The sequence below is a fragment of the Pseudonocardia sp. GCM10023141 genome (assembly GCF_042653605.1).
Genome location: NZ_JBHSIR010000082.1, coordinates 57173 through 112950 on the forward strand (window position 1 = coordinate 57173; position 55778 = coordinate 112950).

Sequence of the window (55778 nt, forward strand, 5' to 3'; positions counted from 1 at the left end):
CACGTTCAACGGGTCCGGCGCGACGATGCTCGCCGGTGTACTCGTCCTGCTCTGCCTGGTGCTGCTGGTCGGAGAGCTGCGCCTGGCCGGCCGGGTGCGGACCGCGCGGGTCGGGGCCGGCGCCGCCCGCAGGCCCGTCCCGCACCGGCTCGGCGCCGCTCGCGTCCCGGCACTGGTCGCGATGGCGGTGCTGGTGGTGATCGCGCTGGGCGTCCCGTTGGGCAGCGTGGCGACCTGGCTGGTCACCAGCACGTCCACGGCGTTCCCGCTCGCGGCGCTCGTCGCCACGACGGCGACGTCGCTGGGGCTGGGCGCGGCGGCCGCCGCCGTGACGGTGGCACTCGCGCTGCCCGTCGCGTGGCTGGCGGTGCGCCACCGCGGCCGGCTGAGCCGGTTGCTCGAGCGCTGCACCTACGTCGGCAGCTCGCTGCCCGGCATCGTCGTGGCACTCGCGCTCATCACGCTGGCGATCGGCGTGGTGCCGGTCCTCTACCAGGGCCTGGTGATGTTGCTGGGCGCCTACGCGGTGCTGTTCATGCCCCGGGCCATGGTCAGCGTGCGGGCGGCGCTGGGCCAGGTGCCCCCCGAGCTCGACGACCTGGCGCGCTCGCTCGGCGTCGGGCCGCGTGGCGTGCTGCTGCGTGTGACGTTGCCGCTGATCCTGCGCGGTCTCGGTGCGGGTGCGGCGCTGGTGTTCCTGGCCGTCGTCACGGAGCTGACCTCGACGTTGCTGCTCGCCCCGATCGGCACCCGCACGCTCGCCACCCAGTTCTGGAGCGCCAGCTCGGAGATCCGCTACGGCGCCGCCGCGCCCTACGCGCTGCTGATGATCGTGATCTCCGCGCCGGTCGCCTGGCTGCTGACCCGCGAGAGCAGGCGCGCGTGACCGCGGGACTGCAGCTCCGCGATGTGCACAAGGCCTACGGCCCGGTGTCGGTGCTGCACGGCATCGACCTGGACGTGGCAGCGGGCGGCCTGACCGCCGTGCTGGGCAGTTCCGGCTGCGGCAAGACCACGCTGCTGCGCCTCGTCGCCGGTTTCGACCGGGCCGATGCCGGCACCGTCACGATCGACGGGCGGCAGGTGGCCGGTCCCGGAACGGCACTCGCCCCCGAGGACCGCCGGATCGGCTACGTCACGCAGGACGGCAACCTCTTCCCGCACCTCACGGTGGCCGCCAACGTCGTGTTCGGGTTGCCGCGCCGGGCCCGCCGCGACGTGTCGCGGGTGCCGCCGCTGCTCGAGCTCGTCGGCCTCGATGCGGGCTACGCGCACCGCTACCCGCACGAGCTGTCGGGCGGGCAGCAGCAGCGGGTGGCGCTGGCCCGCGCGCTCGCCCCGGCACCCGGGATCGTGCTGCTCGACGAGCCGTTCTCGGCGCTGGACGTCGAGCTGCGGGAGAGCACGCGCCGCGCGGTCGTCGACGCGCTCGCCGCGGCCGGGACGACCACGGTGCTCGTCACCCACGACCAGTCCGAGGCGCTGTCGCTGGCCTCGCGGGTGGCGCTCATGCGCGGCGGCGCGATCGTGCAGGAAGCCACCCCCACCGAGCTCTACCGCAACCCGGTGGACCGGGCCGTCGCCGAGTTCGTCGGTGCGGTGGTGGCGCTGCCCGCCACCGTCTCGGCCGGGACGGCGACCTGCGCGCTGGGCGCGCTGCCGGTCGCGGCGCCCGACGGGCCGGTCACGGTGCTGCTGCGTCCCGAGCAGATCGAGATCGGGACGCCCGGGGTGGTGGCGCAGGTGGTGGCGGTCGAGTTCCACGGCCACGACGCCCTGGTGCGGCTGGAGGTGGCCGGGGCGGCGGGGGTGGTGACGGCCCGGTGTCCCGGCTTCCGGACACCGTCGGTGGGGGAGCGGGTGGGGCTGATGGTGCGCGGGGTGGTGCGGTGGGAGCGTGCGCCGACCTCGCCGGGATTGCAGGAAAGCCACTTTGCCGCAACGACGTTGCGGGAAAGTGGCTGTCAGGAGAATCCCCGTCCGAACGCGGCCTACCAGCGGGACCTACCGGGAAGCGCACCCGACGCCCCCGCGCAAGAGCCCGCCGCCGCGCCGGGCGAGTGATCAACGCCCACAGGTTCCGGTTCGATCATGAGCCAGTACGCGCTCGGCGGCGAACGCGCTGATCAACGCCTACTGGCTCATGGTCAACACCGAACCAGTGGGCGTTGATCACCCGCACCACAGCGCCGTCCCGAGGACCGCGGGGTGCGGCTCGTCCGCGCCGGGTGACTGTTGTGCCCTCCTGTTGATCTGCCGGCCCGGCGGGGGCGCCCTGAAGCAGGGGAACACTGCCCAACCGCACCCGAGAGCGCCGATTCTCATCCTGCAATCCCCGAGCTCGGAGCGGGCTCCTAGCTGTTGCCGTCCTTGTCGTCGTCCTGGTCGGCCAGGAACTTCTCCACCTCGGCCGCCAGCTCGTCGGCGCTGGGCAGCTCGCCACCGAGCCCCAGGCTCGCGCGGTCGCCGCGTCCCTCCGACACGGTGTCGTACTGGCGCTCCAGCGCCAGCACCACCTGCTTGACCTCGTCGGACGCCTCGACCTGCTCGGAGATCTCCTCCTCGGCCCGCTCCGCCGCCTTCATCAGCGCCTCGGTGGGCAGGTAGAGCCCGGCGGCGAGCCCGACGTGATCGAGCAGCACGCGGGCGGCCTGCGGGTACTCCGCGCGCGCCAGGTAGTGCGGCACGTGCACGGCGAAGCCCATCGCGTCGCGGCCGGCCTCACCGAGCCGGAACTCCATGAGCCCCACCGCGCTGCCGGGCACCTCCGCGGTGGCGAACCAGGCCTCGTGGCCCTCGGTCAGCTCCGGCCTGGTGCCGTGTGCGGTGACGCCGATGGGACGCGTGTGCGGCACCGCCATCGGGATCGCGGTCAGGTTGATCACCAGCCGCACCCCGAACCGCTGCACGAGCTCCTCGACAGCGGCGGAGAACCGCTCCCACTGCGTGTCGGGCTCCGGGCCCGACAGCAGCAGGTAGGGCGTGTCACCGGTGTCGTGCAACTGCACGACGTCGAGCTCGGGGGCGTTGTAGGCGGTCCAGCGATCGGTCTCGAAGCGCAGCGACGGGCGCCGCGACCGGTAGTCCACCAGCTGGTCGACGTCGAACCTGGCCACCACGAGGGCCTCGCGGTCGACCTGCAGCGACGCCACGGCCAGCCGTGCGGCCGCACCGGCGTCGACGAAACCGTCCAGCGCCACGAGCAGCACCGGCTCGTCCAGCTCGGGCGCGTCCTCGGCGACCTCGTACAGCTCGGCCGGATCCAGCACCGCACACCTCCACTTCCCGACGGGGCCTGGTGGCCCCGCCCCTCGCGCGTCTCTCGCAGTCCACTGTCTCGCAGACCACAACGTGAAGCTGCACGCACAGCATCCCGTTCCGGGCAACGATCCCGCACCATCGGGTACGAGATGAATCAGCAACGTCGTGCCTGGGCCGTGTGGGCCGTCGGGCTTTTCGCATACATCGTGGCCGTCCTGCACCGCACGTCGTTCGGCATCGCCGGGCTCGACGCGGCCGAGCGGTTCTCGGCCGGACCCGCGGCGCTGTCGGGTTTCGTCGTGCTCCAACTGCTGGTCTACGCCGCGCTACAGGTGCCGGCCGGCGTGCTGCTCGACCGGTTCGGCGCGCGGCGACTGGTGGTGGCCGGTGCATTGATCATGGCCGCCGGTCAGTTGCTGCTCGGACTGGCGACCACCCTACCGCTCGCGGTGCTGGCGCGCGTGCTCGTCGGTGCGGGCGACGCCCTCACGTTCGTGAGCGTGCTCTCGGTCGTCACCGCGTGGTTCCCGGCGCGCCGGGTGCCGCTGATGACGCAGCTCACCGGCCTGCTCGGGCAGTTCGGCCAGGTCCTGTCGGCGGTTCCGCTGGCCGCGCTGCTGCACGGGCCGGGCTGGAGCACGGCGTTCGTCTCGGCGGCGGCACTCGGGGTGACCGCCGCGGTGGCGGTCGCCATCGTGATGCAGGACCGGCCCGCCGGGGCCCCCGCCCGCCCGCCCGCAGCGTCACCCCGCGAGGTCATCGAGGGCCTGAAGTCCTCGTGGCGCGAACCCGGCACCCGGCTGGGGCTGTGGACGCACATGGGCACGCAGTTCTCCGGAACCGTGTTCGCCCTGCTGTGGGGCGTGCCCTACCTCGTCGCGGGCCAGGGCTTCACGCCCGGCGAGGCGGGCGCGTTCCTCATCATGTTCGTGGCGGTCGCCGTGCTGGCCGGGCCGCTGATCGGGGAGTTCACGGCGCGACACCCGCTGCGCCGGTCGTGGCTGGTGCTGTCGATCATCGTGGTCACCGCCGTGACGTGGACGGCCGTGCTCGCCGTGCCGCCGCCCGCGCCGCGGTGGCTGATCGTGGCGCTGATGGTGGTGCTGGCGGTCGGTGGCCCTGGTTCGATGATCGGCTTCGACTTCGCCCGCACGTTCAACCCCGGCCACCGGCAGGGCACCGCGGTGGGGATCGTCAACGTCGGCGGCTTCCTCGCGTCGTTGCTCGTCGCGTTCGGGGTGGGGGTGGTGCTCGGGCTCGTCAGCCCGGACGGCTACACGCCGGAGGCGTTCCGCGTGGCCTGGACGGTGCAGTACCTGATCTGGGGAACCGCGCTGGTCGGCGTGCTGGTGGCGCGGCGCCGCGCCCGTCGCAAGATGGCCGTGGAAGGCGTCGTGGTCCCCCCGCTGCGCGAGGTGCTGGCGCGCAGGCGCTGACGCAGTGTTGATCAACAACCCTGGTGTCATCACTCGATAGTGATAACGATTATCGTCTACCCTCAGTTGATGCTCGACCACTGAGGAGGACCGGGTGCGCATCGCGTTCGTCGGCAAGGGCGGCAGCGGGAAGACGACCTCCGCTGCGGTGTTCAGCCGCTATCTCGCCGCGTTGGGCAGGCCGGTGCTGGCCATCGACGCCGACATCAACCAGCACCTCGGCCAGGCTCTCGGGCACGACGGGGCGCCGCCGCGCGCCCTCGGTTCGGACCTGCGCTGGCTCAAGGACCACCTGCGCGGTGCCAACCCGCGCATCCCGAGCGCCGACGTGATGATCAAGACCTCCCCGCCGGGTGCCGGCTCGCGGCTGGTCGACCTCGACCCCGAGGGGGAGCTGCTCGCGCGCTACGCCGCGGTCGCTCCCGACGGCGTGCGCTACCTCGTCACCGGTGCGTTCGACGAGGACGACATCGGGGTGTCGTGCTACCACTCCAAGACCGGCGCGGTGGAGCTCTTCCTCAACCACCTGCTCGACGGGCCGGGTGAGTACGTCGTGGTCGACATGACCGCGGGCGCCGACGCGTTCGCGTCCGGGTTGTTCACCCGTTTCGACCTGACCGTTCTGGTCAGCGAACCGACCCGGCGCGGCATCGGGGTCTTCCGGCAGTACGCCGAGCACGCCGCCGGCCACGGCGTCGCGCTGCGGGTGCTCGGCAACAAGGTCACCGACGCGGCCGACGCGCTGTGGTTGCACGAGCAGGTCGGCGACGCGCTGGTCGGCGTCGTCGGACAGTCCGCGTGGGTGCGCGCGGCCGAACGCGGCGCGGTGGCACCCGTCGCGGAGCTCGAGCCCGCGAACCTGGCCGCCTTCGACGCCGTCCTCGCGGCGCTCGACGCACGCGAGCGCGACTGGGTGGCCTACCACCGCGGCACCGTCGACTTCCACCTGCGCAACGCCGCCGCCTGGGGCAACAAGGCCGCGGGCGCAGATCTCGCCGCCCAGATCGACCCCGGGTTCAGCTACGGCGCGGCCCGGCCCGTCCCTGCCTGATCTCCATGCACCGGCCCATCCCGCAGGAGGAAACCTTGTCCCTCGACGTCCCCACCCACGTCCTCGACTCCGCCGCGCGCGGCGAGCTGGACGACGCGCAGTTCGTCGCCGTCGTCCGCGACTCGCTGCCCTATGCCTGGGATGTCGTCTCCCAGGCGGCCGACGACCGGCTCGCCCGGCCCGAGGCGCCGTTCGGCGAGCACGAGGTGCCGCCGCCGTCGGAGCGCGAGCGCGGCCAGTTGCTGCGGGCGCTGGCGAGCAATGCCATCCGCGGCGCGCTCGAGCGCCACTTCGGGGTGGTACTGGCCTTCCAGAACTGCCACCGGGTGGCGGCGTTCGCCCCCGCATCCGTGGACTCGCCGATCTACCGCGAGTTCATCAGTCCGCGGGGCCAGGTGCTCAACCAGAGCCCTGAGCTGCGCGACTGCTGACGTCCTCCCCGGACGTGGAACGGCCCCGGCACAGCAACCCTGTGCCGGGGCCGTCTCATGTTCGGAAGGGCCTGTCTACCTACTCGGCGAGCAGCCGGTAGATGGTCTTGCGGGCCTCGGCGAGTGCCGCCGTGGCTGCGGTGATCTGCTCCGGCGTACCGGCGGCCATCACCTGCTGGGTGGCCGCGTGCAGCTGTGAGAGCTGCTCGAACAGCCCGGTGGCCTCGTCGTCGGAGTCGGCTCCGATCGACTCCCAGACGGCGTCCAGCTCGGCGCGGTGCTCCGCGACGTACGCGGTGCCGGCCTCGGTGAGCGAGACCACGCGACGGCCCTCGGCCTTCTCGACGCCGACCAGGCCCTCGTCCTCGAGCTGCGAGATCGTGGGGTACACGGAGCCGGGGCTCGGGCGCCAGAGGCCACCGGAGCGCTCGGCGATGGCCTGGATGATCTCGTAGCCGTGGCGGGGCTGCTCGGAGACGAGTGCGAGCACGGCGGCGCGGATGTCACCGCGAGCGGTGCGCCTGCCGCGACCGCGGCCACGCGGGCCGCCGAAGCCTCGGCCGGGACGGCCGGGGAAGCCGGGGCCGAAGCCCGGGCCGAATCCGGGGCCGAAGGGCGGGCCGCCGCGGCGACCGCGCCGGTCACCGCGGCGACCGCGGTGACCGTCGTTCTCATCGTCGGCCGGGCCCTCGAAGGGCGGCGGGGGCGGCGGGGTGGGGTCACCCATCTCGGCGCTCATCCGCGCTCCCATCGGGCCGAACGGACGGTTGTGCCGGCGACCGCGGAAGCCGGTCCACTGTGGTTCCCATGCGGGATTCATGGCGTTCATGGTTGATGTCTCCTCAGACGTTGCGAGCCTCCTGCTTCGATAGCACTGAGTAGCTCGTGTGCCATCACGATATATCGCGATGGCTCTGAAGACTAGGTGACCTGAGTCACACGATGGCGACGGGTCGGCCGGCCGACCGTCCCGGCTAGGACATCCCGTTGCTGCGCAGCGTCGATAGGACCCACACCGTGCGGTGTCCGCGCCACTCCAGTGCCGCGGCGGGGGAGTAGCTGGCGTAGTCGACCGCCCACCCGCCGTCGGGCTGCTGGCCGCAGGCGAGTCGGTCGAGGTCCGCGGCCACCGCCTCGGCGGTGAACAGCGCACGCACCGGCCGTCCGGGCTCCGGGGCGACGTCCAGCGGGCGCAGCGCTTCGCCGTCGCTGCCCCCCGCGACGGGCAGCAGGCCGTCGGCCGGGATCAGCGCGCCCAGCCGGTCCAGCAGGGCGGGGGCGGCGGGTTCCGTGTCGTGCACGGCGTCGAGCAGGTGCAGCGTGAAGGCCAGCTCGAGGGCGTGGGTACCGGCGTCCACGGCCCGGGCCGCGTCGAGGCAGTACGCGGTCGCCGTGGCGAGCCACGGGTGGGCCGCCACGGCCGGATCGTGCGCGGCCACGCGGTGCGCCGTCGCCGCCACGCACGCGGTGATCTGCAGGGACGAGGTTCCCGGGTCGGCGCTCGCCCAGAACGGCGCGCACGCCGCCGGGTCGGGCACCGGGCTGGCGAACGGCAGCCCGCCGTCGGGCAGCGTCGCCGTCGCGAGCCAGTCGCACAGTGCGAGCGCCTGTGGTGCGGGCGGCAACTCGGCCAGCGCCTCGAGGGCGTGCAGGGCCCCACCCGGCTGGCTGCTGGCCGAGCGCAGGTCGGGCTCGAGGCCCCAGCCGTAGCCGCCGTCGGGGTTGCGGTAGCCCTCCAGCGCGGCCAGCACGGCTGCCGGCTCGCCGGTGCCGGTGAGCAGCGCGAAGCGGCGACGGTCGAGCTGCCGGGCGTGTCCGGCCATGAAGCCCGCTGCCGCGGTGATGTCGATCGTCATGACGGCATCGTGGCCTGCGGTCCGTGCCACGTCGTGAACGGATCGGTCATCCGACCGGGCGCACCGACGGCAGCTCGCCTCCGTAGGCGGCCCGCAGTACGGCCTGCAGGTCGGCGCGGACCTGGTCGAGCCGGCCTGCCCCGATCAGCTGCGCCCACTCGTCCTCGAGCTCGCGGTAGACCTCCTCGACGGCACCGAGCAGGCGATGGCCCTGGTCGGTGAGGGCGACGTTGCGGGCGCGGGCGTCCTCGGGGTGGACGGCGCGGGTGGCGTACCCGGACCCGACCATGTCGTCGACGAGCTGCGACACCGCCTGCTTCGACGTGCCGAGCGCCGCCGTGAGGTCCTTCACCGTGGCGGGGCCGCCCGCGAGCGCCAGCAACACGAAGCCGAACGCCGGGCGCACCCCGTCCCACCCTCGCCGGGCGAGCCGCTCGTGCAGGCCGTCGACGAGCAGCCGGTAGGCCATCGCGAGGAGGCGGGCCATCGGGACGTCGCTGCTCGCCGCGGCCCCGGGTTCGGTCACACGCGGTTCTGTCATACCGCCCAGGGTGGCGTGAAGGCCGCGCCGTCGGCGAGGCGGGCCTGGCCTCCGACCGGGAAGCAGCACAGCGCGCGCAACGGGTCGGCGCCCGCCGCGCTGAGCGCGAACGGGGTGTTCGGCGGGACGACGATGGCATCACCGGGTGCCGCCTCGTGCTCGTGGCCGGCCAGCTGGACGCGGGCGTGTCCGGAGAGCACCACGAACACCTCCTCGCGCGTGAGCTCGTGCGGGTTCGCCGGCGTGCCCGGGTCGATCTCGACCATCCAGACGCTGGTGTCGGTGCTGCCGAGCGACGGGGTGGCGAGCGAGGTGAAGCGGGCGCCCCCGATGTCGTGGGTGGGTGCGATCGGGCTGGTGAGGACGGCCATCGGAGCTCCTTGGTCAAGGTGGTTGACTACATGAGGAGCATGCCGCGGCCGCGAGAATCAGTCAAGCTACTTGACGATGCTGGATCGGGGAACTTCCCCGCGCCGTCACTCGTCGGACAGGATGTCGACTGGAGGCTGCAATGGTGCTCAAGATCCTCGGTACCGCCGTCGCGATCTGGCTCGCGTTCATCGTGATCGGCGCGTTGTTCAAGGTCGTGTGGATCGCACTCGTCATCGGTGCCGTCGTGTTCGTCGGCGCCGCTGCCTACAGCGCCGTGAAGGGTCGCTCGCGCCGTTCGCTGGGCAGCTGACCCAAAGGCGTCAGCGGGAGGTGGTGCTCGGCGTCCGGCCGCACGCGCGCGAGACGTAGGCGTTCACCCGCTGGTTGGCGCTGAGCAGCTCCGGGGAGTTGAGCTGGGCCGCCGCCTCCGGGCTGGGCTGCACGGCGCGACCGCCCGCCGCGACGAGCGCGTCCACCTGCAGGTTCAACGCGTCGACGATGCGTTGCACATCCTTGCTCAGGTCGCTGGGTGCCAGCGCGACGAGGTCGGAGCCCGTGCGCCGCACCGCGTCGCCCGCCTGCTTCAGGTCGTCGGGACCGCCCACGCCCCGGGTCGCAGCGGAGTTGAGCGGGCGCAGGGCGTCGGAGTTGGCCTGCACCGCCTGGCAGAACGGGGTCTGCGGCACGACCGTGCGCGTGATGATGGGGGCGTCGGCGTCGGCCACCGATCCGCCGCAGCCGACCGCCACCGTGGCCATTCCGGCCACGAGCACCAGTCGCGCAGCCCGCGACACCACACCCATCGAGCGACTCCCCCGTACGACCCTGACGAACCCGGATCGTAGTCCGGCCCGCGGGGGACTCCCTGCAGCGGCCCGACCCCGCCGGGTGACCGGCGGAACGCTCGGGGGCTTCTGTTCGTTTGTCCGGCATGGCCAAGTTCGGACCCCAGCGCATGGCGGCGTTCGGTGCACTGTGGCGCGCCCTGCTGCACAGCCGCCGCCCGGGATCACCGGGCCTCGGCGACCGGTTGCGCGCGCTGCCGAGGATGGCGGGCGCCACGCTGTCGGGCCGCTACCCGGAGCTCACCCGCGGCAGGCTGGCGCTGCTGGTGCTCGCCGTGGCCTACCTCGTCTCGCCCGTCGACCTCGTCCCGGAGCTGGTACTGGGTCCGCTCGGTCTGGCCGACGACGGCGTGGTGGCGCTGTGGCTGGCCGGTGCCGTGCTCGTGGAGACCGAGCGCTACCTCACCTGGAAGCAGGACGTGCCCACGGTGATCGACAGCCCGTAGGGCTCACGCCCAGGGCCCGACGCCGCCCACCCGGTCCACCGTGGTGTGCACGACGAATCCCGGCGGCGGATCGGCCGGCAGCGGGAACTCCGCGTCGGGCGCCACGTAGACCGTGACGAGGTGGCGCAGCAGGTCGGCGGCGCCACCCTCGGTGACCCGGGCGGTGCCGTAGATCACGAGGTTGTGCTGCATGCCGACGCCGTTGCGCTCGGCCGCGTCGAGGGAGAACGCGATGCGCGGATCGCGGCGCAGGTTCTTCAGCTTGCGGTAGTCGCCCATGTGGGCCATCACGATCTCGTCGCCGTCCAGCCCGATCCAGACGGCGCTGACCTGCGGGCTGCCGTCGGCATTGAGGGTGGTGCAGTGGGCGAGCCGTCCCGACGCGATGAGCTGGCGGGCGGACTCCGGAAGGGTGGCCACCACGTCACCGTAGCCTGACGTTTACACCGTTTCGGCATGCCCCGTCCGGTGCCCCGATGGTGACGATGGTAGGCATCCGCGGTGGGAACCATGCGCGTCATCACGCAGCTGTCGACGGGCGGACCCGAGGTCCTGGAGCTGGGTCGGGCCGAGATCCCGGAGCCGTTGCCCACCGAGATCCGGGTCCGCGTCGCCGCCGCCGGGGTGAACCCCGTGGACTGGAAGACCCGTGCCGGAACCGGGATGGCAGCGGTGCTCGGCCCGCCGCCGTTCACGGTCGGCTGGGACGTTGCGGGCACCGTCGACGCGATCGGCACCGGGGTCACCCGGTTCGCGGTCGGCGACTCCGTGTTCGGCATGCCGTGGTTCCCCCGACAGGCCGCCGGCTACGCCGAGTTCGTGACGGCGCCGTCGCGCCACTTCGCCCAGCGCCCCTGTCGGCCATCGAGGCCGCCGCGCTGCCGCTGGCGGGCCTGACGGCCTGGCAGGCGCTCGTCGACGTGGCCGACGTGCAGCCCGGGCAGCGGGTGCTCGTGCATGCCGCCGCGGGCGGGGTGGGTCACCTCGCCGTGCAGATCGCCAAGGCCCGTGGCGCCCACGTGATCGGCACGGCCTCGGTCGGCAAGCACAACCTGCTGCACGACCTGGGCATCGACGAGGCCGTCGACTACCGCTCGGAGGCGTTCGAGAAGGTGATCGAGCCGGTTGACCTGGTGCTGGACCTGATCGGTGGTGAGGTCGCGGTGCGGTCGCTGGCGATCCTGCACCCCGAGGGCCGCCTGATCTGCATGCCCTCGGCGGCGGCCGCCGCTGCCGTCGCCGCCGCGGCCGATCGGGGCCTGCGCGCCACCGGCATGATCGTGGAGCCCGACGGCGTCGGGCTGGAGTCGCTCTCCGCACTGGTCGACGACCGGCGGCTGCGGGTGCTCGTGGCCGAGACGTTCCCGCTGGAGCGGGCCTCGCACGCCCACCGCGCGGGGGAGTTCGGCCACACCACGGGCAAACTGGTGCTCACGGTGTAGATCGGACGAGCACCTCCGCCGCCACCGGGAGCGCCCGCTCCCGGGCCGCCGGGTCCAGCCCGATCCGGGTGCGCCGGTCCAGCAGGTCGCCGGTGTCGAGCGCGCCCTCGTGTCGCACGGCGAACAGCAGTTCGGCCCGGGTCACGTCGATGCCCTCGGCGATCGGGGCCAGCAGGGCCGGATCGCCGCCAGCCTCCGCGACGACCGCGCCGGCCTCGGTGCCGTACCGGCGCACCAGCCGTCCCGGTGTGGTGAGGCCGCGCAGCGTGGCCGGGTCGGCGGCCCCGACCAGCGGCAGCCGCCGGGTGCGGCAGGGCCCGGCGGCGATGCCGGCTCCGGCGAGTGCGACGTCGAGCGCGTCCTGCGCCATCCGGCGGTAGGTGGTGAGCTTCCCGCCGACCACCGTGACGAGCCCGTCGGGCGCGGTGAGCACCACGTGCTTGCGCGACACGTCCGACGTCGCGCCGTCGCCGGTGTCGAGCAGCGGGCGCAGCCCGGCGTACGTGCCGAGCAGGTCGGCCCGGGTCAGCGGGACGCGCAGCACCGAGCCGAGTGTCGCGAGCAGGAAGTCGATCTCGCCGTCGGAGGGCTGCGGCACGTCCGGGACGTCGCCGGGCGCCTCCTCGTCGGTGATGCCGACGTAGACGCGACCGCCGGCCGCGGGGAGCGCGAACACGAAGCGGCTCCGGGAGCCGGGGACCGGCACCGTCAGCCCGGCGCGCAGCCCGCCGAATGCGGTGTCGGGGAACACCAGGTGCGTGCCGCGGCTGGGGCGCAGCCGGATACCGGGGGCGAGCCCGCCCGCCCACACGCCGGCCGCGTTGATCACGATGCGGGCGTCGACGGTGTGCTCGGCGCCGGTCAGCTCGTCGCGCAGCACCGCGCCGTGGCCCGTGACCTGCGTGGCGGCGCAGCGCGTGAGGATGCGCGCGCCGTGCGCGGCCGCGGTGCGGGCCAGCCCGACGACGAGCCGGGCGTCGTCGACGACCTGGCCGTCCCACATCAGCAGGCCGCCGCGGAGCCCGTCGGTGCGCACGGTCGGGGCCCAGCGCGTCACCTCCGCGGCCGAGGCGCGGCGCGGGGGCGGCAGGATCCGCGACGGGGTGCCGGCGGCGATGCGCAGCAGGTCGCCTGCGAGCTGTCCCGTCCGCACCATCGCCGCGGTGCCGAACGAGGTGTCCGGCAGCAGGGGAAGTACCTGCGGCAGGGCCCTGACCAGGTGCGGCGCGGTGTGTCGGAGCAGGACGCCGCGCTCGACGGCACTCTCGTGGGCGATCCCGACCGCACCGGAGGCGAGGTAGCGCAGCCCGCCGTGCACCAGCTTGGAGCTCCACCGGCTGGTGCCGAACGCCAGGTCGTGCTTCTCCGTGAGCACCACCGACAGCCCGCGGGTAGCGGCGTCGAGCGCCACGCCGGCACCGGTGACGCCGCCGCCGATCACGAGCACGTCCACGGGCCCGCCGGCCTGCAGCGCGGCGAGCTCGGCGGCGCGCCGGGCCGCGGTGAGCGAGGCGCCCGTCATGGCGCGAGGTACCGGTGGAGCGCGCCGCGCAGCTCCTCGTCGAGGGCGGCGAGCTGCTCCCCTTCGACGAGGACGGGCGCGGTGAGCGTGAACGACAGGGTCATCAGCAGCACCGTCCGGGCCTGGAGGGCGACGTCGCCGTCGCGGATCGAGCCGTCGGCGGCACCGGCCGCGATGCCGGCCTCGAGCTGCTGCAGCTGGTGGGCGGTGCTCGTGCCGAGCCGCTGCAGGAGGTAGGGCAGCAGGAACTCCGGATCGACCTCGATGATCTTGCGCAGGATCGGGTGCGCCCGGATCGCCTGCACCAGGTGCACGACGCCGCTGACCAGCGCGTCGAGCGCCGAGGCCGGCGCAGTGGGGAAGGCCTCGGCGGCCAGTGCCGCGAACTCCCGGGTGATGAGCGTGCCCACCACCTCCCGGACGCTGCCCCAGCGCCGGTAGAGCGTGGCGCGCGAGACGTCGGCCTGCCGGGCGATGTCGGCCATTGTCATGCGCCGCATCCCTATCGAGAGCAGCAGGGAGTACGTAGCATCCAGGATCGTCGATTCTGGAATGGCGTTCGACGCCCGGAGATCCGGTTCGTTGCGACGCTGCGACATCACGTGGTTAAGTGTATCAGCGACGAGGTGGGCAGGTACAGCGACGTTCGAGGGGCCGTGATGATCGAGTCGGAGCTGCCGGTGGTGGACTTCCATCCCTACCGCTGGGGCGATCCCGCCCATCCCGCCGTGCTGCCGCCCGCGGCCACGGGAGCGCTGGCGATGCTCGGCGTGACGGGTGCAGCGGCACCGCTGGAGCCCGGCGCCGTCACGCTGCCCGCATCGGCGCTGCCCGACGCGGCCGCCGCCGCGCTGGTCGCCGTGGTCGGATCCGGGCACGTGCGCACCGACCACGACGTCCGCGTGGCGCACACCCGCGGCTGGTCCACGCCCGATCTGTTGCGGTTGCGCGCGGGTGACGCCGCCGACGCGCCGGACGCCGTCGTCTTCCCCGGCTCGCACGACGAGGTCGTCGCGGTGCTCGTGGCATGCGCGCGCCACGAGATCGCCGTGGTGCCCTACGCCGGCGGCACCTCCGTGGTCGGCGGGCTCACCGCGGACCGCTCCCGGTTCCGCGGGGTCGTCGCGCTCGACGTCGGCAGGCTCGACGCCGTGCTCGCCGTCGATGCGGTGTCGCGCACCGCCACGCTGCAGGCCGGGTTGCGCGGTCCGCGCGCCGAACACCTGCTGGGGGAGCAGGGCTTCACGCTCGGGCACTTCCCGCAGTCCTACGAGGGTGCCAGCATCGGCGGTTACGCCGCGGCGCGCTCGGCCGGGCAGTCCTCCGCCGGGTACGGCCGCTTCGACGAGATGGTGGTCGGCCTCGTCCTCGCGACGCCGCAGGGCACCGTCACGCTCGGCACGGCGCCGAAGTCGGCGGCCGGGCCCGACCTGCGCCAGCTCGTGCTCGGCTCGGAGGGCGCCTTCGGGGTGATCACGTCGGTCACGGTGCGGGTCCGGCCCGTTCCGGCCGTGCGCGTGTACGAGGGGTGGCGGTTCGCGACGTTCGCCGCCGGTGCCGACGCACTGCGCGCGCTGGTCCAGGACGGCCCGCTGCCCACCGTGCTGCGGCTCTCGGACGAGGCGGAGACCGCCGTCAACCTGGCCGATCCCACCGGGTCGCTGGGGAGCAGCCCCGGCGGCTGCCTGGCCATCGCCGGCTACGAGGGCACCGCGGCCGACGTCGAGGCGCGCCGGGCGGGAGCGACGGCGGCACTGGCGGCAGCTGGCGGCGAGCCCGTCGGTGCGGACGCCGGGGACGCGTGGCGGGAGGGTCGCTTCCGCGCCCCCTACCTGCGTGATCCGCTGCTCGACGGCGGCGCGCTGGTCGAGACGCTGGAGACCGCCACGTTCTGGTCGGGGCTGCCCGCCCTGCGCGCCGCGGTGACCGCGGCGCTGACCGACGCGCTCAAGGCGCAGGGCACCCCACCGCTGGTCCTCTGCCACATCTCCCACGTCTACGAGACCGGCGCCTCGCTGTACTTCACTGTGATCTGCGCGCAGGCCACCGATCCACTCGCCCAGTGGGCGGCGGCCAAGGCGGCGGCCAACGCGGCGATCCGCGCCGCCGGTGCCGCCACCAGCCACCACCACGGCGTCGGCACCGATCACCGCGCGGCGTTCGCGGCGGAGGTCGGACCGCTGGCCGTCGACGTGCTGCGCGCGGTCAAGCAGGTGCTCGACCCGACCGGGATCCTCAACCCCGGTGTGCTGGTGGCCCCGACCGGGGAGGACTGAGGTGCGCGCCTTCACCGCCGTCGTCAACCCCATCTCCGGTGGCGGGCGCGCGTCGACGTTCTGGGAGCCGGTGGCGCTGCGGCTGCGTGCCGCGGGAGCCGCCGTCGCCACCGAGGCGACCCGCGGGCGCGAGCACGCCGTCGAGATCGCGACGCGCGCGGCGGCGCGCGGCGATGTCGTGGTGGCCGTCGGTGGGGACGGTCTGGTGCGCGACGTCGCCGGTGGTGTGGTCGCCGCGGGCGGCACCGCCGCGACCATGGGGATCGTGCCGGCCGGACGCGGCAACGACTTCGCCGCCACGCTGGGGCTTCCCACCGATCCGGCGGCGCTGTCCGCGATGCTGCTCGACGCGCCGGTGCGCACCCTCGACGTCATGGACGTCAACGGCGTGATCGCGCCCGGCAACGTCTACGTCGGTGTCGACTCGGTGGCCACGCAGATCATCAACACCAACCGCTGGATGCCCGCGCTGCTGCTCTACCGCCTCGCCGGGGTGCTGGCCATCTCCCGGTGGCGACCCTGCACGTTCACGGTGGTCACCGACGGGGTGTCGCGGACCGTGGCGGCGCGCAGCGTGGTGGTCGCCAACTCCGGCGCCTACGGCCACGGGCTGCGGATCGTGCCGCCCGCGGTGCTCGACGACGGCCTGCTGCACGTGATGGTGGTCGGCGACGGACCCAAGCGGGACGTCGTCGGCTACCTGGCGCAGTCGCGCAAGGGCACGCACGTGCACCGGCCGGAGGTCGAACTGAGCACCGCACAGGTCGTCACGATCGACGTCGACCGGCCGCTGCCGCTGTGCGCCGACGGCGACGAGGTCGGCCTGCTGCCCGCCACCATCCGGATCCGGAAGGCCGCGCTGCGGGTGATCGCCCCTGGGTGACGCCTGCATTCCGCACACCGGTGAATTCGCTGTGCAATGGCGATCGATGCTGCCATCGATCGGCTGACCGACTGCTCCGTCGCCCTTTTTGCCCTTTTTGGTCGAACGATTGTCCGGATTTTCGGACAATGCAAGTGGTTGCCCTGTTAAGGCATTCGAATTACGCTCCCACACGTCTCACCTGCGTGTTCGGAGGGAGTCCGCATGTCCGTGACAACGTCGTCAGCAAGGGACAGCTCGGGGGGAGCGGTAGCACCTGGTTTCCCGGCCCAGCTCTGGCGCCGCGATCTCGCGCATTACCCGGAATCGAGTGGCCGGCGCTACGGCTATCTCGCGATCGTCGTTCTGACCACGATCATCCTGTACTACCAGCTCTACATCCAGGGCGGCGTCGCGACGTCGATCATCGCCCATTTCGGGTTCAGCTTCCTGTACTTCGTCTACATCTCGGTGATCGGCAACTTCGTCGGCGCGTTCGCGTCGCTGCTCGCCGGGCTCGCCGACCGCTGGGGCCGCGCCAACCTCGTCGTGTACGGCGTGCTGGTCACCTCGGTGCTCGTGCTGATACTGCCGTCGGCGGGCGGGCCGGTCAGCTACACCGTGCTCGTCGCCGCCATCAGCTTCGTCGAGGGCATCGTGCTGGTGGCCACGCCGGCGCTCGTGCGCGACTTCTCGCCGCAGCTGGGCCGGGCCACCGCCATGGGGTACTGGACGATGGGCCCGGTGATCGGGAGCCTCGTGGTCACGTCGGTCACGAGTTCCACGCTGTCGTTCTCCACCTGGCAGGACGAGGTGCGCTACTCCGGCTACGCCGGCATCGTCGTGTTCCTGATCGCGCTGTTCGGGCTGCGCGAGCTCTCCCCGCGGCTGCGTGACCAGATCATGGTCTCGCTCTCGGACCGGTTGCTGATCGAGGCCCGCGCCAAGGGGCTCGACCTGACCAAGCTCGACGGGCAGTGGCGGCAGATGCTGCGCCTCGACGTCATCGGTCCGGCGTTCGGCGTCGCGGTGTTCCTGCTGCTGTACTACTCGGCCGTCGGCATCTTCGTCATCTACTTCGCCACCAACTTCGGCTTCTCCGAACAGGCCACCAACGGGCTGCTCAACTGGTACTGGATCTCCAACGCCGTCGCGCTGCTCGTGGCCGGGCTGCTCTCCGACCGGCTCCGGGTGCGCAAGCCGTTCATGATCGTGGGCGGCGTCGGCTCGGTGATCATGACGGTGATCTTCGCGTCGCTCGCGACGCAGCCCACCACCAGCCCCGCCACGTTCGCCTGGGTGTTCGTGGGGATGTCGGTGTGCGGCGGCATCGCCTACGCGCCGTGGATGGCGAGCTTCACCGAGACCGTCGAGCGGCACAACCCGGCGGCCACGGCCACCGGCCTCGCCGTGTGGGGCTGGATCGTCCGCATCGTCGTCGCGGTGTCCACGATCTTCATCCCGATCGTCGTCAGCGCAGTGAACCCGCTGGTGGAGCACGGCGCGGAGGTGTCGGCCGCGGCCAAGGAGGCGGGCCCGGCGCTGGCGATCGTGCAGGCGCACCCGCAGCTGTTCGCCGAGCTGGGCAAGTACCCGGCCAACGCGGTGCCGCCTGAGGTGCTGCAGCGCGCCGTGACCGAGGTGAGCCCCGCCGACCTGGCCGCGGTGGCGAAGGTGGCGCCGCAGCTCAAGGTGCTGCAGGAGCACGGAACCGAGGTGGCGGCGGCCGCCGCGGCGGGACCGGGCCAGTGGCAGGCCTGGTGGTACGTCTGCCTCGCCGGGCAGGTCGTGTTCCTGGCCTTCGTGTTCGTGATGTCGGGGCGTTGGAGTCCGCGCAAGGCGAAGTCGGACGCCGAGGCCCACCGCCTGGCCGTGGAGCGGGAGATGGCGGCGCTGAACGCGGGCTGAGCGGCCCCGCGCCGTCCCGTTGCAGGAAAGCCACTTTGCCGCAACGACGTTGCGGCAAAGTGGCTTTCCTGCAATGCGGGAGCCCGGCGGGTCCAGCCGATCAGGGGCCCAACAAAGATCAGGGGCGCAGCGCCAGCTTGCCCGTGGTGTTCCGGGCCGCGAGCTCGCAGAGGGCCGTCGCGCCGTCGGCGAGGTCGTACACCGTCGGTCGCCCCGGTGGGAGGACGCCGATGCCGATGAGCGCCGCGAGCTCGGCCATGAGGTCGGCGTAGATCTCCGGCGCGGCCTGGCTCAGCACGCCGATGTGCAGCCCGATCATGTGCACCTGGTGGGTGAAGGTCAGATCCCGGTTGCTGATCGTGGCCGGGCCCTCGGCCGCGCCGTAGACCACGACCCGGCCGGTGACCCGCTTCGCGGCTGCCAGGCTCGCTCGGAACGTCTCCCCGCCGACGGACTCCAGTACGAGGTCGACCCCGCGACCGCCCGTCAACCGCGCCACGGTGGCGGCGAGGTCATCGCCGCAGTGGTCGCCGCCGCGAGGCTCGACGACGTGGTCCGCGCCCAGCGCCCGCACCGTCGCGTGCTTGGCCGCCGAGGCGGTCGCGATCACCGTGGCGCCGTAGTGCTTGGCCAGCCGGACGGCAGCCTGTCCGACCCCGCCGGCCGCCGCGTGGACGAGCACGGTCTCACCGGCGGCGACGCGCCCCAGCGGCCGCAGCGCCGCCAGCGCGGTGGCCCAGTTGAGGACCAGGCCCAGCGCCTGCTCATCGGTCCAGCCGGGCGGCACGCGGGTCGCGGAACCCGCGGCCATGACCATGTACTCGGCGAAGGCTCCCGGCCCGGTGCCGATGACATGGGCGCCGACTTCGAGGTCGCCCGGTCCCGGACCGACGGCGACGACCTCACCCGCCGCCTCGAATCCGGCGATGTACGGAGCCGTCGGGCCGTCCCCGTAGGTGCCGTGGGTCTGCATCACGTCCGCGAAGTTGACGCCTGCCGCCGAGACCCGGACGAGCACCTCCCCTGGACCGGGGACCGGGACGGGCGCGTCGGTGACCAGGTGCAGATCGTGCGGTCCCGTCGAGGACGGCTGGCGCAGTGCGCGCATGACGGGCGGCACGGCGCCGCCGGGGGAGGAGTTCACAGAGGGGAGTCTCGGCGGCTGTCCGGTCGACGACGACCCGTCTGGAAGTCGTTGTTCTACGAATTCCCGCCAACTAGGTTGTGGGGGTGCTCCGGAGCGTCGCCGTCCTCGTCCTCGACGAGCTGGCCGTGTTCGAGTTCGGGATCCTGTGCGAGGTCTTCGGACTCGACCGCACCGGTATGGGCATCCCGCCGGTCGACTTCCGGGTGTGCGGGATGCGCCGCGGCGCGGCCGTCGCCACCACCGGCGGGGTCCGGATCGTGCCCGAGTACGGGCTCGACGGCCTGCGGGACGCGGATGTGCTGGCGATCCCGGCCACGGCCCGGCATGCGGATTTCCCCCGGGCGGCCCTGCAGGCCGTGCGCGACGCGGCTGCGCGGGGTACCACGATCCTGACGATCTGTTCCGGCGTGTTCGTCGCGGGCGAGGCAGGCCTGCTGGCCGGTCGCCGGTGCACCACCCACTGGCAGACCGTCGACGAGCTGCGGGCCCGGCATCCATCGGCGGTCGTCGATCCCGACGTGCTGTTCGTCGACGACGGCGAGCTGATCAGCAGCGCCGGCGCCGCGGCCGGCATCGACGCCTGCCTGCACCTGGTGCGTCGGGAGCTGGGTGCGGCGGCCGCGAGGACGCTGGCGCGGCTGATCGTCGTCCCGCCGCAGCGCCAGGGCGGCCAGCGCCAGTACGTCGCGACGCCCGTCCCCGCCTGCGCGAGCCTGGCCATCGCTCCCACCCTGGACTGGGCACTCGAGCATCTCGACGTCGAGCACACCGTCGCCGACCTCGCGCGGCGGTCCCACATGTCCGAGCGCAGCTTCACCCGCCGGTTCCAGGGTGAGACCGGGACCAGCCCGTACCGATGGTTGACGCAGCAGCGGGTCCTGCGGGCGCAGCAGCTGCTCGAGGAGACGGCACTGGGGATGGAGGCGATCGCGGCCACGTCCGGATTCGGCACGGCGGTCCGGATGCGCCACCACTTCCACCAGGTCATCGGCGTGGCTCCCGGCGACTACCGCCGCGCCTTCCGCTCCACCGGCCGTTCCTAGGGGGCGGCTGCCCGGTCACGCCAGCGGCAGGCGCAGCCTCAGGTTGCCGCCCGCCCGGCCCGCCACCACCGCCAGCCCGCCACCGTGGCGGACCGCGATGTCGCGGGCGATGGCCAGCCCGAGCCCCGATCCGCCGGCGTCGCGCGCCCGCGCCTCGTCGAGGCGGGTGAAGCGGTCGAACACCGCCTCGCGCTGGTCCGGCGGGATGCCGGGGCCGTCGTCGCCGACCTCGAGCACGGCGTCGTCGCCGTGGGGCGCCAGCCGCACCACGACCGCGGCGTCGGCGTGGCGCACCGCGTTGTCGACGAGGTTGGCCACCAGCCTGCGCAACTGCTCTCCGGAGCCCTGCACGAGCACGCCCGCCCCGATCTGCAGGTCCACGCGGACGCCGGCCCGGCCGCGGCTGCGGGCGGCCTCCTCCGCGGCGACCTGGCCAAGGTCCACCTCCACCGCGGCAGGCTGCTCGCCCGCGTCGAGCCGGGCGAGCAGCAGCAGGTCGGCGGCGAGGCGTTGGATGCGGTCGACGTCGGCGAGCGCCTCGCTCGTGAGCGGCTGCGCCGGGGCGAGCTCCAGCCGGGTGCGCAGCACCGCCAGCGGGCTGCGCAGCTCGTGGGCGGCATCGGCCACGAACCGCTTCTGCTGCTCGACGGCGTGCTCGAGCCGGTCGAGCGTGCGGTTCGTCGTCTCCGCCAGGTGCGCGACCTCGTCGCCCGCATCGGGCACCGGGACGCGCCGGTGCAGGTCGGTGGCGGTGATGTCGGCCATCTCCTTGCGGATCGCGGACACCGGTGCCAGCGCGCGTCCGACGGCGAGCCAGGTGATCCCGGCGACGAGCAGCAGCAACGCTGGGATGCCGGGGATCAGCAGGGCCGTCAACGTGCTGAGCGCCTGCTGCGCGGGCAGCAGCGACAGCCTCGCCTCCACGGTGTAGGCGCCCGCCGCGGTCGCGACCGGTTCGGAGTAGGTGACGAACCCGTCACGTTCAGCGGCGGGAACCGCGACCGCGACCCCTGCCACGCCGGCCGGGGCGAAGGCGGTGTCGGCGGGAGCGAGCGGTCGGGCGATCACCCGCACGTCCGGGTCGGTGGCCGGCAGCGCGGCGGTGGCGCGCCCGGCGATCAGCTCGCCCGCGGTCACCGACACGCGGCGGGCGGCCTCCTGCTCGATGCTGTCGTGCAGGCTGTCGCTCAGCACCGAGACCAGCGCGAGCGCCGCGATGCCCAGCGCGACCGCGACGATCGCGGTGGCCGCGAGTGTGGTGCGCATCCGCACCGACAGCCGCAGGGCGAACGGGCTGCTCATCACGCCTCCAGCCGGTAGCCGGCTCCCCGCACCGTCACCAGCGACGTCCGCTCGAACGGAGCGTCGATCTTGCGCCGCAGCGCGCTGATGTACACCTCGACGATGTTCGGGTCGCCGTCGAACGCGAAGTCCCAGGCCTGCGCGAGCAGTTCTGACTTGGACACCACCTCGCCGGGTCGCCGCGCCAGCCCGTGCAGCACGGCGAACTCCTTCGGTGTCAGCGCGATGTCGGTGTCCCCGCGGCGGCAGCGCAGCCCGGCCGGGTCGATCGTCAGATCCCCGACCACGATCGACACCGGCCGCGCCGGGCCGCCGCGGCGCACGAGCGCGCGCAGCCGGGCCAGCAGCACCACGTAGGAGAACGGTTTGGCCAGGTAGTCGTCGGCGCCGGTGTCGAGCGCCTCCGCCTCGTCGTGCACCCCGTCCTTGGCAGTGAGCATGAGGATCGGCGTCCAGTTCTCGGCGTCGCGCAGCCGGGCGCAGACGGTGTAGCCGTTCATCCGCGGCAGCATCACGTCCAGGACGATCACGTCGTAGCTGTTCTCGCTCGCCATCCACAGGCCGTCGGGGCCGTCGTGGGCGACGTCGACGGCGAACCCCTCGCCTGCCAGCCCGCCCGAGAGCAGGTCGGTCAGCCGTCTTTCGTCCTCGACGAGCAGTACGCGCATGTCAGCCAGTGTGCCGGTCGGAAGCTATAGCCAACCTGAAGACGGGTTCGGCGATCTTCAGGCGGGGTTCAGGCTCCGGGCGCGAGTCTCTCCCCGTCCGATCCCGATGATCGTTTCGACCAGAGGAGAACTCGATGCGCATGCGCACCATGGCGGTGGCAGCACTCGCTGCCGCGACGCTGACGATCGGCGGTGGCGCGGCTGCCTTCGCGTCCACCCCGAGCACCACTCCGGGCCCGGCACCCGTCGGGCCCGGCACCGTGAAGTTCCTGTCCTGCAAGGACGGGAAGGTGCACCTGGAGGAGGCCCATGTCGTGCCCGCCGACGACGGCAACGGCGTGTCCATCACCACCGAGGACGGGCAGACCGTGACCAGGCCGACGGAGGGCGTGGGGCCGCGGGTGTTCACGGCGCTGCCAGCCACGGGGGCGCTCGCCGCCGAGGGGATTCCCGCGGGCCCGGACGGCTACGCGGTGGCCGTGCCGGCGACGCCCGGCGTCCCGACCGATGCCGTGCAGGGCCGCACGGCGTTGAGGAACGGCACGGAGGCCGGCACCCGCGCACTGGCGACCGAGATCCACGAGGGTGACCCCTGCCCGGCCGCCGTCCCGGTCGCAGTCCCCGCACTGCCGGCCCGGTAGTACCCGCGACCGTCGCACCGCACGGGGGCCGGGCTGGGGAGCCGGGCTGGGGAGCCGGGTGCAGCGGTCGCATCCAGGGGCCGTGCCGCTTGTCGGGGGAGCGGTACGGCCCCGCCGACGTTCCCGTCGTTCTCAGCGATGCCCGCGACGGGCGTCGGCCACCACTTCCTTGACACGATCGCGGATGCCGCGCATCTCGGTGAGGTAGAGCCAGTAGTCCGGGTGCACGCCGGTGAGCCGCTGCTGGGCGTTGTCGAGCCGCACCGACTGCGCGTCGAGTACCTGACCGAACTCGCGCACCAGCCCGCGGTCCACGACGAGCCGTTGCGCGTCGCGGAGCACGAAGCGCGTGTCGGCCGCCTCCTTCGCCGGGTCGGCGCGCACCTGCCGCAGATCGCCGAGCCTGCCGAGCACGGCGTCGTGGAGCAACTCGGCCCTGCCGAGCTGGGAACGGGCGGCGGCGATGTCGTCGGCCGCGTCGTCCCAGTCGCCGGCGTCGGCGCGACCGCGGGCCGAGGACAGCGCCCGCTCGGCCGTGGCGATGGCCTCGGTGGCCTGCTGCTCGGTGCCGACCAGGTCGTGGGAGCACGGTTCGGAGAACTCGCGGCGCAACGCCGACATCGCCGGCTCGATCTGGGCGGTCTTCGTGGTGGCCGCATCGCGTCGGGTGGCGACGCTCGTGATCGACGAACGGACCGAGGCGGCCGTGCGGGGCGCCTCGGCCGCCAGCGTGGCGGCGGAGCGGGCGAGATCGAGCGTGCGCTTGGCGAGCGTGGATCGTTCCCGCAGGCCGGAACCGGGGGCGTCGAGACCGACGGCGGCCTGCTCGGCCTCCGCGAGCCGCTGCGTGGCCCGCTTGGACCGGACGCCGGAGGCCTCGGCTTGCTGCACCGCCTTGCGGGCGTCGACCAGCGCGACGCGCGCCTCCTGCACCGTGCGCGGCAGCGTCGTCAGCGCGAAGGTGGCCTCGTCGAGCACGCGGGCATGGGTGGCACGGAACCGCGTGATGGCCTCGCGGGCGGCCTCGATCTGGCGCAGCGCCCGCTCGTCGGCGGCGCGCACCTCCGCGAAGCGGCGCGTGCCGTCGAGGGGGAACTCCGTGGTGGCCGTGAGGTAGGCCTCGGTCGCCCCGTCACACACCGCGGACACCTGCGCCCATGCCTCACCGAGCCGCCCGGCGCCGCCCGTCAGCTCCTCGGCGGCCAGCACCGCGTCGGCAGCGGCCCGCTGCTCGTCGTCGAGCGTGAGGAAGCCCTGGGTGGCGGCGTTGCGTGCGGCAAGCGTGGCTTCGTCGGGCGACGGATCGCGCCGATCTGACCTGCGGAACACCCACACCTCCTGTCCGTGCAGCGCCCGGCGCCGGATGATCGCACGGTACCCGGAACCGGTGTCCGGCCGCGCCGTGTGGACGGGCGCACCCGTGGGCCGCGGGGCGGTCGGGACACGCGGTGTGGCGAACCCGCCCGGCGCTTGACGGGCGACCGACGATCATTGTCGATCATGTCGTGGCCGCCGCCGGGCGCAAACCGCACGTCGACCGACGTCCGCCACTGCTCCGTTCGTCGGTACCGCAGGCCGGGGACGACCACACAGCGCAACGGCGGGTGCCGTCGTCCGGGGGAGAGGTGTCCATCCTGCGGTAAGCGGCGAGCCGCCGATCCGGCGTGTCGCGCCGACACGCCGATCCGGCCGCTCGCCGCGCCGCCCGGTCCGGCGGCCTCAGTCCCGGCCTTCGGAGGGCAACTCCGCCGCCGGATGCGGTTAGCGTCCTCCACGGATCGATAACGGCACGGTCACAGAACCGGACACGGACCACCTCCCCAGTGGTCCGCCCCGACTCCCCGACGGGGACGTCCGGCCGCGCCGTCGGATCTGGAAGGAAATAGGTCGTGGCACGGCACCGCTCCCCCTCGGGCCGTCGCGCACACCTCGGGTCCCCGCTGTCGTTCAGCATGGCGACAGCGGGGGCCGGTGGCGGCGTGGCCGGTTCGCTCCCCGTCCCCTCGTTCTCCGCTCCCCAGCTCGCACTCCCGGAGTTCTCGCTCCCCGAGTTCTCCCTCCCGCGCATCCCCGTGCCGCGGCTGCCCGCCGGGCTGACGTCGTCGGTACCCGCGCGCGTCGTCGCCACGGCGCTCGTCGGTGGCGCGTTGGCCGCCGCAGGCCAGCACGCGCTCGCCGATGCGCTCCCGCGTGCTGCCGACGGCGCCAACGTCCTGCGGATGGGCGTCGAGGGTCTGCTGGGCGCGCCGCACGACACGGTCGCCCGTGAGGTGCCCGACGTCATCTCCTACGAGGCCGTCGCCGTCGCCCCCGTGGCCCCGGCACCGGTCGTGGCCACCGCGGACGACCTGGTCAAGGCCGCCGACATCCAGAGCGCCGCGGCCGCTGCCGCCGCCACGGCTGCCGCGGCCGCCGCGGCGGAGGCGAAGGCCGCCGAGGCCGCGAAGGCCATCCCGCACGGCCCTGCCGGCGGCATCCAGATGGTCGTCGGTCAGCTCTCGTCGGGCTTCGGTGGCCGCTGGGGCACCGTGCACCAGGGCCTCGACATCGCCGCCCCCATCGGCACGCCGATCCGGGTGCCGCTCGCGGGCACCGTCATCAGCTCCGGCCCCGCCGACGGGTTCGGCATGTGGGTGCGGGTCCAGCACGCCGACGGCACCATCACCGTGTACGGCCACATCAACCGCTCGTTCGTCACCGTCGGGCAGAAGGTGGCGGCGGGTGACGAGATCGCCGAGGTGGGCAACCGCGGCCAGTCCACCGGCCCCCACCTGCACATCGGCGTGATGGTCAACGGCGCCTACGTCGACCCGCGGCCCTGGCTCGACCGCAACGGCATCGGGTACTGACGGCGCCGGCCACGGACGGGGTCAGTCGCCCTCGAACGCGGCCAGCGCCCGGATCTTGTTGGTGACGTCGAGCGCTGCCACCTTGTAGGCCTCCGACAGCGTCGGGTAGTTGAGCACCGTGTCCACGAGGTAGTCCACGGTGCCGCCGCACCCCATGATCGCCTGCCCGATGTGCACCAGGTCGGTGGCGTTGGTGCCGAAGACGTGCACGCCCAGCAGGGAGCGGTCCTCCGTCGACACCAGCAGCTTGAGCATGCCGTAGGAGTCGCCGACGATCGCGCCGCGGGCCAGCTCGCGGTAGCGCGACATCCCCACCTCGTACGGCACGGCCGACTGCGTCAGCTCGGCCTCGGTCTTCCCGCAGTAGGAGATCTCGGGCACCGTGTAGATGCCGATGGGCTGCAGGCTGCGCAGCTCCCGCACCGGCTCACCGAACGCGTGGCAGGCCGCGATGCGGCCCTGGTCCATGCTCGTGGCGGCCAGCGCGGGGAAGCCGATCACGTCGCCGACGGCGAAGATGTGCGGCACCGCCGTGCGGTACTGGGCGTCGACCGCGAGGCGGCCGCGATCGTCGGCCGCCAACCCGGCGTTCTCGAGATCGAGCTCGGCCGTCACACCCTGGCGCCCCGCCGAGTACATGACCATGTCGGCCGCGATCCGCTTGCCGCTCGCGAGGCTCGTGACGGTGCCGCGCGAGGTGATCTCGACCTTCTGCACCTCCTCGCCGAAGCGGAAGGTCACCGCCTGGTCGCGCAGGTGGAACTTCAGCGACTCCACCACCTCGGGATCGCAGAAGTCCAGCATCTGCGGCCGCTTCTCCACCACGGTGACCCGGGAGCCCAGTGCCGCGAACATCGACGCGTACTCGATGCCGATCACCCCCGCCCCGACCACCACGAGCGAGCCGGGCACCCGCTGCAGCTTCAGCACCGCGTCGGAGTCGATGACGTGGTCGTCGTCGAACTCCACCTGCGGCGGCCGCGCCGGCCGGGTGCCCGTCGCGATCACGATGTTGGCCGCGGTGACGGTGGCGTGGTCGCTGCGGGCGGCACCGTCCACCGCGACGGTGTGGGCGTCCACGAAGCGGGCCGTGCCGGGCAGCAGGTCGACGTGGTTGCGCAGCAGCTGGCTGCGGATCACCTCGACCTCGCGGCCCACGACGTGCGCCGTGCGCGCCAGCAGGTCGGCGATGGTGATCTCGGACTTCACGCGGTAGCTGGCGCCGTACATGTCCCGCTGGGAGAACCCGGTGAGGTAGAGGACGGCCTCACGCAGCGTCTTGGACGGGATGGTGCCGGTGTTGACGCAGACCCCGCCCATCATGTTGCGGCGTTCCGCCACACCCACGCGCTTGCCCAGCTTGGCCGCCGCGATGGCGGCCTTCTGACCGCCCGGGCCCGAACCGATCACCAGCAGGTCGTAGTCGTACATCGATGCCCTTCCGCGCGGTGGCTCACCGATCGGTGCCGGGACTTCCCGGTCGCCGGGGCCAGCCTCGCCGCCGCGCGCCCGCCCGGCAAGCCGGGCAGGTTAACAGTCCACGACGACATGTCGTCGCGATCGTGGACCGCTGGGCCGGAGTTGTCCCCATCAGGCCGATAACGCCCTTTCCGGCCCGATCGCTCCACAGCCGAACGGTCGGTCCGGCCCGCCGCCCGCCGATCTGCCGCACGATCGCCCCATGCCGACACCCCGCTCCACCCCCGACCGCAGCTCCACCCCGGACCGCAGTCACGCCCCGAGCGGGCCACCACTGCGCACCCTCCCCGGGTCGCCACCCCCCGAACCGATGGTGGTGCGGGTCCGCCAACCCGATGAGCTGATCGCCACGATCCCGCTGGTCCTCGGCTTCCACCCCAGCCGTTCGCTCGTGCTCGTCGCCACCGGGGGCGAGTCCGGGCGCCGGCTGGGGCTCACCGTGCGGGTCGACATCCCCGAACCCGCGCACGCCGCCGCCGTCGCGGCCTCGGCCGCGCAGGGCCTGCTGCGGGATGCACCGGTGGGGGCGGCGGTGATCGTCGTCGACGAGTGGCAACGCGGTGGCGGCGACGGCGCCGATCCGCCGGGGCGGGCGCTGGCCGATCTCGTCAGTGCCGAGCTGGAACGGGCCGAGGTCGCGGTCCACTCCGTGATGTGGGCCGCGGGCACCACGGCCGGCTCCCGATGGGCCTGCTACGACGCCTGCTGCGGTGGGGTACTGCCCGATCCGTCGGGCACGTCGCTCGCGGCCGCTGCGGTGCTGGGTGGCCAGGTGGTCTACGCCGATCGCGCCGCGCTCGAGCGGGCCGTCGCCCCGGCCGATCCGGAGCGGCTCCGCCGCCGCGAGGAGCTGCTGCTCGAGGCCATCGATGCGGCCACCGGCGCCATCGATCCGGACGCCGCGTTCGCCACCTCCACCTTCTGGGACGGTTCCGACCCCGAACACTGGGACCGGGTGGGGGACCCTTCTCGGCTCGATCTCGAGGGAGCCCTCTGGAGCGAGGCCGCCGCTGCCGAGGGCACCGCCACCATCGACGCCGCCGTGGCCGCCGCCGCGGCGGGCCGGCTCGAGCTCGACGACCACGCGGTCGTGCGACTCGCGATGGCGCTCGCCGTGCCGGTGGTGCGCGACGGCGCCATCCGCCACAGCTGCGGGCCGCAGGCAGCCGCCGCCGAGCAGCTGTGGGCGGCCCTCACCCGGGAGACTCCCGATCCGGAGGCTGCCGAACCGGCCACCCTGCTGGCCGTGGCGGCGCTGCTGCGCGGCGACGGCGCACTGGCCAACGTCGCGCTCGACCGGGCCGAGCGGGCCTGGCCGGGCCACCGGCCCGCCCGGTTGCTGCGCACGGTCGCCGAAACCGGAATCCGGCCCTCGGCGCTGCGGTCGGTGCTCGGACCGGACTCCACGGCCCCGAACGATCCGTGCGGGTGCACCCAGACTTCGCATGCCGTCGCAGGTCCTCGCACACGTTCCACACCCTGCGAGCACGGGTAACGATGTGCGAAGTCGGGAGAGACTAGCGGTCGCGGCTGAACGCCCAGGCGTCGCCGACGATCGTGGCGAGGTCGGTGCGCTCCGGGCGCCAGCCCAGCTCGGTGGCGGCAGCCTCGCTGGAGGCCACGAGCACGGCCGGGTCACCGTCGCGGCGGGGCGCGATCACCATGGGGATCGGGTGGCCGGTCACCGCGCGGCAGGCCTCGATCACCTCGCGCACGGAGAATCCCTGGCCCGAACCGAGGTTGTACACGGCGTGCCGGCCGGCGGTGGCGTGCTGCAGCGCCAGCAGGTGGGCGGCGGCGAGGTCGTCCACGTGGATGTAGTCGCGCACGCACGTGCCGTCGGGGGTGGGCCAGTCGTCACCGAACACCTGCACCGACTCGCGCTTGCCGGCCGCCACCTGCAGCACGATCGGGATCAGGTGCGTCTCCACGGTGTGGCGCTCGCCGAAGCGGTCGTGGGCGCCCGCCACGTTGAAGTACCGCAGGCTCACCGCGGCCAGCCCGTGCGCCGTGGCGTAGGAGCTGATCATGTTGTCGATGGCCAGCTTGCTGGCGCCGTACGGGTTGGTCGGGCGGGTGGCGGCGTCCTCACGGATCGGCACCTGCTCGGGCTGGCCGTAGGTGGCGGCGGTGGAGGAGAACACCAGCCGCGGGGTGCTGTGGCGGCGCATCGCCTCGAGCAGCGCCAGCGTCACCACCACGTTGCCCTGCCAGTAGAGCTCGGGGCGCTGCACCGATTCGCCCACGAGCGAGCGGGCCGCGAAGTGCAGCACGCCGTCGAAGCCGTCGGCGAGCAGCTCGTCGGCCGCCTCGGCGAGGTCGGCCTTCACGAACTGCGCCCCGTCGGGCACGGCGTCGGCGTGGCCGGTGGACAGGTCGTCCACCACGGTCACGTCGTGCCCGGCGGCCACCAGGTGGGCTGCGTTGACACTGCCGACGTAGCCGGCTCCGCCGGTCACGAGCAACTTCACGGGACGTCTCCTCGGAGTCGGGTCAGGTGGCGGGCCCACCGTCTCATGGGTGGCTCACCCGGCTCCGTGGGGGCGTCAGCGAGCCCGCACCAGCACCGCGTGGGCGATCAGCGGGGCCACGCTGGAGATGCCGCTGTTCCAGTGGATCGGCACGGCGTCACCGAAGCGGGCGATCGACTGCACGTCCACGTCCTGGCCGGGCACGATGCCCGAACCCTTCAGGTCGGCCATGAGGTCGGAGTCCATCTGCACGTGCTCGGCGATCCGGCGCACCTGCACCTTGCCGCCGCCGCGCCGGGCGAACTCGTCGAGGCGTTGCAGGCCCACCTCGAGCAGCGGGGGAGCAGACACCTCCTCCGGCACCGAGTTCGGCGGCCGGGTGAGCTCCTCGAGTCCGGGGATGGGGTTGCCGTAGGGCGACATCGTGGGGTTGTCGAGCAGCTGCACGAGCTTGCGCTCCACGGCCTCGCTCATGACGTGCTCCCAGCGGCACGCCTCGGCGTGCACCAGCTCCCACTCCAGCCCGATCACGTCCGAGAGGAGCCGCTCGGCCAGCCGATGTTTGCGCATCACGGCAACCGCGCGCGAGCGCCCGACGCCCGTGAGCTCCAGGTGGCGGTCGCCGGCCACGATCACCAACCCGTCGCGCTCCATCCGCGCAACGGTCTGGCTCACCGTGGGCCCGCTCTGGCCGAGGCGCTCGGCGATCCGCGCACGCAGCGGAACCACGCCCTCTTCTTCAAGTTCGTAGATCGTGCGCAGGTACATCTCGGTGGTATCGATGAGCTCGTTCACGCCCACAGCCCTTTCGTCAAGTCCCATCCTATCCGGGCAACGCGTCGCATGGCCCAGCACATACCGGCAGGATGGGGGGCGTGGTCGCATTCCTGGCTCCCCTGCTCTCCGCCCCGGACCTCGCCGATGCGCTGGCGACGCCGGATCCGGCACTGCGGCCGGTCGTCCTGGACGTCCGGCACCGGATCGGTGGCCCACCCGGTCGACCCGATCATGACAGTGCGCACCTGCCCGGTGCCGTCTTCCTCGACCTCGATCTCGATCTGGCCGATCCGCCGGGTGCGGGTGGTCGCCATCCACTGCCCGATCCCGCCCGGCTGCAGGAGGCGCTCCGCCGGGCCGGGATCTCCGACGACTCCCTGGTCGTCGCCCATGACGACGGCAACGGCCTGGCGGCCGTGCGGGCCTGGTGGGTGCTGCGCTGGGCCGGGTTGCCCGCCCACCACGTCGCGGTGCTCAACGGCGGTTTCGCCGGGTGGGTCGCCGCCGGCCTGCCCACCACCGCCGAGCCGTCTCGCCCGGCGCCGGGCACGGTCACTGTCCGGCCGGGATCCATGCCGGTCGCCGACGCCGAGGGCGCTGCCGAGCTGGGTCGCACCGGCGTCCTGATCGACGCCAGGGCGGCTGCGCGCTACCGCGGCGAGACCGAGCCGATCGATCCCGTGGCCGGTCACGTCCCGGGCGCGCACAACGTGCCCGTGCTCGACTTCGCCGGCGCCGACGGCCGCTGGCCGGCACCGGCGGAGCTGGCCACCCGGTTCGCCGGGCTCGACATCGGTGGGCCCGACGTCGGCGCCTACTGCGGGTCCGGCGTCACGGCGGCGGCGCTGGTGCTCGGAGCCGAGTACGCGGGCCTTCGGGCGCCCGAGGCGCCGATCACCCTGTACGCGGGCTCGTGGTCGCACTGGGTCACCGATCCGCAACGTCCCGTCGCCGTCGGGGACCGACCGTGAGCCCCCGCGCGGCGGTCGTCTGGACGCCCCGGTTCCTCACCTACGACCTCGGCGACGACCACCCGCTCGATCCCGTGCGCCTCGACCTGACGATGCGACTGGCCACCGAGCTCGGGGTGCTCGACGGCATCACGCCGCTCGAGCCCACCCAGGCGCCCGACACCGAGGTCATGCGCATCCACGTGCCCTCCTACCTGACGGCGGTCAAGACCGCGCCGGAGGCCCCCTACCGCGTGGGCCACGGGCTGGGCACCGAGGACAACCCGATCTTCATGGGCATGCACGAGGCCAGCGCGCTGGTCTGCGGCGGGTCCCTGCTCGCGGCACGGGAGATCGCCGAGGGCCGCGCCGACCGCGCCGTCACCATCGCGGGCGGCCTGCACCACGCGATGGCCGACCACGCCTCCGGGTTCTGCGTCTACAACGACTGCGCGGTCGCCATCTCCTGGCTGCTCGACCACGGCTTCGACCGCATCGCCTACGTGGATGTCGATGTCCACCACGGCGACGGTGTCCAGGCGGCGTTCTACACCGACCCGCGGGTGCTCACGATCTCCCTGCACCAGCATCCGCTCACGCTGTGGCCGGGCACCGGATGGCCGGGGGAGTACGGCGGCGCCGACGGGGCCGGCTACGCCGTCAACGTGCCGCTGCCACCCGGCACGGGCGACAGCGGCTGGCTGCGCGCCTTCAACGCCGTGGTCCCGTCGCTGCTGGGGGCGTTCCGGCCGCAGATCCTCGTCACGCAGTGCGGCGTCGACACCCACGCCGAGGATCCGCTGGCAAACCTCGGCCTGTCGGTCGACGGCCACCGGGAGATCTACCGCAGGCTGCGCGAGCTGGCAGCCGAGACGGCGGGCGGCAAGTGGCTCGCCACCGGCGGGGGTGGGTACGGGCTGTTCCGGGTGGTGCCGCGGTCGTGGACCCACCTGATCGCCACGGTGCTCGACCGCGACATCGACGGCGGGCAGGCGGTGCCGCCGGGCTGGACGGCGCACACCGAGGGCCTCACCGGCCAGCAGTTGCCCACCACCATGACCGACGGCCACGACACCCGGTTCGCGCCGTGGGGCGACGGCGCAGGCGAGCGCGTCGACACGGCCGTGCTCGACGCCCGCCGCGCGGTGTTCCCGCTGCACGGCCTCGACCCCGACGATCCCCGGGACTGACCCATGGAGATCCCGGTCCCGGACGGCGGTGCCCATCAGGAGGGCGTCGCGCAGGAGGGCGTCGCGCAGGAGGGCGTCCCGGCGGTGAGCCCAGCGGCGCCGCCGGCCTACCCCCGCCACTGGGAGGCCGACGTCGTCGCGAGCGACGGCGGCATCGTGCACCTGCGACCGATCCTGCCCGGTGATGCCGAAGCGCTGCTGCGCTTCCACGAGTCGCTGTCCGAACGCACCCGCTACCTGCGGTTCTTCGGCCCCTACCCGCGGATCCCGCCACGCGATCTCGAACGGTTCACCACGGTCGACCACCGCACCAGGGTGGCGTTCCTCTGCCTGCTCGGCGACGAGATCATCGCGGTCGGGCGCTACGAGGGGCTCTCGGCGGGCGGTGGCGCCGCCACCGAGACCGCACCGACCCCGGGCGGCTCGGCGGAGGTGGCGTTCGTCGCGCGCGACGAGCACCAGGGCCGGGGGCTCGGCTCGATCCTGCTGGAGCACCTGGCCGCGGCCGCGCGGGAGAACGGGCTGGGCCGGTTCGAGGCCGAGGTGCTGGTGGAGAACCACCAGATGGTGCGGGTGTTCCGGGAGGCCGGCTACCACGTCAGCCGCGCGTTCGCCGACGGCGTGCTGCACCTGGAGTTCGCCATCGACCCCACCGAGCGGTCGCTGGCCGTGCGCGACGCGCGCGAGCAGCGAGCCGAGGCCCGCAGCGTGCACAACGTGCTGCACCCCAGGTCCGTCGCGGTGATCGGAGCGTCCACCGACCCGTCCAAGATCGGTCATGCGATGCTCGCCAACCTGTTGCGCGGCAACTTCACGGGCCCGGTCTTCCCCGTCAACCCGGACGCGCGGTCGGTGCGCGGCGTTCGGGCGTACGCCTCGGTCACCGACATCCCCGACGAGGTCGACCTCGCGGTGGTCGCGGTGCCCGCCGCCGGCATCGACGAGGTCATGGACTCCTGCCTGGCGAAGGGGGTCAAGGCGCTCGTCGTCGTCAGTGCGGGGTTCGCCGACGCGGGTGCCGGTGGCACGGTGGCCGAGCGGCGGCTCGTCGCGGAGGCCAGGGCCCACGGCATGCGCGTGATCGGGCCCAACGCGCTCGGCGTCGCCAACACCGCACCCGCGGTCCGCCTCAACGCCACGCTGGCACCCGACGTGCCCGGCAGCGGGCGGGTCGGGTTCTTCTCGCAGTCCGGCGCGTTGGGCATCGCCATCCTCGCGGCGGCGAAGAGCCGCGGGCTGGGCCTGTCCACGTTCGTCTCGGCCGGCAACCGCGCCGACCTGTCGGGCAACGACCTGCTGCAGTACTGGCAGACCGACCCGGCCACCGACGTCGTCCTGCTCTACCTGGAGACGTTCGGCAACCCGCGCAAGTTCGCCAGGCTGGCCCGGCGGCTGGCCCGCACCAAGCCGATCGTGGCGGTGAAGAGCGGCCGCCACTCCGGGCCCACGCGGGCGCTGGCCGCCACCTCCGCCCCCATCGACGACGCCAGCGTGCGGGCGCTGTTCGAGCAGGCAGGCGTCATCCGCGTCGAGACGCTGTCGGAGCTGTTCGACACCGCGCTGCTGCTGGCCTACCAGCCGCTGCCCGACGGGCCGGGCGTCGCGGTGGTCGGCAACTCCAGTGCGCTGGGCCTGCTCGTCGCCGACGCGCTGCTCGACGAGGGCATGGAGCTGACCGGTCATCCGATCGACGTGGGCGCGGCCGCCTCACCCGAGGAGCTGGCGACCGCGGTGTCGGCGGCACTGGCCGACGACACCGTCCACGCGCTCGTCGCGGTCTTCGTGCCGCCCGTGGCCACACCGGGCGCGGTTTACGCGCGGGCGTTGCGCGAAGCCGTCGCGGGCACCGCCAAACCGGTGGCTGCGGTCTTCCTGGCCGCCGAGGGGGTGCCGGCCGAGCTGGCCGTACCCGGTCCCGACGGGTCACCGGGCACCGGCTCGGTGCCCAGCTACTCGAGCCCGGAACGGGCGGCGGCGGCACTGGCGCGGGTCAGCCGCTACGCGCGCTGGCGGTCCCGGCCGGTGGGCGAGTTCGGCACGCCCGACGGTGTCGACACCGAGCGGGCCCGCGCGCTCGTCGCGAAGCTCGCCCCACCACAACCGCAACAGCAGCCCCGGCAGCTCACCGACCCCGAGGTGCTCGACCTGCTGGCCTGCTACGGCATCCCGGTCACCGAGTACCGCCAGGCCCACGGCGTCGACGAGGCCGTGGCCGCCGCCCACGACCTCGGCTACCCCGTGGTGCTCAAGGCGATCGGGGAGCGCTGGCACCGCCGCGGCGACTTCGTGGGCGTCCGGCTCGACGTCGACACGGCCGCCGTGCTGCGCCGCGCCCACGCCGACCTCGTGAAGGTCACCGGCGAGGACGAGGTCTACGTGCAGCGGATGGCGCCCAAGGGGGTGTCGTGCGTGCTGGAGATCGTCGACGACCCCTCGTTCGGGTCGCTGCTGTCGTTCGGGCTCTCCGGGCTCGCCACCGAACTGCTCGGCGACCGCGCGTTCCGGGTGGTCCCGGTGTCCGATCAGGACGCTGCGGCGCTGGTCCGGGCACCGCGGGCGGCACCGCTGCTGGCCGGCTACCGCGGCACCGAGCCCACCGACCTCGCCGCGCTGGAAGAGCTGGTGCTGCGGGTCGGGAAGATCGCCGAGGATCTGCCCGAGATCCGCTCGTTGCGCCTCGACCCGGTGCTCGTCTCGGCCCGGGGCGCGTACGTCACCGGCGCGCGGATCGCGCTCGGCCCCCCACCCACGCGCAACGACGGCGGCCCGCGCCGCCTGCTGGACCTGGGCGTGCCGGATCTGGGCCTGCCGGATCGGGATGGAGACGGCCCCGCTGCAGGGGCGTAGCGGTCAGAGCTTCCCGGCGATCGTGGTACCGGCGCCTGGGGCCGAGACCGCCGCGGCGGTGCCGCCGATGGCGTGCATCCGGTCGGCGATGTTGGCGAATCCCCGGCCGCCCCGTAGCCGGTCGAGGTCGGCCCCGACCACGTCATCGCTCACCGCGAACCGCAGGCGGCCCTCTCCCCGGCCGGTCACCGCGATGGTGACGGAGGCGTCCGGCCCGGCGTGCTTGGCAGCGTTCTGCACGGCTTCGAGGCACGCGGAGTAGACATGGGCCTCCACGGCAGCGGGCAGTCGCCCCACCCCGGCCGCTCGCACCTCGGTCGCCATCGTCGCCCGGCCCGTGGTGGCCCGGAGCGCGGCGACCAGGCCGTGCTCCACCAGCACCGCCGGGTGCACCCCGTTGGCGAGGTCGTCGAGCTCGCGACCGGTCGCGATGAGCTCCTCGCGCACGGCGGCGAGCACGTGGTCGGCCTGCGCCCGGTCCCGGTCGGCGAGATGGAGCGCCACCCGCAGCTGCGTGGTGACGGCCCCGAGCCGCTGCTGCGCGCCGTCGTGCAGATCGCGCTCGATCCGGGCCCGCTCACCGTCGATGGCGAGCGCGACGCGACGGCGGGACCGCTGCAGGTCGACGGCATCGGCGGCGAGGCTGATATGCGTCTGCCATGCCAGGAACAGCAGCCGCCAGCAGCAGCGGCGCCAGCGCCGCCGCGGCGAGGTAGTCGACCGCCATCGGCGTTACCGCGCCGATGAACAGCAGGACGCACCACCCGGCCACCGACGTGCACAGCACCGCCGAGACGGCCCAGGAGGTTGTCCTCGGCGACGACCACCCGCACCGCGTTCACCGCGCCGGCGTAGTCGGGTGTACGGGTACCCGAACCCACGATCGGCGTGCTGGCCCGATCGCGGCACGCGTCGTTTCCGAGCACCTTTCTCGTCATGCTGACAACGACGGTTCACCGCCCCGCACGTGCCCACCGCTGGGTCACCGCAGCGGTACTTCCTCGGCTACAACGTCCACACCACGACCGACAGCGGCGGCCGGTACTCGATGACCCTGCCCGCCGACGTCTACGTGGCACTCGCGCTCGACACGACCCCCGGCTCGTCGAACAACTACCGCGTGGCCTCCGGCGACAACAGCGTCTCGGTCCCGCCGTCGGTGCGCGTGGATTTCGTCGCCGAGTGAGCGCTCGGTCGCGCCCGGCCGCTCAGCGGTGGAAGCTGACCTGCAGCGTCGGGAGGCTGACCTCGGCGAAGAAGTCGTTGCCCTTGTCGTCCACCACGACGAAGGCGGGGAAGTCCTCCACCTCGATCTTCCAGACCGCTTCCATCCCGAGCTCGGGGTACTCGAGCACCTCGACCTTGCGGATGCAGTCCTGGGCCAGCCGGGCGGCCGGACCGCCGATGGAGCCCAGGTAGAAGCCGCCGTGCGCGGCGCAGGAGGTGGTGACCTGCTGGGAGCGATTGCCCTTGGCGAGCATGACCAGCGAGCCGCCGGCCTCCTGGAACTGCTCCACGTAGGAGTCCATGCGCCCGGCGGTGGTCGGCCCGAACGAGCCGGACGCGTAGCCGGCGGGTGTCTTGGCCGGCCCAGCGTAGTAGACGGGGTGGTCGCGCAGGTACTGCGGCATCTCCTCACCCGCGTCGAGCCGCTCGGCGATCTTGGCGTGGGCGATGTCGCGGGCCACGACCAGCGGGCCGGTCAGGGACACGCGGGTCTTCACCGGCAGCTGGGAGAGCTGGTGGCGGATCTGCTCCATCGGGCGGTTGAGGTCCACCTGCACGACCTCCTCCGGCAGGTCCTCCGACGAGGTCTCCGGGAGGAACCGGGCGGGGTCGCGCTCGAGCTGCTCCAGGAACACGCCGTCGGGGGTGATCTTGGCCTTGGCCTGCCGGTCGGCAGAGCAGGAGACCGCGATGCCGACGGGCAGCGAGGCGCCGTGGCGGGGCAGCCGGATCACGCGCACGTCGTGGCAGAAGTACTTGCCGCCGAACTGGGCGCCGATCCCGAACTGGCGGGTCAGCTCCAGCACCTGCTGCTCGAGGTCGCGGTCACGGAAGGCGTGACCGATCGCCGAGCCCTCGGCGGGGAGGTTGTCGAGGTAGCGCGCCGAGGCGAGCTTCGCGACCTTCAACGTGAACTCCGCCGACATGCCGCCGACGACGATCGCGAGGTGGTAGGGCGGGCAGGCCGCGGTGCCGAGCGAGCGCAGCTTCTCGTCGAGGAACGCGGCGAGCTTCTTCGGGTTGAGCAGCGCCTTCGTCTCCTGGTAGAGGAAGGTCTTGTTGGCCGAGCCACCGCCCTTGGCCATCACCAGCAGCTCGTACTTGGGCTGCTGCCCGGGCACCGAGTACAGCTCCACCTGCGCGGGCAGGTTGGTGCCGGTGTTGCGCTCGTCCCAGAACGAGGTGGGCGCCATCTGCGAGTAGCGCAGGTTGAGCTGGTCGTAGGCCTCGAAGATGCCGCGCGAGATGGCTTCCTCGTCGTTGCCGCCGGTCAGAACGGTCTCGGTGCGCTTGCCGACGACGATGGCGGTGCCGGTGTCCTGGCACATCGGCAGCACCCCGCCTGCCGCGACGCACGCGTTGCGCAGCAGGTCGGTGGCCACGAAGCGGTCGTTGGGCGACGCCTCGGGGTCGTCGATGATCGCACGCAGCTGGGCGAGGTGCCCCGGCCGGAGCAGGTGCTGGATGTCGTGCACGGCCTCGCGCACGAGTGCGGTGATCGTGGCGGGATCGACCTCGAGGAACGTGCGGCCCGCGGCCTCGACGACCGAGCCGGGCGTCAGTTCGAGGCGGCGGTACTCGGTCTCGTCCGGGCCGAGCGGGAGTACTTCGGTGTGGTGGAACTCGGGCACAGGGGTGACGCTACAGAACGGGCCCGGGGTCGGGAGGCCGGACCGGCCCCCGACCAGTCCGACCCCCCGGGGTTCGCGCCGTACCGGCCGAGCCGGGTGCGCGAGGTCTCCGGATGGAGACCCTCCCCGGCCGTACCGATCCCGTCAACCGCTGGCAGGGCGACAGGTCGCCGACACGCCTGACGGAACGTGGCGGAGGACCCTCCAGATAATGCGGCGGAGGACGTAGGGTCATCACATGGCTGGATCGATTCTCGGTACCTCCGTCCGCCGGGTCGAAGACCTCGACCTGATCACCGGAGCCAGCACCTACGTCGGCAACCTCGCGCTCGACGGCGTGCTGCACCTCGCGTTCGTCCGTTCCCCGCTGGCCCACGGCCGCGTCATCGGCATCGAGACGGCAGCGGCCGCCGCTGCCCCTGGTGTGGTCGCGGTGTTCACGGCGGCGGACCTGGACCTGCCGGCACATCACGGACTCATGATCATCAATGAGGACCTGCCCCGTCCGCCGCTCGCGTCGGACACCGTGCGTTTCGTCGGCGATCCGGTGGCCGTCGTCGTCGCCGAGACCAAGGCCGCCGCGGTGGACGCCACGGAGCTGGTGGAGGTCGACTACGACCCACTGCCGGCCGCCGTCGACATGGAGGCGGCACTCGAGCCGGACGCCCCGCTGCAGTTCCCCGAGCTGGGCACCAACCTGGCTGCCGGGATGCGCTCGACCAGCGCCGAGAGTGCCGACGCACTCGCCGACGCCGAGGTCGTGGTGCGGGCCCGCATGGTCAACCAGCGACTCGCCGTGATGCCGATGGAGGGCAACGCGATCGCGGTGCTGCCCGGCGGCTTCGCCGGGCCGGACGGCGTGGTGCCCGACGACGACCTCACGATCTGGGCGTCCACCCAGATGCCGCACGGGTTCCGCGCGCAGGCGGCGCGGCTGTTCGGCTACGAGCAGGAGCGCGTCCGCGTCATCACCCCGCACGTCGGCGGCGGGTTCGGCGGCAAGGCCGGGATGATCGCCGAGCACACCGTCGCGGTCGGGGTGGCGCGCAGCCTTGGCCGGCCGGTGACCTGGGTGGAGACGCGCTCGGAGAACCTCGTGTCGATGCCGCACGGTCGTGGCCAGGTCGCCTACTACGAGCTCGGCCTCACCAGGGCCGGGAAGATCACCGGCATGCGGGCCCGGGTCGTCGCCGACGCCGGTGCCTACGCCGGCTTCGGCGGCGGGCTGGTGTTCGGGTCCACCTACGTGATGAACCAGGGCGTCTACGACATCCCGAAGGTCGGGTTCGACGCGGCCGTCGCGCTCACCAACACCACGCCGATGGGGGCGTTCCGCGGCGCCGGTCGCCCCGAGGCCACCGCGCACCTCGAACGGATCATGGACATGGCGGCCGACGAGCTCGGCCTCGACCCGGTCGAGCTCCGCAGGCGCAACTTCATCGACCCGGGCGCCTTCCCCTTCACCACGCTGGCGGGTGCCCAGTACGACGTCGGTGACTACGACCTGCCCCTGCGTGAGGCGCTGCGCATCGCCGACTACGACAAGCTGCGCGAGGAGCAGGCCACCCGCCGCGCGGCAGGCGACCCGGTGCAGCTGGGCATCGGCATCTGCGTCTACGTCGAGATCACCGCCGGTGGGGGCGGCACCGAGTTCGGGTCCGTCACCGTGCACGCCGACGGCTCGGCCACCATCTCCGCCGGCACCTCCGGTCACGGCCAGGGCCACCCGACGGCCTTCGCGATGCTCACCAGCGACCGGCTCGGCATCCCGATGGACAAGATCCGGTTCGTCCAGTCGGACACGGCGCTCGTCCCGCGCGGCGGCGGCACCGGCGGGTCCCGGTCGCTGCAGATGGGCGGCAACGCGGTGCGCGCCGCCGCCGACGACGTGCTGGAGCAGGCCCGCCGCCGCGCCGCGGAGCTGCTCGAGGCCGCCGTCGACGACGTCGTACTCAGCCCCGACGGAGAGTTCGGCGTGTCCGGCGTCCCGTCGATCACCCTGACCTGGGCGCAGGTGGCGAGCGCGGGGGAGGAGCTGCACGCGGGCATCGACTTCCGCCAGGAGGGCGCCACGTTCCCGTTCGGGGCGCACGTGTCGGTGGTGGAGGTCGACACCGAGACCGGACGGGTCACGCCGCGCCGCCACATCGCCGTCGACGACTGCGGGCGCATCCTCAACCCGCTGCTGGTCTCGGGCCAGCAGCACGGCGGGCTCGCGCAGGGTGTGGCGCAGGCGCTGTACGAGGAGATCGTCTACGACCCGGAGGGTCAGCCGCTGACGGCCACCCTCGCCGACTACCGCATGCCCAGCGCGGCCGACCTGTTCACCTACGAGGTGTCCAACACCGAGACCCCGACGCACATGAACCCGTTGGGGGCCAAGGGGATCGGCGAGTCGGCGACGGTCGGTGCCACCCCGGCGGTGCAGAACGCCGTCATCGACGCCCTGCGCCCGCTGGGGATCAAGCACATCGATCTCCCGTGCACCCCGCAGCGGGTCTGGTCGGCGATCCGGGACGCGCAGGCCGGGCGTCTCACCGATCCGTGGCGGGAGCCGCCCGCGGTCTTCGCCGACCTCCCGGTCCGCGCGGGCGCCTCCGACGCGGCGACGGGCGGCGAGATCTGACCCTTCGGCCAGTATGATCTGTCGCCGCGCGTTGACGCATCCACGGGCGGGGGCAAGGGTGGTCGTGCTGGGCTGTCCCCGGATGAAGTGGAGATCTCTGTGAGCGCCATCGACGACGTACTGTCCGCCGCGGTAGAGGCCGGTGACGTGCCGAACGTCGCCGCCATCGTCGGCGACCGCAACGGCGTGATCTACGAGGGCGCGGCGGGTCCCCGGGTGGCGGGTGCGGCCGACCCGGTCGGCGTCGACACCCATTTCCGGATCATGTCGATGACGAAGATCGTGGCCACCACCGCGGCGCTGCAGCAGGTCGAGAAGGGCACCCTCGACCTCGACGCCCCGATCGCGTCCTACTGCCCCGAGTTCGCCGACGTGCAGGTGCTCGACGGCTGGGACGGCGACACGCCGCGGCTGCGGGCACCGGCGAGCCAGGCCACGGTCAAGCAGCTGGTCACGCACACCAGCGGGCTCGGCTACTGGTTCTGGAGCGAGGACCTGGTCAAGTGGGAGGCCGCCACGGGCACCCCCAACGTGCTCGCCGGCGCCAACGTGATCTTCACGGCGCCGCTGCTGGCCGACCCCGGCACGCGCTACATCTACGGCATCAACACCGACTGGCTGGGCAAGGTCGTCGAGGCCACGTCCGGGGTGACGCTCGACGTCGCCGTCAAGGACGGCATCACCGGCCCGCTGGGCATGGGCGAGACGGAGTTCCAGCTGCGGGACGGGTGGTCGGGCAGCACCACGCCGGTGCACCTCAAGGGCGAGGACGGCACCTGGGCGGCGAGCGAGATCGAGCTGAACCAGCAGCCCGAGTACTACGCGGGCGGGCACGGCCTGTACTCGACGCCACGCGACTACATCAAGTTCCAGCGCGCGCTGCTGGGCGGCGGGGAGCTCGACGGCACCCGGATCCTGCAGCAGTCGACCGTGGACGCGGCGTTCACCAACCAGATCGGTGACCTGAGCTTCCCGGAGGCCATCCCGACCGCCGACCCGACGTCGACGCACGAGTTCAACGCCGGGCCGGGCTACAAGTGGGGCTACGGGCTGCTGCTCAACACCGACGACGTCCCGGGCATGCGCCGGGCCGGCAGCGGCGCGTGGGCGGGGCTGTGCAACACCCACTTCTGGGTCGACCCCACCACCGGGATCTGCGCCTCGATCTACAGCAACTTCCTCCCGTTCGTCCCGCCGGAGGCGCTTGCGCTCTATGCCTCCTTCGAGAAGGCCGTGTACGCCTCGCTCTCCTCGTGATCGTGGGGGGCGTCACGAAAACAGGTGGCGCCCCCGCTTCGCGTTGCGCCCAGGGCTGAAGGACACTGCCTCAGTGACGAGCGAGGAGACGCGATGAGGCTGGCAACGATCCGGACCGCGGCGGGCAACCGGGCGGTCCGGGTGGATCTCAGCGGCGAGGCGGGCGGCGGAACGGCCGTCGAGACCGGTGATGCCGACCTGCGGGCGCTGCTGGAGCGCCCGGACTGGGCCGAGCGGGCCGCTGCGGCCGCCGGGCCGACGCACGACGTGGCCGGGCTGGACTACGCGCCGCTCGTCCCCTCCCCCGAGAAGATCATCTGTGTCGGTCTGAACTACCGCGACCACGTGCTCGAGATGGGCCACGACCTGCCCGAGTACCCCACTCTGTTCGCCAAGTACGCGCCCGCGCTGGTGGGTGCCTACGACGACATCGTGCTCCCGTCGGTCTCCGACAAGGTCGACTACGAGGCCGAGCTCGTCGTCGTCATCGGCAGCTCCGTCCGCCACGCCACGCCCGAGCAGGCCACCGCCGCGATCGCCGGCTACAGCGTGCTCAACGACGTCAGCGTGCGCGACTACCAGAACCGCACCTCCCAGTTCCTGCAGGGCAAGACGTTCGAGGCGAGCACCCCGCTCGGACCGTGGCTGGTCACGCCCGACGAGCTGCCCGAGGGCGGCTGGGCCATCAGCACCACCCTCGACGGCGAGACGATGCAGGACTCCAGCACCGCCGAGCTCGTCTTCGGCCCGGTCGACCTGATCGTCTACCTGTCCGCGATCATCACGCTCAACCCGGGCGACGTCATCGCCACCGGCACGCCGGGTGGTGTCGGGCACGCCCGCAAGCCCCCGCGCTACCTCACCGACGGGGCCACCGTCGTCACCACCGTCGCGGGTGTCGGGGAGCTGCGCAACGCCGCGCGCTCGGAGAAGCGGTGACGCGGTCACTGACCACGACACTTGCTTGGGGCGGGGACGGGGCGGCGCACCTGCGCGGCCTCATGGCGCGGATGGGCGACGACGCGTTCGTCGCCCCGTCCGCGTTGCCGGGCTGGAGCCGTGCACACGTGCTGAGCCACGTCGCGCTGCAGGCCGACGGCATGATCAACCTGTTGACGTGGGCGCGGACCGGGACGCCGACCCCGGCCTACGCGAGCGTCGAGCAGCGTGACGCCGACATCACCGCCGGGGCACTGCGCGCCCCGGCGACGATCCGGGAGGACGTCATCTCCTCCTCCGACCGGCTCGCCAAGGTGGTCAGGGAGATGCCGGCGCAGGCGTGGGCGGTGCAGGTCGCCAACCCGCAGGGGGTGGAGTTCCCGGCCATCGACATCCCGTGGCTGCGCGCCAGGGAGATGTGGATCCACGCCATCGACCTGGACGTCGGTGCCAGCTTCGCCGACCTGCCCACGCCGATGCTCACCGAGCTGCTGACCGAGGTCGCGGCGGCACTGAGCAGCAAGCCGGGGTGCCCGTCGCTGCGGCTCGAAGCCGCCACCGGCACCTGGACGGTCGGCGGTCCGGACGGGGCGTCGGTCGTCACGGGCACCGCCCCGGAACTGGCGGCATGGTTGCTCGGCCGTTCGCGGGGGCGGGAGCTGCGCTGCAACGCGGGCCGCACGCTGCCGATCGTCCCGCGCTGGCTCTGACGTTCCCTCGGGACGGTTCCCCGCGGGCGCGTCCGGCGGGGCGCGACCCCACCCGGCGTGAAAGGCTCGCCGCCGTGCACACCGAGGCGCGCCCTGCCGAACTCGCCGAGCCGGACTTCGATGCCGTTCGCGCGGAGTTCGACCTGTCGGCGCAGTTCCCGCCCGACGTACTCGCCGAGGCGGCCCGCGTGGCGGCCCTGCCGGTGGCCGCGGGCCCCGATCGCGTCGACGCCACCGACGTCGAGCTGGTGACCATCGACCCGCCCGGGTCGATGGATCTCGACCAGGCCGTCGGGATCGTCCGGCGCGGCGACGGGTTCCGCGTGCACTACGCCATCGCCGACCTCGGCGCCGTCGTCGTACCCGACGGCGTGCTGGACGCGGAGGTGCGTCGCCGCGGCCAGACCATCTACCTGCCCGACGGGTCCACCCCCCTGCACCCGCCGGTGCTCTCGGCCGACGCGTCGAGCCTGCTGCCCGGGGTGGACCGGGCCGCGGTGCTCTGGACGATCGACGTCGACGCCGCGGGGGAGCGCGTCGCCGTCGACGTGCGACGGGCCGTGGTGCGGTCACGCGCCCGGCTGGACTACGCGGGCGTGCAGGCCGACGTGGACGCCGGGCGGGTGCACGCGGCGATCGCGGCGCTGCCCGACCTCGGCCGCCTGCGCCACGCCGTGGCCATCAAGCGCGGTGCGATCGAGCTGGAGCTGCCCGAGCAGGAGGTTGTGCCCGACGGGGCGGGCGGCTGGACCGTCCAGGTCCGCAAGCGCCTGGACGTGGAGGCGTGGAACGCCGAGATCTCGCTGCTGACCGGCATGTCGGCGGCTGCGATCATGCTCGAGGCGGGCGTCGGACTGCTGCGGACGCTGCCCGCACCCGAGCAGGCGGCCGTCGACCAGCTGCGCCACACCGCGCGCGTACTCGGCGTCGCGTGGCCGCACGGCGCGAGCCCCGCCGAGATGCTCGCCGGGCTGCCGGTCGACACCCCGGCGACGCTCGCGATGCGCCGGGCGGCCACCACGCTGCTGCGCGGCGCCGGGTACGCCTGGTTCGACACCGCGACGGGCACGCCGCCGCCCGCGGACCCCGGGCACGGGGGAGTCGGTGGGCCGTACTCGCACGTCACCGCGCCGCTGCGGCGGCTCGTCGACCGTTTCGGCACGGAGGTCTGCCTCGCCGTCACCGCGGGCCTCGAGGTGCCGGCGTGGCTGCTGGCGGCGCTGCCGACCCTGCCCGAAGTGATGGCCACGTCCGATGCGCTGGCCGGGCAGGTGGACCGCGCATGCGTCGACCGCACGGAGGCGGTGCTGCTCGCGACGCGCATCGGGCAGGAGTTCGACGCGGTGGTGCTGCGTGAGCCGCCCCGCGAGGGCGACCCCGGCGAGATCTACGTGCACGAGCCGCCAGTGCTGGCCCGCTGCACCGGCGCGCTGAAGGCGGGCGCCACGGTCCGGGTGCGGCTGACCGAGGCCGACCCCGCCACCGGCCGGGTCCTGTTCACCACGGCCTGACCGTCGAGAACGACGTTGCCATGATCGAACAGGGCTTTTGATCATGGCAACGTCGTTCTCGACGGGCGGGTGGGCTAGTCGAGCCAGGTGACGGGGGGTTCCTCCGCGGGGCGGGGCGGGGGTGGGTTGCCGCGCGGCGTGCCCAGGTAGATCCAGCCCGTGACGTCCTCGGTGTCCAGCAGGCCCAGGTGGGCGCGGACCTTCGGGGCGTCGCCGTACCAGCCGGTGCGCCACATCGCCCCGAACCCGACGGCGTGGGCGGCGAGCGTGAGCCCGTGCGCGGCGCAGACCGCTGCGGCCCGCTGCTCCCACGCCGGCACCTTCGGGTGCTCGCGCGGGCACGCCACCACCACGACGATCAGCGGCGCGCGCAACGGCTTGGACCGGCTGCGTCCCAGCTCGACGTCGGTGGCCGCGGGGTCGCGCTCGGCGTGCGCGGAGGCGAAGGCATCGCCGAGCGGGCCCAGCGACGCGCCCTCGATCGCGATGAACCGCCACGGCCGCAGCCGTCCGTGATCGGGCGCGGAGCCGGCGGCGAGGAGCAGCTCCCGCAGCTGGGCTCGATCGGGCGCGGGTTCGCACAATCCAGGCCGCGAACGCCTGTCGCGCACTAGCATCAGCGGGTCGTGGCCGCTCACCCGATACCTCCCGGCTCCGTGATGAGATAAGGCTACCCTCACTCTGTCGGGTTTGCGCCCCTCCCCCATCTTTCGAGGAGTCGAACGTGTCCGTGCGCGCCTTCCGCTACGGCCTCGAGCACGAAATGGCGGTGACCCGGCGGGACGGCACGTTCGCCGACTTCACCAGCCTCGCGTTCGAGGATTTGCAGGCCGTGGTCGATGTGCTGCCCGAAGATCCGGCCGACTACCCCGATCTGCGGGTCGGCGACCAGGGGATCAAGCGCAAGCGCTGGTACGTCGAGGGCTACGAGCGCTTCGACGGCGCCGGCGGGCTGCTGCGCTGCGATCCCAAGGGCCTCGAGATCCGCACCCGCATCCACCACTCCGTCGAAGGTGCGGTCGCCGCGCTGCAGGCCGACCAGAAGGCGCTCGACGCCGAGCTCGCCATCCGCGGGCTGGGCACAACCGTGGTCGGGTTCAACCCGCTGCGCTCGGCGTACGTGATCGAGCCGCCGCTCAACGCGTGGGAGCACGGGCACCGGATGGGCTCGCCGGAGGAGCGCACGGCCCACCTCCACATGGTCACCTACGGGCCCGACCTGAACCTGTCCGCCGCCGACATGGACGCCGCCGAGCTCGTCGACGTCGGCCGCAAGCTCACGCACTACAGCCCGTGGCTGGTGCCGCTGTCGTTCTCGTCGCCGTTCCGCGACGGCGCCGTGTGGGACGGGCTGTCGGCCCGCACGTTCGAGCGCACCGGTGCCCGCCCGGCCGCGCTGGTCTTCCTCGGTCCCGACGACCCCCAGATCGAGGCGGATCCCTCGCTCACCCAGGAGGCGCGGCTGGCGGCGGAGATCGGGCGCATCGAGTTCAAGGCGTTCGACGCCTGCCCGGACCCCGAGCTCTACGGCGAGCTGCTCAGCCTCCTCACCGGACTGGTGCTCGACACCACCCTGCCGGGCAGGCGCACCACGCCCGACGCGGCGCTGCACCAGCAGGTGGCCCGCGTCGGGCTGCGCGACGACGCGGTGCACGCCGGCACGGGCGAACTGCTCGACGCCGCCGCAGCGGCACTGGCGGGCCGTCCGGCCGACCTGGACCGGCTCGGCTCGCTGCGTGCCCGTTGGGCCGCCCGGCAGTGCCCGGCGGAAGAGATGGTGGCGCGCTACGCGGCGGGCGAGCGGGTGGCGGGCCTGTGCGGCTCGCACTGAGCGGGGCAGGCTCACCGCACGGGCACGGCTGACATAGCCGCACCCGTGCGGGAGGTCTACTGGTACGAGTGCTCGGCGTCCGGGTAGCTGCCGCCGCGCACGTCGTCGCCGAACCGCCTGGCCGCATCCAGCAGGACGTTGCCCAGGTCGGCGTACTGCTTGACGAACCGCGGCTTGCGACCCCGGTTCATCCCGGCCATGTCCGACCAGACCAGCACCTGCGCATCGGTGTCGGGCCCGGCGCCGATGCCGACCGTCGGGATCACCAGCTCGGCCGTGACCTGCTTGGCGACCTCGGCGGGCACCATCTCCAGCACCACCGCGAACGCGCCGGCGTTCTGCAGGGCGATGGCGTCCTCGATCAGCTGCTCGCGACCGCCGCCGCGGCCCTGGATCCGGTAGCCGCCCAGCGTGTGCTCGCTCTGCGGCGTGAACCCGAGGTGGGCCATCACCGGGACGCCGGACCCGGTCAGCGCCTCCACCTGCGGCACGAACCGTGCGCCGCCCTCGAGCTTGACGGCGTGCGCGCCGGCCTCCTTCATGAACCGGAAGGAGGTGGTGAGCGCCTGCTCGGGGCCGATCTGGTAGCTGCCGAACGGCAGGTCCGCCACCACCAACGCGGTGTGCGTGGCCTGGGTGACGGCCCGGACCAGCGGCAGCATCTCGTCGACCGTGATGGGCAGCGTGGTGCCGTAGCCGAGCACGTTGTTGGCGGCGGAGTCGCCGACGAGCAGCACCGGGATGCCGGCCTCGTCGAAGATCTCCGCGGAGTACATGTCGTAGGCCGTGAGCATCGGCCAGCGTTCGCCGCGCTCCTTGAGCTCGCGCAGGTGCTGGATGCGCACCCGCTTGGGCCTGCCGGCTGCCGGGGCGAGCGGCCCCGAGCGGTACGGCGGCGCGACCTCGGTGGCCGGAGTGACCTCTGATTCGGACATCCTCGTCCTTCCTCCCTCGAGGCCCGCCACAACGGGTCCCCGGGTCATCAGGTGGCTGATGAGCACAGCGTGACATTGCCGATGAGTCACGACACGGGTCCTGGGACGAGGTTCACACGACGGTGGCGTGATACTGGTCGGGTGACCGTGCTGGACGTCGGCGCCGTGGTCGGCGGCCTCCGTATCGATGCCGTGGCCGGACGCGGGGGCATGGGCGTCGTCTACAAGGCCCACCAGCTGGCCCTCAATCGCACGGTCGCGATGAAGGTCGTCAGCCCGGAGCTGGCAGGCGACCCCGAGTTCCGGGAGCGCTTCCGGCGCGAGGCCCGCCTCGCGGCCGCACTGGACCATCCGCACGTCGTCCCCATCCATCACGCCGGTGAGGACGACGGCTACCTGTACCTCACCATGCGCTACGTCGACGGTGTCGACCTCGCCGCCATGATCGACGAGAAGGGCCGGCTGGAGCCCCGCGACGCCGCGGAGATCGTGGCCCAGGTGGCGGGCGCGCTGGACGCAGCGCACGCGCGCGGGCTCGTGCACCGCGACGTCAAACCGGCCAACATCCTGGTCACCCGGCCCGCCGGGCGCTGGCACGCCTACCTCACCGACTTCGGCATCAGCAAGGAACTCGCCGGCAACGCGATCACCCAGACCGGACTTGTCGTCGGGTCGCTCGACTACATCTCCCCGGAACAGCTCGAGGGCCACGACGTCGACGGCCGGGCCGACGTCTACTCGCTGGGCTGCGTGCTGTTCCAGGCGCTGACCGGGCGCGTGCCGTTCCCGCGCGACACCACCGCGGCGCGGATGTACGCCCACCTGCACGTGCTGGCACCGACGCCGGGGCAGGTGGTGCCGGCGCTCACCGGGCCGCTGGACGCCGTGCTCGCCCGCGCGCTCGCCAAGCGTCCGGCTGACCGGTTCGCCACCGCGGGCGAGTTCGGGCGGGCCGCGGTCGCGGCCGCCGCCGGGCTGCCGGTGGGCTGGGCGCCGCCGGCGTCGGCGTCGCAGCTGAAGCCGCCCGTCACCCCGGCCCCGCCCACCTCGCACCCATCGGCCCCGTACCCACCGCCACCGGCTGCGTCGCGTCCGCCGCAACATCCGTCCGGCCCGCAGGCGGCACCGGCCGGGCGGTCCCGGCGGTGGTGGTGGGTCGGCGGTGCGGCGGTGGTCGCGGCCGTCGTGGTCGGCGCGGTGTTCGTCGTCCCGACGCTGACGGGCGCGGCGCCGGGCCCGGCCCCCACCCCTACGGCGCAGCCTGATCCGGCGGCGCCCGCGGCCGGTCGGGTGGTGGGCACGCCGATCAAGGTGGGCGCGGGCGCCTACCAGCTCACGGGCGGCTCCGGCTTCCTGTGGACGGCGAACCCGGGTGCCGGCTCGATCTCACGCATCGACCCGACCACCGGCACCAGCACGGACCTCCCGGTGGGCGGCGCCCCGAACCAGGTCGTGATCGGGGCGGGGAAGGCCTGGGTGTGGAACTACTCCTCCGCGATCACGCCGGTGGACGTCGCGTCGGGCACGGCGGGCGAGCTCATCCGCACCGAGCAGCAGATCAGCCGGATCGGCCAGGCGAACGGCTCGCTGTGGCTCACGCTGCCGGACAAGGACGCGGTCGGGCGCATCGACATGACCACGGGCCAGTGGACGGGCGAGCTGATCCCGGTCGGGCACCGGCCGGGGCCGATGTCGATCGACGGCAACATGATCTACGTGGTCAACCAGACCGACAACACGCTGAGCACGATCGACGCCACCACCCGCGCGGTGGTCGGCGCGCCGCACAACCTCCCCAACGGGATCGGTGCGGTCGAGGCGGCCGGCGGGCGGATCTACGTCGCGGGCTCGGCGGGCATGGCGGTGCAGGGCGCCACCGACCTGACCGCCGCCGACCTCGTGAAGCTCGACGGGGCGTCCGGGGTCACCCCGGGCGCCAACGCGGTGTGGATCATCGACACCGACCGCAACGAGATCCGCAGGCTGGCGCCCGACCTGCGCTCGCCGCTGGGCGGACCGATCTCCGGCATCGGCAAGGGCGCCGGTGACAGCCAGGAGATCGACGGCGTGCTGTGGTTCCTCAACGCCGACGACGCCACCGTGACGCGGATCGAGCCGACGCCGCTCTGAGTGGCTGCTCCCGCACTCGATCATCGCGGCTAGAGGCTGCCGGAAAGTCCTCCTCGCTTCCTACTTGATCTCGTAGCGCAGCAGCACTACTCCGTTGTCGAACGAGGTGCCCTCGACCAGCTTCAGGTCCTGCCGATCCTCGAAGACGCGCGTTCCCCTACCGCGCGTGGTCGGGCAGACCCGCATCTGAACTTCGTCCACGAGGCCGGCGGCCAGCAGCGAGCGCATCAGTTCCAAGCTGCCCCACAGCCAGATGTCCTTGCCGCTCTGCTCCTTCAGCTCCCGGATGGTGGCCGCCGGGTCGCGGGTGACGGTCGCAGCCGGGTGGTCGCCCCACGGGGCTTCGTCCAGCTTCGACGAGGCGACGAACTTGGTGAGGCTGTTCAGCTTCTTGCCGTACTCGCCCTGGTCGTCGGCGTACGGCCAGTAGCCCTTGGACTGGTTGTAGGTGTTGGCGCCGAGAATCATCGTGTCGACCGAGTCGATGAAGCCCATCACGCTGTTCTGGAAGGGGTCCTCGGTGATCTCGTCGTCGAACGGTTCCCCCGACACGAAGCTGAGGCCACCGTCCTCCTCCGCGGCGATGTTGTCGACCGTGACCCACTGCTGGACTATGAGCTTTCGCATGGCTTCTCCTCATCCGCTGCGGCCGTGGTGGCCGCATCTGTCTCTGTGACGGAGCCGCCGGCCCGTTCTCGACATGCCTCCGCGGAGGCCCGTGGATGAGAGTCGAGTGAAGAGCTTCGATCTGCCGGCGCTCGAGCGCGCACTGGCTCATGATCCAACCGGAACCTGTGGGCGTTGATCACCCGCCCGGCGCGCAACGGGACAGGGCGGGGCGTCCGGTGCAGTTGCAACGGGGGTGGGTCGGGCGAACCGGCTACGGCCGCTTCTCCCGCCAGGTGTTGGTGATCGGCAGCCTGCGGTCGCGGCCGAAGCCCTTCACCGTGATCTTGGTGCCCGGCGGGTACTGGCGGCGCTTGTACTCGGCCCGGTCCACCAGCCGCACGATGTCCTCGATCGTCTCGGCCTCGAAACCGGCCTCCACCAGGTCGTCGAAGCCGCGGTCGCTCTCCACGTAGTCGTCGAGCACGGCGTCGAGCAGGACGTAGTCGGGCAGCGAGTCGCTGTCGAGCTGGCCGGGCCGCAGCTCGGCAGAGGGCGGCTTCTCGATCGAGTTGGGCGGGATCGGCGCGATCTGCCCGTCCTTCTCTGCCTGCTCGTTGCGCCACCGCGCGAGCCGCCAGACCAGCGTCTTGGGCACGTCCTTGATCGGCGCGAAGCCGCCGACGGCATCGCCGTAGATGGTGGAGTAGCCCACGGCCAGCTCGGTCTTGTTGCCGGTGGCGAGCACGAGGTGCCCGTCGGAGTTCGACAGCGCCATCAGCGTGACGCCGCGGCAGCGGGCCTGCACGTTCTCCTCCGCGAGCCCGGTGAGCCCGAGCTGCCCCACGAACGCCTCCACCATCTCGCCGATCGCCTGGGTGCTGTAGTGCAGCCCGGTGCGCTCGGCCATGTCGGCCGCGTCGCCCCGGGAGTGCTCCGAGGAGTACTTCGACGGCATCGACACGCCGTACACGGCATCGGCCCCCAGCGCGTCGACGGCGATGGCCGCGACCACGGCCGAGTCGATGCCGCCCGAGAGCCCGAGCACCACCGACCGGAAGCCGTTCTTGCGGACGTAGTCGCCCAGCCCGGTGCGCAGCGCCCACCACACCTCGGCCTCGTCGGGCAGTGGGTCGTAGTTGGCGGGCGGCGCGAGCGTGGGCTTCGCGGGAGCGACGGCCGTCAGCTCGTGGTGGTGCACCTCGAAACCCGCGACGGTGCCGGCGCGGGCCCGGCCACCGGGCAGGTCCAGGTCCAGGACCAGCAGGTGCTCCACGAACTGCGGGGCCCGCGCGAGCAGGGTGCCGTGCTCGTCGACGACCATCGAGTCGCCGTCGAAGACCAGCTCGTCCTGCCCGCCGACCAGGTTGACGTAGGCCATCGGCGCCCCCGCCTCCCGGGCCTTGCGGGCCACCAGCGCCCCGCGCGTGTCGTCCTTGGCCCGCTCGTAGGGCGAGCCGTTGAGGCACAGCAGCAGGTCCAGCCCGAGTTCGCCGTAGGCGGCGACGGGCCCACCGTCCTGCCAGATGTCCTCGCAGATCACCACGCCGATGTCGAGGCCGTGCATGCGGACGACGGGCAGCACCGAGCCGGGGGAGAAGTAGCGGAACTCGTCGAACACACCGTAGTTGGGCAGGTGGTGCTTGAAGTAGCGGTCCACGACCTGGCCGCGCTGGATCAGGGCCGCGGCGTTGCGGGGCCCGGCGTCGTCGAGGTCCAGGTACCCCACCACCACGAGCAGCTCACCGAGTCCGGCCTCGACGAGCTGCGCGGGCAGCGCGTCCAGCGCGCGCCGGGACGCGACGGCGAAGGACTCCCGCAGCGCCAGGTCCTCCACCGGGTAGCCGGTGAGCACCATCTCGGGCAGCGCCACCACCTCGGCACCGGCCGCCGCGGCGGCACGGCACCGGTCGAGGACGATCGCGGCGTTGCCGGCGAGGTCGCCGACCGTCGAGTTGACCTGGGCGAGTGCGAGTCGCAGCTGCGGCATGCGCCCATCATGGCGGCCCGCGCCGGAGCCGCTCCTGCGACGGTGCTCACGCGGAGCCCGGACCTCACCCGAAGGGGGGACCCACCGGTCGTGCACGAGATGCCGAATCCTGTTGCGCTGGCATGCTGGGTGCGTGTCGGCTCCCCGCGGAACGCGTGCCCTCGTCGTGGCCCTCTGCTCCGCCGCTGCGGTGGTGGTGTCCTGCTCCCAGCCCACGGTGGCCGGTGCGGGAGGTGGTGCGGCGCCGCCGGATCTGCAGAGCTTCTACAGCCAGAAGCTGTCGTGGGGGCCGTGCGAGCCCTTCGCCCTGAGCGAGAACGACAAGCAGGCCTACGCCGACGCGAAGTTCGACTGCGCCAAGCTGACCGTCCCGCTGGACTACGCGACACCGACCGGGAAGACGGCGCAGATCGGGGTGCTGCGGCAGAAGGCGACCGGTCAGAAGATCGGATCGCTGCTGTTCAACCCCGGTGGACCGGGCGGTTCCGGGATGTCGTTGGTCACGTCGCTCTCACCGGGCCTGGCCGCCGGTCCGCTGGCGCAGCGCTTCGACCTCGTCGGGTTCGACCCGCGCGGCGTGGGCGCGAGCACGCCGACGATCGACTGTCTCAACGACGCCGAGTGGGCCGTGGAGCGCACCCAGGACGACGTCGACCCGTCCCCGGCCGGTGTCGCGAAGACCGAGCAGGAGGCCAAGGACTACGACCAGCACTGCGTGGAGCGCTCGGGGGGCACCGAGGTGCTGGCCAACGTCGGCACGCGCGACGTCGTCAAGGACGTCGACATCCTGCGCGCCGTGCTCGGGGACCAGAAGCTGAGCTACGTCGGGTTCTCCTACGGCACGCGGATCGGGTCGGAGTACGCCGAGGCGTTCCCCCAGAACGTCCGCGCGCTCGTGCTCGACGGCGCGCTCGACCCGACCGAGACGACGATCGACCGCACCGTCAAGCAGAACGCGGGTTTCCAGCAGGCGTTCGACGCCTACGCCGCCGACTGCGCCAAGCAGGCCAACTGTCCGCTGGGCACCGATCCGGCGAAGGCGACGGCCGCGTTCCAGGCGCTGTCGCGCCCGCTGATCGACAAGCCCCTCGCGGTGGGCAACCGCTCGCTGTCCTACTCCGACGCCGTCACCGGCACCATCCAGGCGCTGTACGCCAAGGACTTCTGGCCGGTGCTCTCGCGCGGCATCTCGGGACTGGCCACCGGCGACGGCAGGATCCTGATGGCGCTGGCCGACCTGTACTACGACCGCGGCCAGGACGGCGTCTACGGCAACAGCAACGAGGCGTTCGTCTCGATCAGCTGCGTCGACGAGGAACGCATCACCGATCGCGCGGTGGCGAAGGACCTGCAGGAGAAGGCCAACGCGGCCGCACCGTTCCGCGACAGCGGCCGGGGCGCGGTCGCGGCGCTGGACCAGTGCGCGTTCTGGCCGGTGCCGCCCACGAGCCAGCCGCACGTGCCGCACCCGCAGGGCCTGCCGCCGACGCTCGTGGTGTCGACCACCGGTGATCCCGCCACGCCGTACCAGGCAGGCGTGGACCTCGCGAAGGCGCTCGGCGGCGGGCTGATCACCTACGAGGGCACCCAGCACACCGTCGCGCTGCAGGGCAAGGCCTGCGTCGACGACGCCGTCAACGCCTATCTGATCGACCTCAAGGAGCCCCCCGCCGGGTTGCGCTGCGCCGCCTGAACGCGGGTTTCACACGATCGAGAGCGGGGCCACACCCATCCTGATCAGGGCCGAAACATGACCGTAACGCGACGTTCCTAGGCTCGCCCGCATGGACCGCCAGCAAGAGTTCGTGCTCCGCACGCTCGAGGAACGTGACATCCGGTTCGTGCGGCTGTGGTTCACGGATGTGCTCGGCTACCTGAAGTCCGTCGCCGTCGCCCCGGCGGAGCTGGAGGGGGCGTTCGCGGAGGGCATCGGGTTCGACGGGTCGGCCATCGAGGGGTTCGCGCGCGTCTACGAATCCGACATGGTCGCGAAGCCCGACCCGTCCACGTTCCAGGTGCTGCCGTGGGAGTCGGGCACCGGCGACCACTACTCGGCGCGCATGTTCTGCGACATCGCGATGCCCGACGGCTCGCCGTCATGGGCCGACCCGCGCCACGTGCTGCGCCGCGCGCTGTCCAAGGCCGCCGAGGCCGGTTTCACCTGCTACGTCCACCCCGAGATCGAGTTCTACCTGCTGCGCGACCTGCCGGCCGACGGCACGCCGCCCACCCCCGCCGACAACGGCGGCTACTTCGACCAGGCCAGCCACGACGTCGCACCGCACTTCCGGCGCAACGCCATCGAGACGCTGGAGTCGATGGGCATCTCCGTCGAGTTCAGCCACCACGAGGGCGGCCCCGGCCAGCAGGAGATCGACCTGCGCTATGCCGACGCGCTCACGATGGCCGACAACATCATGACCTTCCGGTACGTGGTGAAGGAGGTCGCGATCACCCAGGGCGTCAAGGCGTCGTTCATGCCCAAGCCGTTCTCGGCGCACCCCGGCTCGGCGATGCACACCCACTTCTCGCTGTTCGAGGGCGACCGCAACGCCTTCCACGACCCGAACGACCCCTACGAGCTCTCCGACACCGGCAAGTCGTTCGTCGCCGGGGTGCTGCGCCACGCGCGCGAGATCAGCGCCGTCACCAACCAGTGGGTCAACTCCTACAAGCGCCTCATCACCGGCGGCGAGGCACCCACGGCCGTCTCGTGGGGCCACGCCAACCGCTCCGCGCTGGCGCGCGTGCCGATGTACTCGCCGGGCAAGG

Annotated in this window: 52 protein-coding genes (2 of these 52 running past the window's edge); 30 read left to right on the forward strand and 22 right to left on the reverse strand. The window is 72.9% G+C overall.

The features are described 5' to 3' along the window. Positions 1-886 carry the 3' portion of an ABC transporter permease gene (locus ACFPFQ_RS44735; RefSeq protein ID WP_379629379.1) on the forward strand. Its footprint begins 659 nt before the window's first position, so 886 of the gene's 1545 nt are visible here — the last part of the coding sequence; its start codon lies off the left edge, out of view; the stop codon is at positions 884-886. After that, the gene (locus tag ACFPFQ_RS44740; protein ID WP_379629380.1) at positions 883-2064 is read left to right on the forward strand and encodes an ABC transporter ATP-binding protein; all 1182 of its coding nucleotides are present in this window, start codon (positions 883-885) and stop codon (positions 2062-2064) included. The genes ACFPFQ_RS44735 and ACFPFQ_RS44740 overlap by 4 nt, the downstream gene beginning before the upstream one ends. Before the next feature lie 290 nt (positions 2065-2354). Here ACFPFQ_RS44740 and ACFPFQ_RS44745 read toward each other — a convergent pair whose 3' ends face one another. Next, entirely contained in the window at positions 2355-3269 is a 915-nt protein-coding gene (locus tag ACFPFQ_RS44745) for a proteasome assembly chaperone family protein (RefSeq protein ID WP_379629381.1), read from the reverse strand. 141 nt (positions 3270-3410) lie between these two features. On the opposite strand from ACFPFQ_RS44745, the gene ACFPFQ_RS44750 reads away from it, so the two are divergent. From ACFPFQ_RS44750 to ACFPFQ_RS44760, 3 genes are all read left to right on the forward strand, one after another. After that, complete coding sequence (locus ACFPFQ_RS44750) at positions 3411-4697, forward strand: MFS transporter (RefSeq protein WP_379629382.1); 1287 nt, start codon at positions 3411-3413, stop codon at positions 4695-4697. Positions 4698-4791: 94 nt separating this feature from the next. After that, a complete protein-coding gene (locus tag ACFPFQ_RS44755; protein WP_379629383.1) occupies positions 4792-5748 on the forward strand; it encodes an ATP-binding protein in 957 nt (318 codons plus the stop codon). Positions 5749-5783: 35 nt separating this feature from the next. Beyond that, positions 5784-6179 (forward strand): SCO5389 family protein, encoded by a 396-nt coding sequence (locus ACFPFQ_RS44760; RefSeq protein ID WP_379629384.1) that lies wholly within the window; start codon positions 5784-5786, stop codon positions 6177-6179. 79 nt (positions 6180-6258) lie between these two features. Here ACFPFQ_RS44760 and ACFPFQ_RS44765 read toward each other — a convergent pair whose 3' ends face one another. From ACFPFQ_RS44765 to ACFPFQ_RS44780, 4 genes are all read right to left on the reverse strand, one after another. After that, positions 6259-6918 carry a PadR family transcriptional regulator gene (locus tag ACFPFQ_RS44765; RefSeq protein ID WP_379629385.1) on the reverse strand — a complete coding sequence of 220 codons (660 nt, stop codon included), beginning with the start codon at positions 6916-6918 and terminating at the stop codon, positions 6259-6261. A 235-nt stretch (positions 6919-7153) separates the two neighbouring features. Continuing rightward, positions 7154-8035 carry a hypothetical protein gene (locus ACFPFQ_RS44770; RefSeq protein WP_379629386.1) on the reverse strand — a complete coding sequence of 294 codons (882 nt, stop codon included), beginning with the start codon at positions 8033-8035 and terminating at the stop codon, positions 7154-7156. Between the two features lie 46 nt (positions 8036-8081). Beyond that, positions 8082-8576 carry a MarR family winged helix-turn-helix transcriptional regulator gene (locus tag ACFPFQ_RS44775; protein WP_379629387.1) on the reverse strand — a complete coding sequence of 165 codons (495 nt, stop codon included), beginning with the start codon at positions 8574-8576 and terminating at the stop codon, positions 8082-8084. Continuing rightward, positions 8573-8947, reverse strand: coding sequence for a cupin domain-containing protein (locus ACFPFQ_RS44780; RefSeq protein WP_379629388.1), 375 nt, complete (start codon positions 8945-8947; stop codon positions 8573-8575). Before ACFPFQ_RS44780 ends, ACFPFQ_RS44775 begins: the two co-directional genes overlap by 4 nt. A 140-nt stretch (positions 8948-9087) precedes the next feature. Between ACFPFQ_RS44780 and ACFPFQ_RS44785 the strand changes: the two genes are divergently transcribed. Beyond that, complete coding sequence (locus tag ACFPFQ_RS44785) at positions 9088-9258, forward strand: hypothetical protein (RefSeq protein ID WP_379629389.1); 171 nt, start codon at positions 9088-9090, stop codon at positions 9256-9258. A 10-nt stretch (positions 9259-9268) separates the two neighbouring features. Here the strand turns inward: ACFPFQ_RS44785 and ACFPFQ_RS44790 are convergent, their stop codons facing one another. Continuing rightward, entirely contained in the window at positions 9269-9751 is a 483-nt protein-coding gene (locus ACFPFQ_RS44790; RefSeq protein ID WP_379629390.1) for a hypothetical protein, read from the reverse strand. Between the two features lie 128 nt (positions 9752-9879). On the opposite strand from ACFPFQ_RS44790, the gene ACFPFQ_RS44795 reads away from it, so the two are divergent. Then, on the forward strand, positions 9880-10239 hold the full coding sequence (locus ACFPFQ_RS44795) for a YkvA family protein (RefSeq protein WP_379629391.1): 360 nt from the start codon (positions 9880-9882) through the stop codon (positions 10237-10239). A gap of 3 nt (positions 10240-10242) precedes the next feature. Here ACFPFQ_RS44795 and ACFPFQ_RS44800 read toward each other — a convergent pair whose 3' ends face one another. Further along, positions 10243-10659: a PPOX class F420-dependent oxidoreductase gene (locus ACFPFQ_RS44800; protein WP_379629392.1), complete on the reverse strand. Its 417-nt coding sequence runs from the start codon at positions 10657-10659 to the stop codon at positions 10243-10245. A gap of 90 nt (positions 10660-10749) precedes the next feature. Between ACFPFQ_RS44800 and ACFPFQ_RS44805 the strand changes: the two genes are divergently transcribed. Both ACFPFQ_RS44805 and ACFPFQ_RS44810 read left to right on the forward strand, forming a co-directional pair. Beyond that, a complete protein-coding gene (locus ACFPFQ_RS44805; RefSeq protein WP_379629393.1) occupies positions 10750-11136 on the forward strand; it encodes an alcohol dehydrogenase catalytic domain-containing protein in 387 nt (128 codons plus the stop codon). Between the two features lie 23 nt (positions 11137-11159). Then, a complete protein-coding gene (locus ACFPFQ_RS44810; RefSeq protein WP_379629394.1) occupies positions 11160-11681 on the forward strand; it encodes an NADP-dependent oxidoreductase in 522 nt (173 codons plus the stop codon). Here ACFPFQ_RS44810 and ACFPFQ_RS44815 read toward each other — a convergent pair. Next, positions 11671-13203, reverse strand: coding sequence for a glycerol-3-phosphate dehydrogenase/oxidase (locus ACFPFQ_RS44815; RefSeq protein WP_379629395.1), 1533 nt, complete (start codon positions 13201-13203; stop codon positions 11671-11673). The two genes, ACFPFQ_RS44810 and ACFPFQ_RS44815, sit on opposite strands and share 11 nt — an antisense overlap. Further along, complete coding sequence (locus ACFPFQ_RS44820; RefSeq protein WP_379629524.1) at positions 13200-13802, reverse strand: TetR/AcrR family transcriptional regulator; 603 nt, start codon at positions 13800-13802, stop codon at positions 13200-13202. Before ACFPFQ_RS44820 ends, ACFPFQ_RS44815 begins: the two co-directional genes overlap by 4 nt. A 60-nt stretch (positions 13803-13862) precedes the next feature. On the opposite strand from ACFPFQ_RS44820, the gene ACFPFQ_RS44825 reads away from it, so the two are divergent. From ACFPFQ_RS44825 to ACFPFQ_RS44835, 3 genes are all read left to right on the forward strand, one after another. Next, a complete protein-coding gene (locus ACFPFQ_RS44825; RefSeq protein WP_379629396.1) occupies positions 13863-15479 on the forward strand; it encodes an FAD-binding oxidoreductase in 1617 nt (538 codons plus the stop codon). Position 15480: 1 nt separating this feature from the next. Continuing rightward, a complete protein-coding gene (locus ACFPFQ_RS44830) occupies positions 15481-16362 on the forward strand; it encodes a diacylglycerol/lipid kinase family protein (RefSeq protein ID WP_379629397.1) in 882 nt (293 codons plus the stop codon). A 204-nt stretch (positions 16363-16566) separates the two neighbouring features. After that, positions 16567-18249: an MFS transporter gene (locus ACFPFQ_RS44835; RefSeq protein WP_379629398.1), complete on the forward strand. Its 1683-nt coding sequence runs from the start codon at positions 16567-16569 to the stop codon at positions 18247-18249. Between the two features lie 118 nt (positions 18250-18367). On the opposite strand, the gene ACFPFQ_RS44840 is transcribed toward ACFPFQ_RS44835, so the two are convergent. Then, positions 18368-19393 carry an NADPH:quinone oxidoreductase family protein gene (locus ACFPFQ_RS44840; protein ID WP_379629399.1) on the reverse strand — a complete coding sequence of 342 codons (1026 nt, stop codon included), beginning with the start codon at positions 19391-19393 and terminating at the stop codon, positions 18368-18370. Between the two features lie 86 nt (positions 19394-19479). Here ACFPFQ_RS44840 and ACFPFQ_RS44845 point away from each other — a divergent pair, with 86 nt between their 5' ends. Beyond that, positions 19480-20439 carry a helix-turn-helix domain-containing protein gene (locus ACFPFQ_RS44845; RefSeq protein WP_379629400.1) on the forward strand — a complete coding sequence of 320 codons (960 nt, stop codon included), beginning with the start codon at positions 19480-19482 and terminating at the stop codon, positions 20437-20439. Between the two features lie 15 nt (positions 20440-20454). On the opposite strand, the gene ACFPFQ_RS44850 is transcribed toward ACFPFQ_RS44845, so the two are convergent. Both ACFPFQ_RS44850 and ACFPFQ_RS44855 read right to left on the reverse strand, forming a co-directional pair. Then, the gene (locus ACFPFQ_RS44850) at positions 20455-21741 is read right to left on the reverse strand and encodes a sensor histidine kinase (protein ID WP_379629401.1); all 1287 of its coding nucleotides are present in this window, start codon (positions 21739-21741) and stop codon (positions 20455-20457) included. Next, complete coding sequence (locus ACFPFQ_RS44855) at positions 21741-22409, reverse strand: response regulator transcription factor (protein WP_379629402.1); 669 nt, start codon at positions 22407-22409, stop codon at positions 21741-21743. The genes ACFPFQ_RS44850 and ACFPFQ_RS44855 overlap by 1 nt, the downstream gene beginning before the upstream one ends. A 134-nt stretch (positions 22410-22543) precedes the next feature. Between ACFPFQ_RS44855 and ACFPFQ_RS44860 the strand changes: the two genes are divergently transcribed. After that, on the forward strand, positions 22544-23050 hold the full coding sequence (locus ACFPFQ_RS44860) for a hypothetical protein (protein WP_379629403.1): 507 nt from the start codon (positions 22544-22546) through the stop codon (positions 23048-23050). 132 nt (positions 23051-23182) lie between these two features. On the opposite strand, the gene ACFPFQ_RS44865 is transcribed toward ACFPFQ_RS44860, so the two are convergent. Further along, positions 23183-24379, reverse strand: a complete 1197-nt coding sequence (locus ACFPFQ_RS44865; protein ID WP_379629404.1) for a hypothetical protein — start codon at positions 24377-24379, stop codon at positions 23183-23185. Positions 24380-25029: 650 nt separating this feature from the next. On the opposite strand from ACFPFQ_RS44865, the gene ACFPFQ_RS44870 reads away from it, so the two are divergent. Continuing rightward, on the forward strand, positions 25030-25899 hold the full coding sequence (locus ACFPFQ_RS44870; protein ID WP_379629405.1) for a M23 family metallopeptidase: 870 nt from the start codon (positions 25030-25032) through the stop codon (positions 25897-25899). A 21-nt stretch (positions 25900-25920) separates the two neighbouring features. On the opposite strand, the gene sthA is transcribed toward ACFPFQ_RS44870, so the two are convergent. Further along, entirely contained in the window at positions 25921-27330 is a 1410-nt protein-coding gene (gene sthA, locus ACFPFQ_RS44875; RefSeq protein ID WP_379629406.1) for a Si-specific NAD(P)(+) transhydrogenase, read from the reverse strand. A gap of 250 nt (positions 27331-27580) precedes the next feature. Between sthA and ACFPFQ_RS44880 the strand changes: the two genes are divergently transcribed. Further along, complete coding sequence (locus tag ACFPFQ_RS44880) at positions 27581-28873, forward strand: DUF4192 domain-containing protein (protein ID WP_379629407.1); 1293 nt, start codon at positions 27581-27583, stop codon at positions 28871-28873. A gap of 22 nt (positions 28874-28895) precedes the next feature. On the opposite strand, the gene galE is transcribed toward ACFPFQ_RS44880, so the two are convergent. Together galE and ACFPFQ_RS44890 are read right to left on the reverse strand one after the other, a co-directional pair. Continuing rightward, the gene (galE, locus tag ACFPFQ_RS44885) at positions 28896-29849 is read right to left on the reverse strand and encodes a UDP-glucose 4-epimerase GalE (RefSeq protein ID WP_379629408.1); all 954 of its coding nucleotides are present in this window, start codon (positions 29847-29849) and stop codon (positions 28896-28898) included. A gap of 75 nt (positions 29850-29924) precedes the next feature. Next, positions 29925-30644 (reverse strand): metal-dependent transcriptional regulator, encoded by a 720-nt coding sequence (locus ACFPFQ_RS44890; RefSeq protein WP_379629409.1) that lies wholly within the window; start codon positions 30642-30644, stop codon positions 29925-29927. Between the two features lie 92 nt (positions 30645-30736). Between ACFPFQ_RS44890 and ACFPFQ_RS44895 the strand changes: the two genes are divergently transcribed. From ACFPFQ_RS44895 to ACFPFQ_RS44905, 3 genes are read left to right on the forward strand one after another with little or no spacing between them, the layout of a single operon-like run. Continuing rightward, the gene (locus tag ACFPFQ_RS44895) at positions 30737-31597 is read left to right on the forward strand and encodes a sulfurtransferase (protein WP_379629525.1); all 861 of its coding nucleotides are present in this window, start codon (positions 30737-30739) and stop codon (positions 31595-31597) included. Further along, entirely contained in the window at positions 31594-32766 is a 1173-nt protein-coding gene (locus ACFPFQ_RS44900) for an acetoin utilization protein AcuC (protein ID WP_379629410.1), read from the forward strand. The genes ACFPFQ_RS44895 and ACFPFQ_RS44900 overlap by 4 nt, the downstream gene beginning before the upstream one ends. Positions 32767-32769: 3 nt before the next feature. Then, entirely contained in the window at positions 32770-35613 is a 2844-nt protein-coding gene (locus ACFPFQ_RS44905) for a GNAT family N-acetyltransferase (protein WP_379629411.1), read from the forward strand. Between the two features lie 3 nt (positions 35614-35616). On the opposite strand, the gene ACFPFQ_RS44910 is transcribed toward ACFPFQ_RS44905, so the two are convergent. Continuing rightward, positions 35617-36201 (reverse strand): sensor histidine kinase, encoded by a 585-nt coding sequence (locus ACFPFQ_RS44910; protein WP_379629526.1) that lies wholly within the window; start codon positions 36199-36201, stop codon positions 35617-35619. Between ACFPFQ_RS44910 and ACFPFQ_RS44915 the strand changes: the two genes are divergently transcribed. Continuing rightward, complete coding sequence (locus ACFPFQ_RS44915) at positions 36106-36360, forward strand: hypothetical protein (protein WP_379629412.1); 255 nt, start codon at positions 36106-36108, stop codon at positions 36358-36360. The two genes, ACFPFQ_RS44910 and ACFPFQ_RS44915, sit on opposite strands and share 96 nt — an antisense overlap. A gap of 220 nt (positions 36361-36580) precedes the next feature. After that, positions 36581-36799 (forward strand): hypothetical protein, encoded by a 219-nt coding sequence (locus ACFPFQ_RS44920; protein ID WP_379629413.1) that lies wholly within the window; start codon positions 36581-36583, stop codon positions 36797-36799. 22 nt (positions 36800-36821) lie between these two features. Here the strand turns inward: ACFPFQ_RS44920 and ACFPFQ_RS44925 are convergent, their stop codons facing one another. After that, entirely contained in the window at positions 36822-38471 is a 1650-nt protein-coding gene (locus ACFPFQ_RS44925) for a fumarate hydratase (protein ID WP_379629414.1), read from the reverse strand. Between the two features lie 238 nt (positions 38472-38709). Here ACFPFQ_RS44925 and ACFPFQ_RS44930 point away from each other — a divergent pair, with 238 nt between their 5' ends. From ACFPFQ_RS44930 to ACFPFQ_RS44950, 5 genes are all read left to right on the forward strand, one after another. Further along, positions 38710-41097 (forward strand): xanthine dehydrogenase family protein molybdopterin-binding subunit, encoded by a 2388-nt coding sequence (locus ACFPFQ_RS44930; RefSeq protein ID WP_379629415.1) that lies wholly within the window; start codon positions 38710-38712, stop codon positions 41095-41097. Positions 41098-41196: 99 nt separating this feature from the next. Further along, complete coding sequence (locus ACFPFQ_RS44935; RefSeq protein ID WP_379629416.1) at positions 41197-42354, forward strand: serine hydrolase domain-containing protein; 1158 nt, start codon at positions 41197-41199, stop codon at positions 42352-42354. A gap of 93 nt (positions 42355-42447) precedes the next feature. Continuing rightward, a complete protein-coding gene (locus ACFPFQ_RS44940; protein WP_379629417.1) occupies positions 42448-43293 on the forward strand; it encodes a fumarylacetoacetate hydrolase family protein in 846 nt (281 codons plus the stop codon). Beyond that, the gene (locus tag ACFPFQ_RS44945; RefSeq protein ID WP_379629418.1) at positions 43290-44003 is read left to right on the forward strand and encodes a maleylpyruvate isomerase family mycothiol-dependent enzyme; all 714 of its coding nucleotides are present in this window, start codon (positions 43290-43292) and stop codon (positions 44001-44003) included. Before ACFPFQ_RS44940 ends, ACFPFQ_RS44945 begins: the two co-directional genes overlap by 4 nt. Before the next feature lie 74 nt (positions 44004-44077). Beyond that, positions 44078-45514, forward strand: a complete 1437-nt coding sequence (locus ACFPFQ_RS44950) for an RNB domain-containing ribonuclease (RefSeq protein WP_379629419.1) — start codon at positions 44078-44080, stop codon at positions 45512-45514. Between the two features lie 74 nt (positions 45515-45588). On the opposite strand, the gene ACFPFQ_RS44955 is transcribed toward ACFPFQ_RS44950, so the two are convergent. Continuing rightward, entirely contained in the window at positions 45589-46098 is a 510-nt protein-coding gene (locus ACFPFQ_RS44955) for a nitroreductase family protein (protein ID WP_379629420.1), read from the reverse strand. A 140-nt stretch (positions 46099-46238) separates the two neighbouring features. Between ACFPFQ_RS44955 and ACFPFQ_RS44960 the strand changes: the two genes are divergently transcribed. Then, positions 46239-47345: a glutamate-cysteine ligase family protein gene (locus ACFPFQ_RS44960; protein ID WP_379629421.1), complete on the forward strand. Its 1107-nt coding sequence runs from the start codon at positions 46239-46241 to the stop codon at positions 47343-47345. Between the two features lie 56 nt (positions 47346-47401). Here the strand turns inward: ACFPFQ_RS44960 and panB are convergent, their stop codons facing one another. Further along, a complete protein-coding gene (gene panB / locus ACFPFQ_RS44965; protein ID WP_379629422.1) occupies positions 47402-48280 on the reverse strand; it encodes a 3-methyl-2-oxobutanoate hydroxymethyltransferase in 879 nt (292 codons plus the stop codon). A gap of 141 nt (positions 48281-48421) precedes the next feature. Here panB and ACFPFQ_RS44970 point away from each other — a divergent pair, with 141 nt between their 5' ends. Then, entirely contained in the window at positions 48422-50410 is a 1989-nt protein-coding gene (locus ACFPFQ_RS44970) for a protein kinase domain-containing protein (protein ID WP_379629423.1), read from the forward strand. Between the two features lie 60 nt (positions 50411-50470). Here the strand turns inward: ACFPFQ_RS44970 and ACFPFQ_RS44975 are convergent, their stop codons facing one another. Continuing rightward, on the reverse strand, positions 50471-51037 hold the full coding sequence (locus ACFPFQ_RS44975) for a dihydrofolate reductase family protein (RefSeq protein WP_379629424.1): 567 nt from the start codon (positions 51035-51037) through the stop codon (positions 50471-50473). A 253-nt stretch (positions 51038-51290) separates the two neighbouring features. After that, on the reverse strand, positions 51291-53006 hold the full coding sequence (locus ACFPFQ_RS44980) for an NAD+ synthase (RefSeq protein ID WP_379629425.1): 1716 nt from the start codon (positions 53004-53006) through the stop codon (positions 51291-51293). Positions 53007-53139: 133 nt separating this feature from the next. On the opposite strand from ACFPFQ_RS44980, the gene ACFPFQ_RS44985 reads away from it, so the two are divergent. Beyond that, entirely contained in the window at positions 53140-54699 is a 1560-nt protein-coding gene (locus ACFPFQ_RS44985) for an alpha/beta hydrolase (RefSeq protein ID WP_379629426.1), read from the forward strand. 91 nt (positions 54700-54790) lie between these two features. Further along, positions 54791-55778 carry the 5' portion of a type I glutamate--ammonia ligase gene (gene glnA, locus ACFPFQ_RS44990; RefSeq protein WP_379629427.1) on the forward strand. It continues 356 nt past the right edge of the window, so the window shows 988 of its 1344 coding nt (coding positions 1-988); the start codon lies at positions 54791-54793; its stop codon lies off the right edge, out of view.

What these genes read in the sequence shown, in the direction of transcription:
- ACFPFQ_RS44780 (WP_379629388.1), bottom strand. Translation starts at nt 8,947, where the DNA reads ATGGCCGTCCTCACCAGCCCGATCGCACCCACCCACGACATCGGGGGC.
- ACFPFQ_RS44850 (WP_379629401.1), bottom strand. Translation starts at nt 21,741, where the DNA reads ATGAGCAGCCCGTTCGCCCTGCGGCTGTCGGTGCGGATGCGCACCACA.
- ACFPFQ_RS44835 (WP_379629398.1), top strand. Translation starts at nt 16,567, where the DNA reads ATGTCCGTGACAACGTCGTCAGCAAGGGACAGCTCGGGGGGAGCGGTA.
- ACFPFQ_RS44860 (WP_379629403.1), top strand. Translation starts at nt 22,544, where the DNA reads ATGCGCATGCGCACCATGGCGGTGGCAGCACTCGCTGCCGCGACGCTG.
- ACFPFQ_RS44975 (WP_379629424.1), bottom strand. Translation starts at nt 51,037, where the DNA reads ATGCGAAAGCTCATAGTCCAGCAGTGGGTCACGGTCGACAACATCGCC.
- ACFPFQ_RS44820 (WP_379629524.1), bottom strand. Translation starts at nt 13,802, where the DNA reads ATGTCGCAGCGTCGCAACGAACCGGATCTCCGGGCGTCGAACGCCATT.
- panB (WP_379629422.1), bottom strand. Translation starts at nt 48,280, where the DNA reads ATGTCCGAATCAGAGGTCACTCCGGCCACCGAGGTCGCGCCGCCGTAC.
- ACFPFQ_RS44770 (WP_379629386.1), bottom strand. Translation starts at nt 8,035, where the DNA reads ATGACGATCGACATCACCGCGGCAGCGGGCTTCATGGCCGGACACGCC.
- ACFPFQ_RS44855 (WP_379629402.1), bottom strand. Translation starts at nt 22,409, where the DNA reads ATGCGCGTACTGCTCGTCGAGGACGAAAGACGGCTGACCGACCTGCTC.
- ACFPFQ_RS44905 (WP_379629411.1), top strand. Translation starts at nt 32,770, where the DNA reads ATGGAGATCCCGGTCCCGGACGGCGGTGCCCATCAGGAGGGCGTCGCG.
- ACFPFQ_RS44940 (WP_379629417.1), top strand. Translation starts at nt 42,448, where the DNA reads ATGAGGCTGGCAACGATCCGGACCGCGGCGGGCAACCGGGCGGTCCGG.
- ACFPFQ_RS44775 (WP_379629387.1), bottom strand. Translation starts at nt 8,576, where the DNA reads ATGACAGAACCGCGTGTGACCGAACCCGGGGCCGCGGCGAGCAGCGAC.
- ACFPFQ_RS44915 (WP_379629412.1), top strand. Translation starts at nt 36,106, where the DNA reads ATGGAGCGCCACCCGCAGCTGCGTGGTGACGGCCCCGAGCCGCTGCTG.
- ACFPFQ_RS44785 (WP_379629389.1), top strand. Translation starts at nt 9,088, where the DNA reads ATGGTGCTCAAGATCCTCGGTACCGCCGTCGCGATCTGGCTCGCGTTC.
- ACFPFQ_RS44795 (WP_379629391.1), top strand. Translation starts at nt 9,880, where the DNA reads ATGGCCAAGTTCGGACCCCAGCGCATGGCGGCGTTCGGTGCACTGTGG.
- ACFPFQ_RS44825 (WP_379629396.1), top strand. Translation starts at nt 13,863, where the DNA reads ATGATCGAGTCGGAGCTGCCGGTGGTGGACTTCCATCCCTACCGCTGG.
- sthA (WP_379629406.1), bottom strand. Translation starts at nt 27,330, where the DNA reads ATGTACGACTACGACCTGCTGGTGATCGGTTCGGGCCCGGGCGGTCAG.
- ACFPFQ_RS44815 (WP_379629395.1), bottom strand. Translation starts at nt 13,203, where the DNA reads ATGACGGGCGCCTCGCTCACCGCGGCCCGGCGCGCCGCCGAGCTCGCC.
- ACFPFQ_RS44930 (WP_379629415.1), top strand. Translation starts at nt 38,710, where the DNA reads ATGGCTGGATCGATTCTCGGTACCTCCGTCCGCCGGGTCGAAGACCTC.
- ACFPFQ_RS44790 (WP_379629390.1), bottom strand. Translation starts at nt 9,751, where the DNA reads ATGGGTGTGGTGTCGCGGGCTGCGCGACTGGTGCTCGTGGCCGGAATG.
- ACFPFQ_RS44880 (WP_379629407.1), top strand. Translation starts at nt 27,581, where the DNA reads ATGCCGACACCCCGCTCCACCCCCGACCGCAGCTCCACCCCGGACCGC.
- ACFPFQ_RS44765 (WP_379629385.1), bottom strand. Translation starts at nt 6,918, where the DNA reads ATGAGCGCCGAGATGGGTGACCCCACCCCGCCGCCCCCGCCGCCCTTC.
- ACFPFQ_RS44805 (WP_379629393.1), top strand. Translation starts at nt 10,750, where the DNA reads ATGCGCGTCATCACGCAGCTGTCGACGGGCGGACCCGAGGTCCTGGAG.
- ACFPFQ_RS44750 (WP_379629382.1), top strand. Translation starts at nt 3,411, where the DNA reads ATGAATCAGCAACGTCGTGCCTGGGCCGTGTGGGCCGTCGGGCTTTTC.
- ACFPFQ_RS44980 (WP_379629425.1), bottom strand. Translation starts at nt 53,006, where the DNA reads ATGCCGCAGCTGCGACTCGCACTCGCCCAGGTCAACTCGACGGTCGGC.